We start from the raw sequence: 57671 nt of genomic DNA on the forward strand, positions 1-57671 counted from the left end.
ACCGACGGCTACGGTCGCTGGGACGGCGCCGCCGCGATGAACGCGCTGCTCGACCGGGGCGAGCGCCCCGACGCGGTCTTCGCGTACAACGACCTGATGGCGCTGGGCGCGATGCGCGCCCTGGTCGAGCGCGGGCTGCGGGTGCCGCAGGACATCTCCGTCGTCGGCTTCGACGACGTGGAGGAGGGCCGCTTCTCCACGATCGCGCTGACCACCGTCTCCCCGGACAAGCAGGCCATCGCCCGGCTCGCCGTCGAACGCGTGGTGGCCCGGCTGACCGGCGCCCCGGACATGCGCCCCGAGCGGATCCAGCCCGGCTACACGCTCATCGCCCGCGAGTCCAGCTCCCCGCCGGTCGCCTGACGCGGCGGCCGCGCGGCTGAAGCGGCGCCCGAAGCCGTCTCCGAGGCCGTCATCCGAGGCCGCCACCCGCAGGCCGGCCCAGCACGGGAGCACCCGTGCCGGGCCGGCCTGCGGCGTGCCCGTATGCCGCCTCCGCCCGCCCCGGTGTCCCGGACCCCAGTGCGCCCGCCCGCCTCCGGGGAGACGGGCGGGCGGCGTTCCGCGTGCCGGGGAGGCGACGCCATCACCGCCGTGACGCGGCTACTTGGTCAGGCTGAGCAGGGCGAAGATGCCGCCCACCACGGGACGCGCCTGGAAACCGCTCTGGACGCCCGACACCGTGTCGTACCAGTCGGTGAACGGCACCCGGGTCGGCGTGGCCGTCGCGAAGTCGTACAGGGTGTCGATCAGCACCCGGCTGACCGCGTGCCCGCGCAGCCACGCCGCGGTCCACATCTCCCAGTCGGCCTTGGTGTACGAGTGGCGCGGGTCGAGCGGCACGCCGTACTGGTTGACCTGCGTCAGGTACCAGTCGCCCTCCTCCTTGGCCACCGACGCCGGGACGAGATCGAGCCCGAGCAGCGCGTCGGGGTAGCCGTTGTACTTCAGGCTCCAGGTGCCCGGCTGGTCGTAGGCGAGCTTGAGGTGGTCAGGCGTGGTGTCCTGCGCCTTGGTCACCCACTGCCCGATGTAGTCCTTGGCGGTGGAGCGGTAGCGGGTGGCGTCGGTCGCGTTGCCCGCGGCCGTCGCGATCTGCGCCATCGCGCCGATCGCGAGGATGCCCTTGAGCGCCAGGTTGGCGCTGTGCGCGATGAACCCGGTGAAGTCGTCCGTCTGGTTCTGGTACCCCGGGTCGAGCGCGTTGGCCACCAGGTAGTCGGTCCACTGCCGCAGGATCGCGTAGTGGTCGGTGGCGAACGCCTTGGCCGTCGCCGCGTCGGCCCGCGCGAGGTAGGCCGCGGTCATCAGGAGCATGTTGGCCGACTCCTCGACCGGCATGTCCTCCTCGTTGCCGTCGTTGTGGCCGCTGGCGTTGGGGTAGCTGGAGCCCAGGTCGTGCTCGGCGAACTCCTTGGGCCAGCCGCCGTTCTCGGCGTAGTCCAGGATCGGTTCGAGCAGCAGGCGCAGATACCCGGGGTCGGTGTAGAGGAACACCGGGATCGTCGGGTAGGTGACGTCCACCGAGGAGACGTTGCCGTCGGAGGAGATCTCCTTCAGGAACGCCCACGGCTTGCCGTTGCGGCTGACGAGTTCGGTGGCGCCGTAGGCCTGGCGCAGCGACAGCGCGCACAGCGCCGCGTACTTGGCGCCGCCGGCCGCCGTGGCGTCGCGCTGGATGCGGCGGTCGAGGGAGTCCGTGCGGGACCGCGCGTCGTCCGCGTCGGCGTGGAAGTACCCCACCATGTCCTGCCAGGTGGACCAGTAGGACTTCCACAGCGGCGGGAGCTGGGTGCCCAGGTAGCTCACCGAGGGCTCACGGACGTGCCCGATCGACAGGGCCGCGGTGCGCGGCGCGTTGCGCACGCTGCCCAGGTCGAAGTGGAAGGCGAACACCGGCCAGCGGTCGTTGATCGCGCGCGGCTGCGCGGTGTCCGCGGTGTTGCCGAGCTTGCCGTTCGCCAGCGCCGCGGGACGCACGTCGGTGTCCGCGCCGATCTGCCAGGTCAGCCCGTCCTGGTTGGCGGCGCTCCACACCACCGTGCCCCAGGACGCGGTGTCGGCGGTCTCGCGGAGGACCTGCGGGCTGTCCGGAGCGAAGGACAACGATGTCAGGCTGGGGCCCGCGCCCGCGGCCGGCACCTGCTCCTGCGCCCAGTGGATCTTCGTGCCGGAGTTGCCGTGCGCCCACTCGCCCGAGATGTCGAAGTACAGGCCGACGTCGTGCGCCTTGCCGTCGAGCGAGCGCACCTCGGCGAAGATGTACGACAGCGGCATCGACTGGCGGCGCAGGTCGCCCGGTTCGACCGGGGACAGGAACGTCAGGGTCAGCCGCACCCCGCCGCCCTCGAGTTCGAACCGCGAACGCGTCGCGGTCAGCGTCAGCGACCGCTGCGCCAGCCCGCGCGGCAGGGGGTGGTCGGGCACGTTCGGGGCGCCGAGGAACAGGTAGTTCTGGCCGTCGATGACGGCGATGCCGGTCATGGCGGTGACACGGCCGGTCCAGAAGGTCGGCCAGTGGCCGGCCGGAACGTCGGCCGCCATCCAGGTGCTCAGGTACGGGGAGCGGACCGCGAGCGGCACGGCCGGGGGCCGCAGCGGGTCGAAGGCCGAGAGCGCGGGGCTGCCGGACGCGGACGTGGCGGGGGCGGACCCCGCCGTCGTCGACGGCTCGGCCTGCGCGGCGGTTACCACGCCGGGCAGCAGTGCCACCCCGGCCGCGCCCAGGCCCACCGCGCCGGACCGGGCCAGCAGCCCGCGGCGGCTCACGCCCCCGGCGTCGCTGCGGGATTCGCCGCCGGCACCCGGGGCGGCGGACGGGTTGATGCTTTCGGACATGCCAAGACCTCCTGGAGCGTCACACCGGCCTGCGGCAGGCGGGCCGGCGGACGGCGTCGTCGGGACGGCTCCGGTCGCTCCCGGGCGGGGGCGGTGAGGGTCCGCACGCGACGAGGCGGCGGCGCATGGCCCGGAGGTGAGCGGTCGGTGCCGGGAGGGCAGAGAGCGCGGATCCGGTGGACACCGCGGCGGCTCTCTCGGCCCCCTCAAGTAACAACGTTGGAAAGCACCGGAATGACAGCACGCTCCCGGCGGCGTTGTCCAGACCCAGGGCGGGTTCTTCCGCCCGGAATGTCGACTCCACGTCCTCCGCGCCCAGTTCAGGGCCGTGTGCAGCCCCACTCACCTGTGACTCTCGGGACCGCCGGGACGCCGGTGACCAACTGGCCCCGAGGCGGGTGTTTCTGACCGCCGAGCAGAAATCCTTGCACGGACGCTTGACAGTGTCCGGCGGTTGCCGCAGGGTCTCTACAACGTTGGAAACAGCGGCGGAGGACAGCGACTGCTCCCCGCACCCTCACCCGACCTTCACTGCCCCCGAGGATGTGATCGGCGCATGAAGACGCTTCCGCGCGCCAAGACCCTGGCAGCCGCGATGCTCACGGCCGGCCTGTGCCTTTCCGCCGCCGCGTGCACCAACTCCGGCAACGACTCGGCGAAATCGCCGTCGAGCAGCGCCTCGGACAACACCGCGGCCGCACAGCAGGTGGCGACGCCGACCGACAGTGCCTCCGGTCCGGCGTGCACCGCCGACAGATACGCCGGCGGCGTTGCCAAGCTGAACATCACCGACGGCAAGACCGTCGTCGGCTTCTCCCAGTCGGAGTCGACCAGCAACCCGTTCCGCGCCACCGAGACCAAGAGCATCGAGAACGAGGCGAAGCGGCTCGGCGTCAAGCTCATCGAGCGCAACGCCAACGCCGACGTCAACGCCCAGAACTCGCAGATCCAGGACATGATCGCGCAGGGCGCCAAGGTCCTGATCGTGGCCCCGGAGAACTCCGACGGCCTCGGTCCGGCCCTCGCCGAGGCCAAGTCCAAGAAGATCCCGGTGCTCACCATCGACCGCACGGTCACCGGCACCGCCTGCACCGACTTCATCGCCTTCATCGGCTCGAACTTCTACGGTCAGGCGCAGATCGCCGCCGACGACCTCAACACGGCGACGGGCGGCAACGCGCACGTGGCGATCCTGACCGGAACGCCCGGCAACAACGTCACCACCGACCGGACCAAGGGCTTCCAGGACCAGGTCAAGGCGAAGTACCCGAACATCAAGATCGTCGCCTCGCAGACCGGCAACTTCGCCCAGACCGACGGCCAGAAGGTGATGGAGCAGCTGCTCCAGGCGCACTCCGACATCAACGCCGTCTACGCCGAGAACGACGAGATGGCCCTGGGCGCGATCCAGGCGATCCGGTCGGCCGGGAAGACCCCCGGCAAGGACGTCAAGATCGTCACCATCGACGGCATCCAGCAGATGGTGCAGAACGTCGCCGACGGCCTGGCCGTCGCGGACATCGAGACCAACCCGCGGTTCGGCCCGCTGGCCTTCCAGTCGCTGCAGAACTTCTACGGCACGGCCGGTGTGCAGGACAAGGTGATCATCAAGGACGGCCACTTCACCACGGCCAACGCCAAGCAGGCCCTGGCGCAGGGGCTCGTGTACTGACCGTCGCGCCGGCTGACCACCCCGGGCCGGAGGAGAACCCGCACACGCGGCATCGCCCTCCGGCCCGGACCGGCGCCCCGGGCCGCCTGCCGGCAGCCCCGTACGAGGAGGCGGAGAACGACCATGGTCCAGCAGGACCTCGACCCCCGCGGTGACTCCGTTCTGGAGGTATCGGGGGTGCACAAGAGCTTCGCGGGCGTGCACGCGCTGCGCGATGTGGACTTCGCGCTGCGGCCCGCCGAGGTGCACGCGCTGATCGGCGAGAACGGCGCGGGCAAGTCCACCCTGATCAAGGTGATCACCGGCGTCTACCGGCCGGACAGCGGCACCGTCCGGCTGGACGGCCGCGAACGCGACTTCCGCAACCCGCTGGAGGCGCAGGCCGCCGGGATCTCCACGATCTACCAGGAAGTCAACCTGGTCCCGTTGATGTCGGTCGCCCGCAACCTGTTCCTGGGCCGCGAGCCGCGGCGTTTCGGCCTGGTGGACGTGGGCCGGATGAACCGCGAGGCCGCCGAGGTGCTCGGCCGCTACGGCGTCGACGTCGACGTCACCCGGCCGCTGCGCACCCTGGGCCTGGGCGCCCAGCAGATGGTCGCGCTGGCCCGCGCGGTGCAGATCGACGCCCGCGTCGTCATCATGGACGAGCCCACCTCGTCCCTGGAACCGCGCGAGGTCGAGACGCTGTTCTCGGTGATCCGCCGCCTCAAGGAGCAGGGCATCGCGGTCGTCTACGTCAGCCACCGGCTCGACGAGCTGTACGCGATCTGCGACCGGGTGACCGTGATGCGCGACGGCGAGGTCGTCCACACCGGCGAGATCGCCCAGCTGGAGCGGCTGCGGCTGATCTCCCTGATGCTGGGCCGCGAGATGGCCACCGTACGGGACAAGGGCACCACGGCCTTCGACACCGACCGGCACGAACGGCAGACCGGCCGGCCGGTTCTCTCCGCCGAGGGACTGACGGTCCGCCACCGCCTGCACGACGTCTCCCTGGACATCCACCCCGGCGAGGTCGTCGGCCTCGGCGGTCTGCTCGGCGCGGGCCGCAGCGAGACCGCCAAGGCGATCGTCGGCGCGCTCGGCACCGACGCCGGCTCCGTCGAGATCGAGGGCAAGCCGCTGCACCGGCGCAGCCCCGCCGCCGCGATCCGGGCCGGCGTCGTGATGCTCGCCGAGGACCGCAAGGCCGAGGGCATCATCCCGAACCTGTCGGTCCGCGAGAACATCTCGCTCGCCGCGCTGCCCCGGCTCTCCCGGGCCGGCGTGGTCTCCCAGGCCAAGCAGGACGAGGTCGTCCGCCTCTTCATGGAACGCCTGCGGATCAAGGCGTCCGGGCCGGACCAGAAGGTCAGCGACCTGTCCGGCGGCAACCAGCAGAAGGTGCTGCTGGCCCGCTGGCTGTGCCTCAACCCGAAGGTGCTGCTGCTGGACGAGCCCACCCGCGGCATCGACGTCGGCGCCAAGGCGGAGGTGCAGTCCATCATCGACGAACTCGCCGCCGACGGCCTCGGCGTGCTGCTCATCTCCTCCGACCTGGAGGAGCTGATCGAGGGCTCGGACCGCGTGGTCATCCTCAAGGACGGGCACGTGGTGGGGAACCTCGACGGCGAGGACGTCAGCGAGGACGGCCTGCTCGACGCGCTGGCCACCGCGCCGCCGCTGTCGCCCGACGACCCCGACCTTCCCGAACAACCCGGCCCGGCCACCGGGCCCGAGAACCCCGGCGGGACGCCGCGGGCCGGATCGGACCCGGCCGCCGCGCCCGTGAAGGAGAAGCAGCGATGACCTCCCTCACCTGGACCGGACCCGCGCTCGACCGCGCACGGGTCCGGCGCCTGCTCCAGGACTACGGCGTCTACGCCGCGCTGGCCGTGCTGTTCGTCGTCGCGGTCGGCCTGGACACCTCCTTCGTGCAGATGAGCAACATCCGCGTCCAGCTCTTCCAGGTCGCGCCCACCCTGCTGGTGGCCCTGGGCATGGCCCTGGTCATCGGCACCGAGGGCATCGACCTGTCGGTCGGCGCGGTGATCGCGCTCGCCGCATCGGTGGTGCCGCTCTACGTCGGCTACGGAATGCTTCCCGCGCTGGCCGTGTCCCTGCTGCTGGGCGCCGTGTCCGGCGCGGTCGGCGGCGCGATGGTGGCCCTGGCCCGTATCCAGCCGATCGTGGCCACCCTCTCGCTGATGATCGGCGTCCGCGGACTGGCCGAGATCGTCAACGGCAACTCCGCCAAGCCGGTCACCCAGTCCGGCCTGCTCGACCTCGGCTCGCAGAGCGTGGCCGGCATCCCCGAGATGGCCTGGATCGCCGGGATCTGCGCGCTGCTGACCGGGCTGCTGGTGCGGCGCACCACCTTCGGCCGGCAACTCGTCGCCATCGGCGACAACCGCCAGGCCAGCCGGCTGTCCGGACTCCCGGTGCGCCGGGTGCTGATCACCGTCTACGTGATCTCCGGCGTCCTCTCCGCGCTGGCGGGTGTGCTGATCGTCGGTCACGGCGCCGAGGCGGACCCGGCCAACCAGGGACTGAACATGGAGCTGAACGCGATCACCGCGGTGGTCGTCGGCGGCACGCCGCTCAGCGGCGGCCGGGTGCGCGTGCTCGGCACGGTTGCCGGCGCGCTGTTCATGCAGCTGATCACCGCCGTGCTCACCCAGCACAACGTGCACACCTCGTACACCCAGATCGTGGAGGCCGCGATCATCTGCTTCGCGGTCTACGCCTCCCAGGAGCGTGGTACCCGATGACCTCCGCCGTGCTGCCGCCGCCGGCCACCGCCAAGGCCCGCGCCCCGCGGGCCACGCTCGGCGAGCGGATCGCCTCCCAGGTGCAGCGCCGCGGTGCGCTCGCGGTCCTGGTGCTGGTGGTCGCCATCGCCTCGGCCACCTCCTCGACCTTCCCCACCTGGTCCAACATCAGCAGCATCCTGGGCAACAACGCCTTCGTCTGGCTGCTGGCCCTCGGCATGACCTTCGTCATCATGACCGGCGGCATCGACCTGTCGGTGGGCTCGATGTACGCGCTCGGGGGAGTGCTCGGGGCCTACGGGTCCACCCACGGCACCTGGCTCGCCGTCCTGCTGCCGCTCGCGGTGGGCGCGGCCTGGGGCACGGTGCAGGGACTGCTGGTCGCCAAGGCGGGCATGGCCCCGTTCATCGTCACCCTCGTCGGACTGCTCGGACTGCGCGGACTCCTCCAGGCGGTCACCGACGAGGGCGCCACCACCTACCTCGTGCCGCAGCACTCGGCGTTCCGCCACCTGGGCTCGGGCGTGTGGACCCCGGTGCTGATCACCGCGGCGTTCTTCGTGCTCGGCATCGTCCTGCTGACCCGCACCCGTTTCGGCCACACCCTCACCGCCATGGGCGGCAACGAGAACGCGGCCGTCCTGCTCGGCCTGCCCGTCGCCCGCACCAAGGTGACGGTCTACCTGCTGTCCGGCACCCTGGCCGCCGCGGCGGGGGCGCTCGGCGGCGCCCGGCTCGGCTCGGGTGTGACCACCATCGGCATCGGCTACGAACTCACCGCCATCGCCTCGGTGGTGATCGGCGGCACGCTGCTCACCGGCGGCAGCGGCTCGGTCGGGGGCACCGCGGCGGGCGTCCTGCTGCTCGCGGTGATCCACAACCTGATCGACCACTACTTCTCGCAGTACGGCTCCGCCTTCACCGACACCGTCAACGGCGGTTTCCTGGCGGCCGTGGTGCTGCTGCAGACCCTGCTCAGCCGCAAGCAGCAGCTCGAATGACCGCCGCACCGGCCGCGGCCGCGGCGCCGGCCGGACACGCCGGGCGGGCCGCGGCCGGCCCCGGCCGGTCACCGCGTGAGCCCGGGCGTCAGCCCCTGGCAGCCGAAGGAGAGGAGCCGCCGTGGGTGTCAGCCTCAAGGACGTGGCGTTGCGCGCCGGCGTCTCGCTCAGGACGGCGTCGAAGGTGGTCAACGGCAGTCCGCACCTGCGCCCGGCCACGCGTGAACGCGTCCTGCGGGCGGTCGACGAACTCGGCTACCGGCCCAACCTGACCGCGCGTCACCTGCGCAGCGGCCGTACCGGACTGATCACCATGGCGGTGCCGGACGTGGCACGCCCCTACTTCGCCGAACTGGCCGGCGCCGTCATCGAGACGGCCGCCCGCTACGGCCGCACCGTCCTGCTCGACCACACCGGCGGCTCGTACGAGCGCGAGCTCACCGTCTGCAACGGCGCCCGCTCGCACCTCGCCGACGGACTGATCCTCAGCCCCGTCCGCCTCGCCGAGGAGGACCTGCGGGCCCGCGCCGACCAGGCCCCGCTCGTCCTGCTGGGCGGCGGCGAGTACCGGGTGCCCTACGACCACATCGCCATCGACGACGTCGCCGCGGCCCGCACCGCGGTCCGGCACCTGGCGTCGCTCGGGCGCCGCCGCATCGCCTTCGTCGGCGCGAGCGACGACCGCGCCCGCCGCGAGGCCGACCTGCGGCTGCGCGGCTGGCGCGAGGAACTGGCCGCGGCCGGCACCGTCCCGTCCACCGCGCTCGTGGCGGCCACCGACGGCCGGGGCCGCCAGGACGGCCTGGCCGCCATGACCCGGCTGCTCGCCCGGCAGCGCAGCCGTGGACGCCCGGTGCCCGACGCGGTGTTCGCCTGCAACGACCAGCTGGCGCTGGGCGCGATGCGCGCCCTGGCCCAGCACGGGCTGCGCGTCCCCGAGGACGTCGCTGTGGTCGGCTTCGACGACACCGAGGAGGGACGGTACGCGGCGGTCTCGCTGACCACCATCGCACCCGACACCTCCGCGATCGCCCGGCTCGCCGTGACCCGCCTGGTGGAACGCATCAGCTGGGACGGCGCCTCGCCGCCGCCGGCGCCGGTACGGATCACCCCCGGCCACACCCTGGTCGTGCGGGAGTCGACGACCGGCAGGTCGGGGACAGGTCGGGCCCCTCCGCGACCCGCCGCACCGGCCTTCGAACCGGCCGCCCCCGCCCATGCCTTCGCCGGCTGCCAGTCCCGGCAGCCGCCCGTCGCCCGAGGAACCGTATGACTCGCCCCTCCCTGGTCCGCTCCGCCTTCGGCGTGACGTCCGGCGGCTCCGAGGTGGACCGCTGGACGCTCGACTCCGGCACCGGAGTGCGCGCCGACGTGCTCACCTACGGCGCGATCCTGCACAGCCTGACGGTGCCCGCCGTCTCGGGCGAGGACGCATGCGTCGTCCTCAACCTGCCGGCCGTCCGTGACTACGAGCAGCGCAGCCCCTTCTTCGGCGCCGTCATCGGCCGGTACGCCAACCGGATCGCCCATGGCGCCTTCACGCTCGACGGCCGGGAACACCGGATCCCGCTCAACGACCGCGGCCACGCGCTGCACGGCGGTCCCGAGGGCTTCGACCGCCGGCTGTGGCACGCCGAGCCGGGACCCACCGGCGACGACGCCGTGGCGCTGCGGCTGACGCTGCACAGCCCGGACGGCGACATGGGCTTCCCCGGCGCGCTCGACGTCACCGCCACCTACACCCTCCACCGCGACGGCACCCTGCGGCTGGACTACGGCGCCCGCACCGACCGGGCCACGGTGGTGAACCTGACGCACCACGCGTACCTCAACCTCGCCGGCGCCGGCGCCGGAGACGTCCTCCCGCACGTGCTCGCCCTCGACGCCGGGTCCTATCTGCCGGCCAGCGCAGACGGCATCCCGCTCGCGGACCCCGTGCCGACCGCGGGCACCGCCTTCGACTTCGCCGAACCGCACCCCATCGGGGAGCGGATCGCCGACGACGACCCGCAGGTCCGGGCGATGGGCGGCTACGACCACTGCTGGCTGCTCGGCCCCGGTCCGCGGGACGGCGCGCTGCGGCGGGCCGCCCGGCTGGCCGACCCCGTCAGCGGGCGCCGTCTGGAGGTCTGGACGACGGAACCGGGCGTGCAGGTGTACACCGGCAACAACCTCGACGGCAGCCTCGCGGGTGCCGACGGCAAGCCCTACGAGCGCCACGGCGCGGTGTGCCTGGAGACCCAGCACTTCCCGGACTCCCCGAACCGGCCGGACTTCCCCAGCACCGTCCTGCGGCCGGGGGAGGAGTTCCGCAGCGCCACCGAGTTCCGCTTCCCGCACCTGGCGGGACGCGGCTGAGCCGCTCGCACACAGCCCTGGGGGCGGGACCCGGACCGGGTCCCGCCCCCAGGGCTTTCCCGCGCTCTCAGGACGCCGGAGCGTCCAGCGCGCCGACGTCCGCAGCCGTCAGCGCGCGGTTCCAGGCCTGGACCTGGTCGATCGCGCCCGGCCAGAAGTCGGCGTCGTGCGACCCCGAGAAGCCGCGGCCGATGGCGAAGGGACCGGGCGCCGCGTCACCGGCCGGCTGGTGCCAGACGGTGGACTGCGCCGCGCCGTCGACGTACAGGGTGTACGTGCCGGCGTCCGCGTCGTGCACACCCACCAGGTGGTACCACCGGCCGGTCACCGGTGCCTGGTCGGACAGCGCCCGGCCCTCGCCGGTGGAGAACGCCAGGCGGTTGTCCGCGGCCGAGTACTGGAGGTAGAAGCCGCTGCTGACGGAGCCGTCCTGGCTGACGGCGGTGGCCCACGACCCGGTGCGGTCGAGCCGGACCCAGGCACTCACCGAGAAGTTGCCCGTGGTGTCCAGCACCGGAGTCTGGGTCTGACCGAACTGACCCCCGTTGCCGTCGAGTTGCAGCGCCGATCCGGAGACGCCCGGCACCCGGGCCGGCGCGCCGCTCAGCGTCGCGTCGTGGCCGCCCGCGCTGTCGTGGGCGACGGTCCCGGTCGTCTCGTCCAGGCTCCACACCCCCACCGGATCGTGCTGCCCCGCGGCGAACACGGTCCGCACGTTCTGCAGGTGGTGCGTCGACTCGGTGGCGCCGTGTCCCCGCCGGTAGTCGGCCGTGGCCATCAGCGCCCCCGCGGTGCCCGGCGCGATCCCGTCCGGGGCGCCGACGGTGAAGTGCCAGACGGCCGAGCCGTGCGGGGCGATCGACTCCGGCCGGTCGCCGGCCGGGGCCGCGGTCCACCCCGCCGGCGCCGCGAGGCGCACGGACGCGGCGTCCAGCCGGTCGGCGGTGGTGTTGCGCACGGTGACGTCCACCGATGTCGAACCGCCCACCGTGATCAGCCCGTCGGGGTTCGCCGGTCCGACGCCGACCGACGCGTCGCGGCTGGAGGCCCCCCAGGCCTGGAACTCCGTCACGCCGACAAAGGCCCCCGGCGGGTCGGTGAACAGCAGCCGCACCCGGCTGGTGGTCAGGGCCGGGAAGGTGATCCGGTTCAGGCCGTCGCCGACCGGCTGGGCGGAGTCGCGCACCTGCCCTGGGACGTCCTGCCAGGCCGCGCCGTCCCAGTACTGCACGCGGTACGCGGCGGCCGGCCGGACCCCGCCGCCGTCGTCGTACCCGTACCAGCGGATGTCGCTGACGCTCGTGGGAGCGCCGAAGTCGACGCCGTAGGAGTCCTGGGCGTTGGGCGAGGAGTAGTTCGTCCAGCGGGTGTTCTCCGGGACCTCGTCGAACCAGACCTTGCCGTCCAGCGCGTTCCACGCGTTGTCGTACGTCCAGGTGTACGAGGTCAGCGGCTTGGGGTAGCCCTGGCGCAGCGGGTTGGCGGCGTCGTTCACCAGGCCCGGGGGCGCGGCGGCCACGGTCGCGCCGACGCCCACCGTGGTGTCCTTGAGCGTGGCCGAGGAGCGCACCGGACGCCCGTCGAGGTAGATCCGCAGGCCGGCGCCCTGGTGGTAGTGGCTGCCGTCGCGGTCCCACAGCACCGTGACGTTGTGCCCGTGGTAGGGCACGTTCTCGGCGGCGAAGTGGTCCCAGGAGGACGGCACCAGGGGCTGCACGCGCAGGTTGCCGCCGGCTTGCGGACGCAGGCCGATCAGACCGGACAGCACCAGGTCGTCGTAGGTCGAGTGGTTGTAGTCCTCACTGTGGTCGTAACCGTCGTAGATCCAGCGGTCGTTGTCCGGGTCGTGCGCCTCGGCGACGTAGGGCTTGCCGTTGCGCGTCTGCGTTCTGGCGTACGTGGCCAGGGCGGCGGCGTAGTCGTCCTTGGTGACCGCGTTCTGCGCCGGGTAGTCGTCCAGCAGGTCGGCCATGCCGGTGAGCGTCTGCGAGGTCGCGAACGGCCAGCTCGGGCCGTCCCAGCGGCAGCAGTTGCCGGCCTCGTGCATGAAGTACGGGCTGCGGCGCTCGGCCGTCGTCGGGCCGTAGGCGCTCGCGAAGCCCTGCGGGTCCAGCAGCTGGGACCAGGCGGAGGCGTCGGAGGGCTCGGCGGCGCCGAACATCCACGGGATGTAGCCGATCTCCTCACGGGTGTCGGACAGCTTGTGGTCCGGGTTGCCGTCGCGCGCCATGGCGTAGTAGAAGCCGCGGCTCGGGTCCCACAGCCACTTCTGCAGGGCCGTCTTCAGCCCTGCGGCGCGTCCGGCGTACTCGGCGGCGAGCGCCGGGTCGCCGGCCGCGCGGGCGATCGCGCTGATCGCCATCGCGTCGCCGTACTGGTAGGAGTTCAGCGTCGGCCGGTACCCCGCGCCGCCGTGGTACGGGTCGCCCGACGCGTAGGAGGAGGCCGAGAACTCCATGGCGTCCCACACCGGGACCGACCAGTACAGGCCGAGCTTCGCGTCGAACTGCTTGTCCCAGCCGCGGTACTGGCGCACCAGCGCGGGCAGCAGGGCCTTCACCCGGCTGAAGTCGCCGGTCACCTCGGCCTGCTGGTACGCCGCGGTGGCCAGCCACACGCTGTACTCGTGCGCCCAGTCGGCGGTGTCGGCGTTGACGTCGTCGGTGGCGGGCTTGCTGCCGGCGCCCGGCCCGGTCAGCCAGAACCGGATGTAGTCGTCGTCGTAGGACTGGTCGCGCACCCAGCGGCCCTCGGTGATCTGGTGCCCGGCCGCGGCGTTGATGGCCTGGTAGGGCGCCGCGTAGCCGCAGCAGTCGAGGAACTCCGTGGAGATCCAGCCGTCGGCCGGGTCGGTGTAGCGCAGGTGCTCCTTGTAGTCCCGCCAGCGGTAGTAGTAGACGCTCTGCATCGTGGCGTCCGGCAGGTCGACGAACGGGATGTTGGCCTCGTACCAGGCGGGATCGGCCACCCCGGACAGGTAGGAGGCGTCGTCCAGGAAGTGGGTGCCCGCCCCCACCGCCGGGTACGGCTGGGGGGTGCCGGGCGCCGTGTCGCGGCCGGCTCCCGGGAGCCCCGAGGCCAGGGCCTGGCCCGAGGCGCCGGCGAGCGCGAGCAGCACCAGCGCCGCGAACGCGGCGACGCATGCCGTCGCGCGGGCGGCGTGGCGCTGGGCGGCGGAACCGGCCCCCGGGGGCCGTGCTCTGCCCGGGCCGTGGTGCACCTGCTGAGGCATCGGGGGACCTCCGTCGTAGCGGCTTCTATAACGATGGAAATGATGGCCATCGTTGACCCGTCAACGTCAACCCCGCTGCACTCACGGGTTTTTCCCCTCCCTGTGTGACAAGTGTCCTCAGCTGATGCATGGTTGGGCCGCCGGTGGGGCGGATGTTTCTATCGTTGTAAGAAGTCGGCTCACAGCCAGCCGCGTTGAGCCGCCAGGGCTGCCGCCTGGAACCGGGTGGACGCCCCGAGATCGGTCATCAGCCGGTGGATGCGGCGCTGCGTGGTGCGCTGGCTCCAGCCCCGGGCACGGGCTATCGCGGCGTCGGTGCTGCCCGAGGTGAGCAGGAGCAGCAGCGCGCGCGTCTCGGCGTCGGGACCGGAGGGGTCGGCGTGCCGCAGCGAGTCCTGCAGCGGGACCGCGCGCGCCCACTCCGCCTCGAACAGCGCCTCCAGCGCGCTCAGCATGGGGGAGCGGTGGATCAGATAGGCCGCCGAATGACCGCCGGGGGCGAGGCTGAAGGGAATGATGGCCGACCGGTCGTCGGAGACCACGAGCTTGAGCGGGAGGTCCGCCCGCACCCTGGCCTGCTCGCCGGTGCGGACGCTGGGCAGGATGTCGTGCTCCAGCCGGCCCGGCCAGGCGACGGCCGCCCGGTCGTAGATCACCCGGTGCACCACGCCGGTGCGCTGGCGCTCGACCTGCGTCTGCAGGTTGCTGCCCGGCCGGTCGACGTACGGCGGGCGGTCGAACGCCCGCACCTCGCGCCGGGCGCCCTCGGTCAGCCGGCGCACGGCGGCGCTGATGTCCTCGCGGTCGGTGAGGAGTTCCACCGCGATGTCCGGGTCGCTGATGCGCAGCGCCTCACGGTGGGTCTCGGTGAGCTTCTGCACCAGGGAGCGCGCGGCGTCCAGCCGGTGCTCCCGCTCCTGGATCAGCGCGGTGACGGCCACGTCCGGCGCCGTCGCGGTGAAGTGCGGCGGGCGGCCCGCCGCGCGGGCGGCCAGACCGTCCCTGACCAGGCCGGACAGCACCCGCCCGGCCGCGCTCGGGGAGAGCCCGCACGCCTCCGCGATCCGTCCGGCCGCGCTGCGCGGCAGCCCCACGAGCGCGGTGTACACCCGCTCTGTTTCCTCGTTGAGTCCGAGGACGTCAAGTTCCATTTCCGCTCCGGTCGTTCCTGGCCACCGGCCGCCACCTGGCGGAAGTCGGCCACCTGCGCATTCTTGCGCCTCTCAGCGGCCGATTGGGAGGGTCGCCTGGTCAAGGGACCACGGCCCGGGCCCGATCGGCCGGGTCCGGCCTCCCTTCGCGTGTGCGCAGCAGGTCTGCGCCACCGACCCCCTCCGGAACCGGAAGGCGCCCCATGCCCCGTGCTCATCCCCCGGGCGGCAGATTCGCCCGAGCCGCCGTCGTGCTCGCCGTCGCCGCCGCCTCCGCGACGGCCGTGGTCCCCGCGTCCGCGGCCCCGCCGTCGCCCCGTACGCCGCTCGACGCCTCCGCGCGGCAGTCACCGCCCCAGCCGGCCAGGCAGCGCGAGGGCGTGGTGCCCGGTCAGGTCCTGGTCGGCCTCGCGGCCGGCACCTCGGTGACCGGCGGCACGGTGCCCGGCACACGGCTCGCCGCTCGCACCCCGCACACCAGCAACGCCCGACTGGACGCGCGGCTCAAGGCCGTCGGGGCGACGTCGCTGCGCCCCGCGGTGCAGAACGGCGGGAGCGGCCTCGCGGGCACCTACGTCCTGCAGACCAGCGGGCACGACTCCGCCGCCGTGGCCCGCGCCCTGCAGGGCGCCCCCGGTGTCGCCTACGCCGAGCCCGACCGCTACGTCAACACCATGAACTCCGGCGCGGTGCCGCTGCCCGCGAACGTGCCGGCGATCGGCGGCAAGGCCGTCCGGCCGTCCGCCGCGGCCCACGGCGCGGCCACGCCGGCCACCGCAGCGGGGGTGCCGGCCAACGACGCCCTGACGTCGTCGGCCCAGGCCCTCCTCAACTCCGGTGGTGTGGACGCCGTCGGCGCCTTCTCCCTGCTGCAGGGCCACTACGGCCAGCAGCCCGGCGCGGGCGAGACCGTCACCAACGTCTCCATCGGCGACCTCACCGACCAGTCCATGGCGGACGCCGGGGACGACTACGTGCAGTCCAACGGGCCGACCACGGTGCTCAAGGACGGCCAGCGCTACCTCGACCTGCCGTCGATGCCGCTGATACCCGCCTACGTGGCCAAGGACGGCGGCGGTCTGGACGGCGCCGCGTCCACCGAGAACCAGGACCCCGGCCTCGGCGAGGTCATGCTCGACTTCTCGGTGATGTCGCCGCTGGCCCACGACCGGCAGCGCCCCGGCGCCACCGGCAGCGGCTACACCGACCTGCTGGGCATAGCGCCGGGCGCGGACTACCGCCTCGTGGTGCCCGAGCAGCCCACCACCGACCGGATCGCCGGCGCGCTGCTGGCCGCCGCCCACCAGTCGCCGCGCCCCGACGTCATCACCGCCAGCCTCGGCTTCGGCACCGACGCCCAGGGCTTCCCCGGCCGCTACCTGGAGGACGACCCGTTCATCCGCGCCACCGTCGCCGCCATCGTGCGCGACGGCATCGTGGTGTCCATCTCCTCCAACGACGGCACGCGGCTCTACACCCCCGCCGCGGTCGGCCCCGACGGCGGCAGCACGCCGACCGACCTGGCGCCCAACGCGGCCGCGGCCACGGTCATCGACGACGACGCCTTGTCCACCGCGCCCTCCCGGGTGCCCGACAGCGGCGCCATCGCCGCCGGCGGGACGACGCTGGACGACACGCTGTCCTCCGGCGCCGGCGGCCCGGCGACCACCGCGGAGACCCGGATCAGCGGCTTCGGCACGTTCTCCTCGGGCTTCGGCAGCCGGGTGGACCTGTCGGCACCCAGCGACAACATCCTCGCCTTCTCGCACAGCGCCCACGGCTCCCCTCAGGACGTCGACGTCTCCCTCAACGGCGGCACCTCCGCCTCGGCCCCGGAGATCGCCGCGGCCGCGGCGGTCGTCCTGCAGGCCGGCCGCCTGGCCGGACACCACCTGACGCCCGGTCAGGTGCGGCAGGTGCTCGCCCGGACCGGCCGCGCCGTGCCCACGCCGCCGCAGATCGACCGCAGCCTCCACGTCGGCCCGCAGGTCGACGTCACCGCAGCGGTGCAGCAGGCGCTCGGCGGCACCACCCACGGCACCGACCTGGTCCGACTGTCCGTCGCGCACCACGTGACCCTGGGCGACCTCGGCGGCGCGTTCCTGGAGGCCACCGACCAGAACCGCATCGACCTCGGCGACCACGCCTCCGGCGGCGACGGCGAGGGCCTGGTCGGCCCGGTCACCTTCGCCGGCGACGTCACCGGCGCACCCGCGAACGCGACGTACTCGCTCACCGTGGGCTCGACGGTGTTCCGCTCGGCCGGTCCCGCGATCCGCGTCACCCCGGAGCAGCTGCTGACCGCCGCCGGCCTGCCGGTGGTGGCGACCGCCGACCGGGATGTGACCGTCACCTACCGGGTGCTCGCCGGGGGCCGTACGGTGGCGTCCGCCACGCGCACCCTGGCGGTCGGCCCCAGCGACGGCCAGTACGCCGAGGCGTCCGCGCCCAAGGCGCCCGCCACGGTCGCCGCCGGTGCTCCGGTGACGGTGTCCTACGACCTGACGGGCGTCACGGGCACCTCCTCGCCGCAGCTCGTGCTGTCCACGGTCGGGCACTGGAACCCGGACCTGGCACCGCTGTTCACCGCCGCGTGGCACCAGCCGCTGACCGCGCCCAAGGGCACCGTGACCATCCCCGCCTCCGCCTTCCACGGCGGCGGCCTGTACGGCATCGGCATCGCCCAGTCCGGCTTCGGCGGCAACCCGCTGCGCGTCGCCTACGGCGAGTTCGCGCCGGTCCGGGTGGCCGGCGGCACGTCCGCCGACCGGCCCGTCGCGCCGCTGCTGACCGGGGCCGACGGCGTCGCCGGGCACACCGCGGAAGTCACCCGCGCCGCCTCGCAGTTCACCCTGGACTACGACGTGCGGGCCGTGCACGGCGCCCGCGGCGCCGAGGTGGAGTTCTCCTCGCCCGCCCCGACCCAGCACGGATCGCTCAACACCTTCACCAACGCCAACGGCACCGCCTTGGACGACAACGGCGTCGACAGCCCGTCGGTGCTCCACAAGGTGCTGCCCGCCACCGCCGGGCACGTCCGGCTCGACGCGGCCGCGCTCGGCCTGACCGGCTCCGACCTCTACGGCGTGCGGGTCCTCGCGCTCGACCGGGACGGCCATGTCGCCGGGCAGGCCTCCCCGCTGTCGTCCCTGGCCTTCGACGACGGGCTCGCGCCCGGCGGCGCGACGGTGCAGAGCTTCGCCGCCGCGGGCGACCACTCGGTGGCCGCTCTCGCCCGGCCGGACGGCGGCAGCGAGGTCCGGCACTACGCCACCGCCACCGGCCGCTACGGTGCCGTGATCACCTCGGACTCCGGTGACGGTTCGTCCTACCAGGTCATCGGCGCCACCGCGGACCGGGCGCTGCTCGCCCACCGCGCCGCCGACGGCGACCTGAGGATCGAGACGTGGAACACCGGCAGCGACACGCTGGTGGGCAGCACCACCCTCGCGGCCGGCGACGCCACGTATGTCACCGGCCGGGTCGACGGTGCCCACGCACGCGGCGCGGTCCTGCTGCACGGCACCGGGAACGCCGACGAGGTGCTGCCCGTCGACCTCGCCTCCGGCGCCGCCGGCGCGCCGATACCGGCCGACCCCAGTGGCGTCGGCACGGGGACGTACGGCCTGATGACCGTCGACCCGTCCTCGGGTGACGTCTTCCTGGCCAAGACCGCCGGGGCGTTCAACTGCCTGGGCGGGGTCACCGTCGCCCGGGTCGACCTGACCGCGCGGACGGTGACGGCCGACGGCAGTGCCTCCGGGTGCGGTCACGGCCTCGCCACCGACGGCGCCGGCACCCTGTACGACCTGTCGGCGACGGTGATCAGCGTGAACATCATCCCGACCGGGGTGATCAGCCCGATCGACGAGGCGGCGGGCAAGGCCGCGGGCGACGCGACGACCCTGCGGGTCGGCAAGCCCTCGGCCCTGGCCGTGGACGGCACGCACAAGATCGCCGTGGTGTCCTACCCCACCCCGGCCGGTACTCCGTACTTCGGTGCGGGGTTGTGGGTCCCGGACAACAACGCGACCGGTCAGCTCTCGGTCGTTGACCTCACCACCGGACAGGTGCTCAGGACGCTGCCCGGCTTCGTGATCGGCGGCCACGGTGGCGCCGAGGACGCGGTCCAGCTCGACCCGGCCACCAGGACCGGCTGGACGTTCGGCCCGGACGACGCCCAGATCCAGCAGTTCTCGTACTGACCGGACACACCGTCAGGCCGCCGTCACCACACCCGGCGAGGGATGGTGACGGCGGCCTGCCGTCGCCTCGGCCCGCCCCGGGTACGGTGCGGCGACGGTCGCGTGGCCGTCGGTCAGCCGCGCAGGGCGGCGGCGACGGCGTCCGCCAGCGGGGTGGTCGGGCGGCCGATGAGCCGGCTCAGGTCGTCGGTCGCACCCTCCAGCAGGCCGCGGCGGATACCGGAGACGTCGACGTCGACGAGGATCGCGGCGATCGGCGCGGGAACCCCGGCGCCGGTGAGGATGCCCTCCAGGACCTCGGCGGGCACGTCCTGGTGGGCGACCTCGCGGCCGCTCTGCCGGGACAGCTCCGCCGCGTACTCGGCCAGGGTCCACGCCCGGTCGCCGCTCAGCTCGTACGCCCGGTTCTCGTGACCCTCGCCGGTGAGGACCGCCGCCGCGGCGGCCGCGTAGTCGTCACGGGACGCGGCGCCGATGCGGCCGTCGCCCGCGCTGCCGACGACGCCGTGCTCGAGCTGCACCGGGATCTGCGCGGTGTAGTTCTCGTGGTACCAGCCGTTGCGCAGGAAGGTCCAGGTCAGACCGGAGTCGAGGATCGCCTGCTCGGTGGCCTTGTGCTCGTCGGCCAGCCGGAAGTCGGCGTCCGGGCCGCCCAGCACCCCGGTGTAGACCAGGCGTGCCACGCCCGCGGCCCTGGCCGCCTCGACGACGGCGGTGTGCTGCGGCACGCGGCGGCCGACCTCGCTGCCGGAGATCAGCAGCACGACGTCGCCCGGGCGGAAGACGTCCGTCAGCGTCTCGGGCCGGTCGTAGTCGGCCTCGCGCAGTTCGACGCCGCGCTCGGCGAGACCGGCCCCCTTGGCCTTGTCGCGGACGGCGGCCACGACCTGGTCCGCGGGCGCGGAGGCCAGCAGGTGGTCGACGACCAGCCGGCCGAGGTGACCGGTGGCTCCGGTGACGACGATGCTCATGAGGCGATTGCTCCCGTTTTCTCTGGCTTGGTGCGTGATGTGACACCAACCCTAAGGGGGGTACTAACCAGAGGGAAGTACCCACCTTGAAGTAAGGTACTGACATGAGCGTGAGTGAAGACGCCGGCGGCCGGCCCCGCCCGCCGGACGTGTACGCGGCGGACTGCCCGTCGCGGCTGGTCCTGGAGCACGTCACCAGCCGCTGGGGCGTCCTGGTCCTGGCCGAGCTGCTCGACGGCACGCACCGGTTCAGCGAGCTGCGCCGCGCCGTCGGCGGCGTCAGCGAGAAGATGCTCGCGCAGACCCTGCAGACCCTGGAGCGCGACGGATTCGTGCACCGCGAGGCGCATCCGGTGATCCCGCCGCGCGTCGACTACTCGCTGACCCCGGTCGGTGAGGAAGCGGCCCGGCAGGTCTGGGCGCTCGCCCGCTGGGCCGAGGACCGGGTGCCCACGGTGTTCGCCGCCCGGGAGGCCTACGACCGGGAGAAGGCCGCGCGGCCCCGCGTCTGACCGGCCGAACCGTTCGGCGGCCGGCCGGGACCGTGGCTCTCAGCCCTCAGCCCTCAGCCCTCAGCCCTGCTTGCGCGGCGCGGGCTGGCCGCCAGGCCCGCGGGCCAGGTGGCGTCCTTGCGCAGTCGCGCCGCCGTGCGGCGTATCCAGGGCAGTGCCGCGTAGAGGGCGTCGCCGGGGCAGTCCGTCTCGTAGACGTCCCGGTGACCGGAGATCGCGTTGAGCCGCACGGCGGTACCGCGCCGGTAGCGGCTGCGGTCGTTGCTGGACACCAGGCGGACCTTGCCCAGGGGGTCGATCCCCGGCGCCAGCTTCCAGGCGGCTATGCGGGCGATCGCCCGCAGCATGGGCTGCGGAACCGGTTGGCCCGCGCCGAAGTGGCCGAGCGCCGCTATCCCGACGGTGCCGATGTTGAACCCCTCGGTGTGCGCCCCCTGCACCGCCCGGTCGATGCCGCCCGCCCGGCCCTCGTAGACGTCGCCGCACTTGTCGACCACGAAGTTGTAGCCGATGTCGTCCCAGCCCTGGGCGATGTGCGTCTGCTCCATCGCCCGCAGCATGACGGGCACGTCCTTCGTGCAGTCGTAGTCGTTGGGGTTGTCCGTGTGGTGGATGAAGACCGCGCGCACCCCGGTGTCGTAGACCGGCTTGTCGCGCACCGCGCCCTCGTCGGCGTGCCAGGCCGAGCGCAGGACGACGACCGGCCGCAGCGCCGCCGTGTGGAGCACCGGGCGGGCCTGCCGGGCCACCCGCGGATGGCGCTCCGGCGCCGAGCAGGTCACGAGGAAGGCCAGCGACAGCGCCCCCGCCGCCAGCCTGACCCGGTGCGGCCACATGCCGAAAAGGCTGCTCCCCGGATGGCCGCCGCACACCCGTACGGCGGCCGTCCGGGTGAATGCGCGGACCGGTCCGGGTGGGTGGCGCCGGGGCGGGGCCGGCGCGGGGGTACGGCTGAGGCGCGCCGGACGAGACGCAGGTCACACCCGGTCCTGTCACGTCGCGCCGATCCGGTCCGTCAAGGCAGTGCACACACCGAGAGCGGCAAGGGAGAGCACCATGGACGCCCGTTTCGACTACTACGGCAACCCCGGCGGAGCGAAGTTCGCGAAGTACGTCAACTCGGCGGCGAAGGCCGTCTCCGACTCGACGCTGCCGGCCGCGACGCAGGAACTGGTGAAGATCCGCGCCAGCCAGATCAACGGCTGCGGCTTCTGTCTCGACATGCACACCAAGGACGCGGCGGCCGCGGGGGAGACCGTGCAGCGCCTCACCATGGTGGCGGCCTGGCGCGAGGCCACGCTGTTCACCGAGGCCGAGCGGGCCGCCCTGGAGCTGGCCGAGGAGGGCACCCGGCTCGCTGACGCCTCCGGCGGCGTCAGCGACGAGGTGTGGGCGAACGCCGCCAAGCACTACGACGAGGAGCAGCTCACCGCCCTGGTGTCGCTGATCGCCCTGATCAACACCTACAACCGGATGAACGTGATCACCCGGCAGCCGGCCGGCGGCTACCAGCCCGGCCAGTTCGCCTGACCGCTCACGGGAGCTCCAGCTCCTCCCGGGCCTCGGCCGCCCAGAGCAGCACGCCGTGGGACGCGGTCCGCGCACTCAGCTCCTCGGCCTCCTTGAGGAACCGGGCCGCCTCGTCCCGCCGCTGCTGCTGGGCGGCCACGTAGGCCAGGCCGATGAGGTTCGCCGCCACTCCGGGAAGGAAGTCCACCTCGCGGCGCAGCCGGGTGGACTCCTCGAAGAGCCGGCGTGCCTCGTCCAGGTCGCCGGCCATGTGCTCGGCGAAGCCGAGGTGGCGCAGGGCGTAGGACATCGTCAGCCGGTCGCCGCTGCGGGTGGCCAGGTCCAGGGCCAGCCGGAAGGACGGCAGTGCCGTCTCCGTGTCGTCCCGCACCACCTGGTGGAACGTGCCCACCCAGAACGCGGCCTCGCCCTCGCCCCGGGTGTCCCCGGAGCGGCGGTACAGCCGCGCCGCGCGTTCGAAGAGCTCCAGCTCCCGCGGATCCGCCGCCGGCCGTCCCCGGCGGCGGCTGTCCAGGAAGCGGGCGTGGACCACGCGTCCCCGGGTCATGCACAGATCCGCCTCGACCGCGTCGAGGGCGGCGTCCGCACCCTCCAGCGCGTTGTCGTCCCCGCCGAACACGGCCCGCTCGTACAGGAGTTCCGCCGTGCCGATGCGCTCGTCCCTCGTCATGGGCCGAGCGTAGCCCGGCCGATCCCGTGGCTTCAGCGGGTCCTGGTGACCGGGTGGACGTAGTCCCCGACGAGCGTGCGGTGCCACCAGGCGCCGGTGGCCCGCAGCTCCCGCCAGTCGGTGAAGCGGTAGCGGTAGAGCCGGGCGCGCACGGCGGTGGGCGGCGCGTCCGGGAACGGGTTGGCCCGCAGCAGGCGCAGCACGGCCGGGTCGTTGTCGAGAAGGCGGTCGAGCAGCCCCGGCAGCCACGCCCCGGCGTACGAGGGGGAGAGGGCCGCGAACCACATGAGCCAGTCCAGCCGCAGGTGGTAGGGCGCGAACTGCCGCGGCATCCGCCGGACGTCGCCCGGCTTGCCCCTGAAGCCGTACTCCTCCCACCGCACGGCCCCGGTTCCGGTTCCGGTCCCGAGCGCGCCCGGCGTCCGCCCGGCCGCGGCGAACCCGGGATCCCGCGTCCCCTCGACGACCACCTCGTAGCGTGTGCGGCCGACGCTGCCGAAGGCCCCGTAGGTGTTCACCAGGTGCAGCGGCTCGAAGGAGGCGTTCATGAGCTGGCGCCGGGAGAGCATGTTGCGGGCCGGCCGGTAACTGAGCACCGCCACCAGCACGGTGAGGGCCAGCACCAGCGCCTCGAACCACCCCGGCGTCGCCGCGTAGTGCGGCGTGCCGGCGTCCACGAGCCGGGCGGCCGGCGGACCCGCCATCACGGACAGCGCCAGGACGATCGTCAGCCAGTTGAGCCAGGCGAAGTTGCCGGAGACGACGAGCCAGAGCTGGGTGACGACCATGAAGGCCGCGGCGATGCCGGACGCCGGCTGCGGGGCGAACAGCACGACGGGCGCGGCGAGCTGGGCGACGTGGTTGGCGGCGGTCTCCGCCCGGTGCACCGGCCGCGGCAGATGGTGGAAGAACCAGCTCAGTGGGCCCGGCATCGGCTGTGTCTCGTGGTGGTAGTAGAGGCAGGTCAGATCCCGCCAGCAGCGGTCGCCGCGCATCTTGATCAGGCCCGCGCCGAACTCCAGCCGGAACAGCAGCCAGCGCAGCAACCACAGCACCAGGACCGGCGGCGCCGTGTCGTCGTTGCCGAGGAAGACGGCGAGGAAACCCGCCTCGAGCAGCAGCGTCTCCCACCCGAAGGCGTACCAGGTCTGACCGACGTTGACGATCGACAGGTAGAGCGCCCACACCAGCGCCCACAGCGCCATGGCCGCACTCAGCGGCATCCGGTCGCCCGCGCCGGCCAGCAGGGCGGCCGAGGCCACCGCGCCGGTCCACGCGACGGCCGCGAAGGCCCGGTCGGAGTAGTGGGCGTGGAACAGGCTGGGCAGGTCGCGGAAGCGGGTGCGGGCCAGCAGCCGCGGAACGGGGAGCAGGCCGTGCTCGCCGAGCAGCGGCCGGAACTGCGCCGCCGCGGTCAGGAAGGCGATCAGGTAGAGCGCGGCCAGACCGCGCTGGAACAGCAGCCGCCCCAGCCAGTAGCCGGAGTCCGCGAACCAGCCCACGAGGCGCTCCTCCCGGTGCACGGCACGCCGCCGGGGCGGACCTCCGGTCGCGGGCGCCCGCGCCGGGCCACGGCCCCGAGTGCTTCCGACGCCTGCCCGTTCGCGGCCTCCGGCAAACGCCCGCCGCGCCCGGCGCGAAGGCCGCTGCGCCCCGCCCGAAGGCCGCCGCGGCCGGGATCGACACCACCCGCTCACGGCCTCGTGTGACCGCGGCCGCCCGCGACGCGGGGCACGCCGGGCCGTGCCGAAGACACGTCCGCCGCCACCCGCAGGGCACCCTGATCACGAGCAGCGAGCCGTTCCGCGCCCCAGTACGGGAAGAAACGGGCCGGCCGCGGCCTCCCGGGTCCGCGCAGAGAAGAAAGCAGGCGCCACGTGCCGGACAGCCACCTCGAAGAGCCGTCACCCGTCGTCTCCACCGGCCGCGTGCGCCTGCAGCGCCTGCTGTTCGGCGGCGTGTACGGGACCGTGCTGGCCAGTTCGCTGGCCTCGGCCCTCGACGACGAGAGCGGGCGGCCGGATCCCGGGTACGACGCGCTGTGGATCCTGGTGGCCTGTGTGACCGCGGCCGCCGCGCACGGCTACGCCCATGCGATCGCCCACTGGTCGCCGGGCGGCCGGGGCGTGACCACGATGACGGTGCGCTCGGTGGGGACCGAGTGGCCGCTGGTCGCCGCGGCGGTCCCGACGCTGTTCGTGCTGCTGGGCGCGTACGCCCACTGGTGGGGGGAGTCCGGCGGCATCGAGGTGGTGCTGCTCGTCAACACCGCGGCGCTGTTCTGCTGGGGGCTCTGGGCGGCCCGGCTGGCGGGGCAGGGCTGGGGGGCCGCCTGCCGGGTGGGCGGGGTGGACCTGCTGATCGGTCTGGTCATCATCACCGTGAACTCCGCCAGCCACTGATCCGCCGCCCGCCCGGCCGGCCGGGCGGGCCGGATGGACGGACGGGTCGGACGGACGGACGGCGGGCGGTTGATCAGAAGGGCGGTCGATGAGAAGGGCGGCTGATCAGAAGGGCGGCTTCCAGACCTGGTTGGCGCCGCCGGTGCAGTCCCAGATCTGCACCTGCGTGCCGGGCGTGGTGGACAGGCCCGTGTCGTCCAGGCAGCGGCCGGAGTTGGGGTTGCGCAGCGAGCCGTCGGACTGGCGCTGCCAGACCTGGGCGCCGGTGCCGTTGCAGGCGTAGAGCTGGACCAGGGTGCCGTTGGCCGTCCCGGCGCTCTTCACGTCGAGGCACTTGCCCGCGGCCCGCACGGTGCCGTCCGGCACCTCGGCCCACTGCTGGCCGTTGGTGCCGTTGCAGGTGTACACCTCCGCCTTGGTGCCGTCGGTGTTGTTGTCCCCGGCCACGTCCAGGCACAGGCCCTGGTAGCCCACCAGCGGATACGCCGGGGTGGCGTCGGACGGAACCACCGTCCACAGGAACGTGGCGGTGTCCTGCGCCCCGGCCGCGTCCCGCGCGGTCACGTCGACGGTGTAGGTGCCGGCCTGCGTGGGCGTCCCGGTGATCTGGCCGCCGGCGGAGACCGACGTCCCGGGCGGCAGCCCCGTCGCGCTGAACGCCGGCGTCTGGCCCGCGCTCGTGTCGTGTGCCGCGACCTGGAGGGAGACCGCGGTGCCCGCGAGACCCTCCTGCGCGCCCGGGTCGGTCACGGTCACCGGCCGGCCGAGCTGCGCCGCGGTGACGTTCAGCGTGCCGGTCAGCGGCAGGTTGCCGTCGGAGTCACCGACCGCCACGGTGTAGGTCCCGGTGCTCGTCGCCCAGGCGCCGGAGGTGGCGTCGTAGTACGACAGGGACCGCTGGGTGAGCGGGAAGGTCACCGTCGTGCTGGCGCCGGGCTGCAGGTCGACCCGCGAGAAGCCCTGGAGCTGGCGCGGCGGCTCGCCGGAGGCGGCGGGCTGTGTGACGTAGAGCTGGGCGATGTCGGCGCCGGCCCGGGAGCCGGTGTTGGTGACGGTGGCCGTCACGGTCGCCGTGCCGCCCGCCGGCAGCGCCGAGACGTGCAGGCCGCTGAAGGAGAACGTCGTGTACGACAGGCCGTGGCCGAACGGGAAGAGCGGTGTGAGGTGGTTGGCGTCGTAGTAGCGGTAGCCGACGTCCACGCCCTCGCTGTACTGGACGGTGCCGCCGCTGCCGGGCCACTGCGCCGTGGTGTGCGCGGGCACCTGCGACAGCAACGTCGGGAACGTGACGGGCAGGTGCCCGGAGGGGTCGGTGTCGCCGAAGAGCAGCGAGGCGATGGCCGTGCCGTCGCCCTGCCCGGGGTACCAGGCCTCCAGCACACCCTTGACCGAGTTCACCCACGGCATGGTGACCGCCGAGCCGGTGTTGAGGACGACCACCGTGTTCGGGTTGGCCGCGGCGACCGCCGAGATCAGGTTGTTCTGCGCGCTCGACAGGTCGATGCCGCCCAGGTCGCCGCCCTCGGACTCGAAGTCGCTGACGAACACCACGGCCACCTTCGCGGCGGCCGCCGCGCTCGCCGCGGAACTCGTGCTGGAACCGTTGTCGTAGGTGACGGAGACACCGCTGCCCGCGCGGGCCTGGATGCCCTGCAGGGGCGTCACCGTTCCGCTGGAGTTCACCGCCGCGCTGCCGCCGCCCGCGCTCTGCACGCCGGTGGAGGCGTCAGCCCCGATCACCGCGATCGACGAGGCGGCCGGGGTGAAGGGCAGGAGACCGCCGCTGTTCTTCAGCAGGACCGTGCCCTCGGCCGCGAGCTTGGTGGCGGCCGTCTGGTTCGCCGCGGAGGTCGCGGTCTGCGCGGGAGATCCCGTCGGCGCCTTGTCGAACTGGCCGAACGCGAACATCTCGGTGAGGATCCTGGTGGCCATGGCGTTCAGCGTCGCCTGGCTGACCTGCCCGGAGTTCACGGCGTTCGTCAGCGAGCCGCCGTAGAACCCGTCGTTGCCCGGCATGTCCTGGTCCAGGCCCGCGTTGGCGGACGCGGCCGTGGAGTGGGTGGCGCCCCAGTCGGAGGTGACGAAGCCCTGGAACCCGAACTGCTGGCGCAGCGCGCCGTTCATCAGCGCCGGGTTCTGGCACGCGTAGGTGCCGTTGACCGTGCTGTACGAGCACATCACCGAGGACGCGGCGCCCTGCTGCACGGAGTCCTGGAAGGCGGGCAGGTAGATCTCCTGCAGTGCCTTGCCGCTGATCACCGCGTTGTCGGAGGGGGTGTTGCGGTTGGTCTCCTGGTTGTACACCGCCAGGTGCTTGACCTGCGCCATCACCCCCGTCGACTGGACACCGCGGATGTTCGCCGCGCCCATCCGGCCGTTCAGGTACGGGTCCTCGCCCACGGACTCGAAGGCGCGTCCCCAGCGGGGGTCGCGGTCGATGTTGATGGTCGGGCCGAGGTCGACGGTCGTGCCCTTGGCGGCCTCCTCGGAACCGATCAGCCCGCCGTACTGCTGCTCGGCGGCGGTGTCCCAGGTGGCGGCGAGCGCCACCGGCGCCGGGAGCTGGGTGACGCCGCCCATGCCGTCGGCGACACCGGCCGGCCCGTCCTCCAGGTTCATCGCCGGGATGCACAGCGAGCCGATCGCCGGGGTGAAGCCGACGTAGCTGGAGCCGCCGCTGCCGGTCGCGAGCTGGACCTTCTGTGCGGTGGTCATCCTGGCCAGCACCTGGCCGACCCGCTGGGGGATCGGTGCGGTGGAGTGCACCCAGGGACAGGCCGCGGGGGTGGCGGCCGCCGCGGGGGAGGCCCCGGCGGCGAACAGCCCGGAGCCGCCGGCGATCAGGGCCAGGGCGGCCAGTGCCGCGGTGCGTCGTCGTAAGGGCACGCGAGTCGGGAGCACGATGCCTCCAAGCATCTGCCGGGGTGGGGGGTTTCCGGCTCGCGGTCGCGCATGCGGAGCCGGACGCGCGGTGGAGACTGGGCTCGGCCCAGGTGGATTCAAGACCTGACGCCGGAGCCGCGTCAAGACAGCGGTCGCCACCGGCCGGTCAGCCCGCTGAACTCCCAGATCAGGCAGGGGAGTTCGTGAGAATCCGAGCCTGCTGAGGCCGTCCGCGCCGCCCTGGGCCGTGACAACTTCTGACGGCAGCCGGCTTGCGCGGCGCCCGGACACGTCAGTAAAGCCCGCTCACGCGGTAAGGCTCTGGAAACGGAGTCGGTGTGCGGTACGGCGGGCCGGGCACCCGGTGAGGCGGAGGCGGTCATGGACGGCGGTACGGCGGACGGCGACAGGGCGGACACCCCTACGGCGGACAGCGGCGCGACGGACGGCCGTGCGGCTGAGGGCGGTGCGGCGCGTGAGGTGTGCCTGGTCACCGGTGCGAGCGGTTACATCGGCGGCCGGCTGGTGCCGGCCCTGCTCGCGGCGGGATACCACGTGCGCTGTCTGGTGCGTTCCCCGGAGAAACTCCGCGACCAGCCGTGGGCCTTGGCGGTGGAGGTGGTGCGCGGCGACGTCACCGACGCCGAGTCCGTCGGGCGGGCGATGGAGAACGCCCGTGTCGCCTACTACCTCGTGCACGCGCTCGGCACCGGGCGGTCGTTCGAGGACACCGACCGGCGGGCCGCGCGGACCTTCGGCGACCAGGCACGGCGGCAGGGGGTGGGGCGGATCGTCTACCTCGGCGGGCTGACCCCCCGGGACGTGCCGGAACACGAGCTCTCGCCGCATCTGCGGTCCCGAGCGGAGGTGGGCCGGATCCTGCTGGACAGCGGCGTGCCGACCACGGTGCTGCGGGCAGCCGTGATCATCGGCTCCGGCTCGGCGTCCTTCGAGATGCTGCGCTACCTCACCGAACGCCTCCCGGTGATGGTCACCCCGAGCTGGGTGCGCACCCGCATCCAGCCGATCGCCGTCCGGGACGTGCTGCGGCTGCTGGTGGGCAGCGCCCGGATGCCCGCCGAGGTCAGCCGTGCCTTCGACATCGGCGGCCCCGACGTGCTGACCTACGTCGACATGATGCGGCGCTACGCCGCCGTCGCCGGGCTGCCGCGCCGCCTGATCCTGCCGGTGCCGGTGCTCACACCGGGCCTGTCCAGCCACTGGGTGGGGCTGGTGACCCCGGTCCCGGCCTCGATCGCGCGGCCGCTGACGGAGTCGCTGCGGCACGAGGTCGTGTGCGACGAGAACGACATCGCCGCCTATGTGCCCGATCCGCCCGCCGGGCGCCTCGGCGTGGACGCGGCGCTCTCCCTCGCGCTGCAGCGGGTGCGCGAGGCGAAGGTGGCCACCCGCTGGTCGTCGGCGGGCGTCCCCGGCGCGCCGAGCGACCCGCTGCCGACCGACCCCGACTGGGCCGGCGGCAGCCTCTACACCGACGTGCGGGAACGGTCGGTGGACGTGACACCGGACCGGCTGTGGCGAGTCGTGGAGGGCATCGGCGGCGACAACGGGTGGTACTCCCTCCCTCTGGCCTGGGCGGTGCGCGGCGGCCTCGACCGGCTCGTCGGCGGGGTCGGGCTGCGCCGCGGCCGGCGGGACGCCGCCCACCTGCGGGTCGGCGACTCCGTCGACTTCTGGCGGGTCGAGGAGATCGAGCCCGGGCGCCTGCTGCGGCTGCGCGCCGAGATGCGGCTACCCGGCCTGGCCTGGCTGGAGCTGTGCGTGGACACCGACGGCGACGGGCGCGCCCGGTACCGGCAGCGGGCCCTGTTCCACCCGCACGGGCTGCTCGGTCACGCCTACTGGTGGAGCGTCTCGCCGTTCCACGCCCTGGTGTTCGGCGGCATGGCCCGCAACATCACCCGGACGGCGGCGGCACAGCGGCGCACGGCTGTGCCGTAGGCCCGCGACGCCGGTGACCGGCAGACCGGCGGCCACCGACCGGCCGTGCCGGACCCGCGGGCGGCGCCGGGGTGTGCGACGGTGGCGGTCACACACGGAACACGATCACCATCAGTGTCAGCCGCCACCGATCCCCAGGAGCCGCCGCCCGTGAGTGTCCACGTCGTCCTCTTCACCTGCGACCTGCGCCTCCACGACCATCCGCCGCTGGCCGCGGCGCGGGCCGGAGCGGACGAGGTGGTGCCGCTCTTCGTCCGGGACCAGCGGATCGGGCGCAGCGGCTTCGCGGTGCCCAACCGGTCGGCCTTCCTCGCCGACTGCCTGGCCGGGCTGGACGCGGGGCTGCGGGACCGAGGCGGACGCCTGGTGGTCCGCAGCGGTGACGTCGTCGCCGAGGTGTGCCGCGTGGTCACCGAGACCGGCGCGGACGAGGTGCACCTGGCGGGGTCCCCGAGCGCCTACGCGCAGTCCCGCGAGCGGCGGCTGCGCGAGGAACTGACGGCTCAGGGCTGCCGGCTGACCGTCCACCAGGAGGTCGTGCACGCCGTCGCGCCCGGCGCGGTCACGCCCGCCTCGTCCGACCACTTCGCGGTCTTCACGCCGTACTTCCGCCGCTGGTCCGGGCACCCGCTGCGCGGTGTGCTCCGCGCTCCCCGGCAGGTCGCCGTGCCGGACGGCATCGGCTCCGAGTCGGTGCCACGCCGGTCCGCGGTGAAGGGGACGTCGCCCGAGCTGGCCCGCGGCGGCGAGAAGGAGGCCCGCGCCCGGCTCGCGGACTGGCTGCGCGGCGGCCTCGACGCGTACGCCGACCGGCACGACGACCTCGCGGGCGACGCCACCTCGCGGCTCTCCCCGCACCTGCACTTCGGCACGCTGTCACCGGTGGAGTGCGTGCAGCGCGCCCGCGGGCACGGCGGCGAGGGCGCCGACGCCTTCGTCCGGCAGGTGGCGTGGCGCGACTTCCACCACCAGGTCCTGGCCGCCCGGCCGAAGGCCTCCTTCTACGACTACCGCACCCGCCACGACCACTGGCGGCAGGACGCGGCCGCCGAGGACGTCGCCGCCTGGAAGGAAGGGCGGACCGGCTACCCGATCGTGGACGCGGCCATGCGCCAACTCACCCAGCAGGGCTGGATGCACAACCGCGGCCGCCTCCTCGCCGCCTCCTTCCTGGCCAAGACCCTCTACACCGACTGGCGCGTGGGGGCGCGGCACTTCCTGGACCTGCTGGTCGACGGGGACGTGGCCAACAACCAGCTCAACTGGCAGTGGGTGGCCGGCACCGGCACCGACACCCGCCCCAACCGGGTCCTCAACCCGGTCGCCCAGGCCCGCCGTTACGACCCGGACGGCGCGTACGTGCGCCGCTGGGTGCCCGAACTGGCCGACGTCGAGGGCCCGGCGGTCCACCGGCCGTGGACGCTGCCGGACAAGCGGCGTTCCGGACTGGACTACCCGGAGCCGATCGTCGACCTCTCGGACGCCCTCGACCACTTCCGCCAGGCCCGCGGCCTGAACTGAGGCGCACCCTCGCTGCCGCTCCGTCACAGCCTTGCGGAAGGGCCACCGGTGACGGTTCCGGGCGGCCGACCGCGCCCGGTGGCTCAAGCGGCAGAGCACCTACCGCAGCTCGTGCGCCGGCTACTCGTCCGCCGCGTGTCCGGCCCCCGCGCCCGCCTCGGCCGGACGGCCGTTTGTCCGGGCCATTGACGTGCTCATGATGACGGGCTTACGTTCACTGGGCGCTCTCCAGAGGCTTCACCCCACCTGCAAGCCGGTCCGGGAGCTCTTCCGGGACACCGTGTCCTCGGTGTCCCGCGGGGCTGTCTGGCAACGTTGTCAACGGTCGGTCCGCCCACGCCGTCCTCCGGGGAAGCGCACCCCTCGCGCCGGCGGACGGTGACCCACCGCCGTATCACCGGCGCTCACCACCCCCACACGAACAGGTGACATGGTGAAACGAATCCTCCAAGGGACCCTGGCGTTAGCGGCCGCGGCGGCCCTGGCCGCCGTGTCCCCGGTCGCCGCGCAGGCCTCCTCCCTGGCGCCGGGTGGCTCGTCCGCCCGCGCCACGACCGCACACGCCTGCGCCGAGCCCCTGCACCCCGGCGCGCCCGTCTGCTACGCCCTGGTGCGTACCGACGTCAGCGCCGTGCGTGCCAACGCGCTCAGCCCCGACGCGACACCCTCCGGCTACGGGCCCTCGGACCTGCAGCGCGCCTACAACCTCGCCGCGGCGGCCGCCTCCAACGGCGGCGGAGCCACGGTGGCGGTCGCGGAGCTGGCGGACGACCCGAACCTCGAGTCGGACCTGGGCACGTACCGCGCCCAGTACGGCCTGCCCGCCTGCACCACGGCCAACGGCTGCTTCCGCAAGGTCAACCAGAGCGGACAGCAGGGCAACTACCCTCCCGGCGACACCGGGTGGGGCACCGAGGCGTCGCTGGACGTCGACATGGTCTCGGCGATCTGTCCCAACTGCCACATCCTGGTGGTCGAGGCCGGTGACCTGAACGCGGCCCAGAACACCGCCGTCTCGCTCGGCGCCCACTTCATCTCCAACAGCTGGGGCACCGGCGACGGTTCCTTCGACTCCGGCGCCGACGCCGACTACAACCACGCCGGCGTCGTGGACGTCGCCAGTTCCGGAGACAGCGGCTACGGCGTGAGCTTCCCCGCCACCTCGCAGTACGTCGTGGCCGCGGGCGGCACCTCGCTGCGGCAGGCTTCGGGCACCGCGCGCGGCTGGTCGGAGACGGTGTGGTCGGGCGCGGGCGCCGGCTGCTCGTCGTGGGAGGCCAAACCCTCCTGGCAGCACGACAGCGGCTGCGGCCACCGGACCGTCGCCGACGTCTCCGCGGTCGCCGACCCCGGCACCGGCGTCGCGGTCTACGACACGTACGGGCAGGGCGGCTGGTTCGTCGTCGGCGGCACCAGCGTGTCGTCCCCGATCATCGCCTCGGTGTACGCACTGGCCGGCGCGCCGGCCTCGGCGGCGGCCTCGCTGCTGTACTCCCACGCGTCCTCGCTCAACGACGTGACTTCCGGATCCGACGGCTCCTGCAGCCCGGCGTACCTGTGCACCGGGACGGCCGGCTACGACGGGCCGACCGGTCTCGGCACGCCCAACGGGCTGGGCGCCTTCAACGGCTCCGGCGGCGGCACCCAGCACACCGGCCCGATCACGTCCGGCGTGTCCTCCTCGCTGTGCCTGGACGACCGCTCGTCCAGCACGACCAACTTCAACCCCGTCCAGATCTGGGGCTGCAACGGAACCGGCGCCCAGCAGTGGACCGTCTCCGGCAGCACCCTCCAGGTCCTGGGCAAGTGCCTCGACGTCAACTCCGCCGGCACCGCCGACGGCACGACCGTCGACCTGTACGACTGCAACGGCACCGGCGCCCAGGTCTGGCAGCCCCAGTCCAACGGCTCGCTGCTCAACCCCAACTCTGGCAAGTGCCTGGACGATCCCAACAGTTCGACCACGGCGGGCACGCAGCTCCAGATCTGGGACTGCAACGGCACGGGGGCGCAGCACTGGACGCTGCCGTGACGCCCGGGTGCGCCCTCACGTGAGGGCGGGTTCCGCCCGGACTTGAGGAGCGGGTTCCGCCCGCACGCGAGGCGGCACGAGCCCGCCGCACCCGGGCAACCGGCTCGCGGGCCCCGGCAGTCGCCAGGGTCCGCGAGCCGGCACGCGGTCTTCCGGCGTCTCTGACGAAGCGTCAGAATCAGGCGGACTGGCAGCCGTTGTCAGGGAAGCGAGGACGATCGTGACCAGCACACCGCCGCCGCCCGACATCCTCTCGCCCGAGTTCGCCGCCGACCCCTACGCCGGATACGCCGTCCTGCGCGAGCACTACCCGGTCCACTACAACGAGCCCACCAAGAGCTGGCTGCTCTCCCGGTACGACGACGTGGCCCGCGCCTTCCGCGACCCGGTCTTCACCACCGACAACTACGACTGGCAGCTCGAACCGGTGCACGGCGGGCGGACCATCGTGCAGATGAGCGGCCACGAGCACGCGGTCCGCAGGGCCCTGGTCGCCCCCGCCTTCCGCGGCCGCGAGTTGCGGGACCGCTTCATGCCGGTGATCGAACGCAACGCCGCCGAACTCATCGACGGCTTCCGCGAAGCCGACGAGGCCGACCTGGCAGGCCAGTTCGCCACCCACTTCCCGGTCAACGTCATCGTCGACATGCTCGGCCTCGACCGGTCGGACCACGACCGCTTCCACGCCTGGTACAGCGCGGTCGTCGAGTACTTCGCCAACCTGGGACAGGATCCCGCCGTCGCCGGAGCGGGGCTGCGGGCGGGCCGCGAACTGCGGGAGTACCTGCTGCCCGTGATCGACGAGCGCCGTGCGGCGCCCGGTGACGACCTGCTGTCCTCCCTGTGCACGGCCGAGGTCGACGGCACCCGGATGACCGACCAGGACATCACGTCGTTCGTCAGCCTGCTGCTCTCCGCGGGCGGTGAGACCACCGACAAGGCGCTCACCGGCATGTTCCGCAACCTGATCGGCCACCCCGAGCAACTGGCCGCCGTGCGTGCGGACCGCGAGCTCGTCCCCGCGGCCTTCGCCGAGTCGCTGCGCTTCACCCCGCCGCTGCAGATGATCATGCGGCAGCCGGCCGAGGACGTCTCCCTGAACGGCACGACGATCCCGGCCGGGTCCACGGTGACGTGCCTGATCGGTTCCGCGCACCGCGATCCCGCGCGGTACGACCACCCCGACCGCTTCGACATCCTCCGGCACGATCTGACCCCCACCACGGCCTTCACCGCGGCGGCCGACCACCTGGCGTTCGCCCTCGGGCGGCACTTCTGCGTGGGGGCACTGCTCGCCCGCGCCGAGGTCGTCGTGGCGACCGGCCAACTCCTGGACGCCTTCCCGCACATGGCGTTCGCCGATGGCGCCGCACCCCCGGAGACCGGCGTGTTCGTCCGCGGCCTGCGCCGTCTCCGGCTCCGCCTCACCGCGCACTGAGGTCCGGTGGCAGAGGGCCGGCCCGGCCCGCGACCGGGCGCGCCACCGAGCGCTCGAAGAAGGGAGGGAAGCGTGCATCTTCCGGAGAGGGGCGCCGAGGTGCTGGTGGTCGGCGGGCGCGCCGGTGCCGGGAAGACGACGGTCGGCTGGGAGGTCGCGGCGCTGCTACGGAGGGCCGACGTGTCCCACGTCGTCGTCGAGGGTGACTTCCTCGACCACGTGTACCCGGCACCTCCCGCCGCGGACGGTCCGGCGCTGGCCGAACGCAACCTCGGCGCCCTCTGGGTGAACTTCGCCCGGCTCGGGCACCACAGGCTGATCTCCACCAACACGGCCGCCGTGCTGCCCGAGGCGACGCCTATGTTCCCCCGGGCCATGGGCGCGGGGACCCGGATCATCCGCGTCCTGCTCACCGCGTCCGACGCCACCGCCGCCGAGCGCCTGACCCGCCGAGAGCTCGGCTCGGAACGCGACCGGGAACTGCGGAACAGCGCGCCGAAGGCCCGCCTGCTGGAGGACCGCGCGCCCGCGGACACCGTGCGGGTGGCCACGGACGGACGGCGGGTGGGGGAGATCGCGCGGGACGTCCTGGCCGCCACGGGCTGGGCCTGACGGGCGGTGTCCCGGCGCCCGCAGCCCGGCCGCGCCCGCGAGGGCGCCCCGGAAGCTCGGGTCACGCGGTCCGGTCGCAGGGTCCGGTCACGCGGTCCGGTCACACGGTCGGTTCGGCGGGTGGGTTCGGCGGGTCCTCGCCGGTGAGGCCGTCGACGGACTCGCGGATCAGGTCGGCGTGGCCGACGTGCCGCGCGTACTCCTCGATCATGTCCACCAGCAGGCGGCGCAGGCTCGGCGACTGGCCCCTGGCGTTGGTGTAGTGCGCGATCTGCTCGGGCCCGGCGGCCGCCAGGGCCTCGCGGACCGCGGCCCGGGAGCGGGCGACCGCGTCCTTCCAGAGAGCGAGCAACTCCTCCGGTGAGTCCTCGGCGGCCGTGCGCCAGTCCCATTCCGGGTCGGCGTCCCAGTCGACCGAGGACCACGGTCCGCCCGCCGGACGGCCGAGCAGCTTCTCCGAGAACATGTCGTCCTCGACCACGGCCAGGTGCTTGAGCAGGCCGCCGAGTGTGACCGCCGAGCGGCCGACGGTCGCCCGCATCCCGTCCCCGTCCAGTCCCGAGCACTTCCACAGCAGTGTCCTGCGCTGGCGTTCCAGCGAGCCGATGAGGGTGTCGATCTCGCTGCCCGCGACGGGCGGTTCGCACGGGACGGTCTCGTCAGTCGTCGTCATGACCGCCATCCTGGACCGGCTTGCGGACGTTTCCCTTCCGGAATACCGGCGGATGACCGAGGATGCGGGATGACACACGACGAGAGCCCTGCTGCGCGGGCGCTGCTGCTCCTCGAACTGGTCCAGGCGAGCCCCGGGACCACCGCGCAGCGGCTCGCCGCCCGGCTCGGCGTCACCGAACGCGCCGTCCGCCGCTACGTCGGCACGCTGCGGCAGGCGGGCGTGCCGATCGCCTCGGCCCGCGGCCCGTACGGCGGTTACCGCATCGGGCGCGGCTACCGGATCCCGCCGCTGATGTTCACCACCGCCGAGGCGCTGGGCCTGGTCATGGCCGTGCTGGAGGGCCGGCACGAGGCCGCCGACCCCGACGATCCGGTGGGCCGGGCGCTCGGGAAGATCCTGCGGGTGCTGCCCGAGCCGGTGGCCGCGCCCGCGGAGGCGTTCCGTGAGGCGGGCGCGGGCGCCGGCGCGTCTGTGGAGGCCGTGCCGCGCCCGGACCCGGAGACGGCGGCGGTCCTCGTCCAGGCCTGCGCGCTGCGGCAGCGGGTGCGGGTGCGGTACCGGCGCGGCGAGGAGACGCCGTGGGACATGGAGGCCGACCCGTGGGCGGTCGTCGTCCGCGACGGCCGCTGGTACCTGCTGTGCTGGTCCCACGCCAGGAACGCCCGGCGCCTGCTGAGACTGGACCGCGTCGTCCGCGCGGAGACCCTGCCGGTCGGCTTCACCCCGCCCGACGGCCTCGACCCGGTCGCCGCCGTGGACGAGCACCTGGTGCACGGCTGGCGTCACGAGGTGGAGGTGGTGATCGACGCGCCCGTCGAGGAGGTGGCGTCCTGGATCCCGCACGGTCTGGGCCGGCTGGAGGCGTTCGGCGCCGGCCGCACCCGCCTGCGCGCGAGCACCGACACGCCGGGCTGGTACGCCCACCGGCTCACGGCGCTCCGCGCGCCGTTCCACATCGTCGGCCCGCCCGAACTGAGGGACGCGGCCGAGGAGCTCGGACGCCGGCTGCTGCACTCGGCGGCGGGCGACGGCGCCGGGCCGGGCTGTAGCGGCGGCGGGGAGGCGCGCCCAGGAACCGTCGCGCACGGTGATCCGGGGATCGACACGAACGCCGCCCCGACTGCGACCGACCCGCGTGTCCCCGCCGGGTGACGGGCCGTCAGCGCGGTCCGCACCAGGCCGGACTGTCGGTGCCCGGTGCCACAATCGGGCGGCATGACACTGTGCGACTACTTCTCCGCTCCCGATGACGCGGCAGCCGTCGCCGTCATCGGCACGCCCGGCGGCCCGATACCCGCGGGGTTCGACGCGATATCGCTCAAGGACATCGACCCCGTGGTGGTGCTGGGCCGGCTGGAGGCGCTCATCGCCGAGCGTGGCCACGCGGCGGCCGGCACCGCGGAATCCGCCGCGGGGGCGGCGCAGTTGGTCTCGTCGCCGGACTCCGAGGGCCCCTTCGTCTTCCGCGTCCCGGACACCCTGACCGCGGCGCTGGCCGCGGCCGGGCCCGCCGAGCTGGTGCGCGCGGCCGAGCCGTGGTCCCGGACCGACGAGCTGCGGCAGTTCGGGATCGACGCGCCCACTGCCGCCGGGATGCTGGAGGTGCTGGCCGCCCTCGCCCGGCGGGCGCGGGAAGGGAAGGCGCGCGTCTACTGCTGGTGGGCGCTCTGACGGGCGGCCGCCCGGTACCACGGGGTTGCCCCCGGGCAGCGGCCCCGAAGCACATCGCGTCCGGACGCGTGTGCGAGGATCCCCACGTGAACGATCTACGTGTCCGCCCGGCCGGCGAGGCCGATGTGGCGTCCCTGGTCCGGCTTCGCGACGAGGCCGCGCGCTGGCTGCTCGCCCACGGTGTCACGGGGCAGTGGCGGCCGGGCGAGCTGGACGACAGCCACTTCCGCGCGGTCATGGCGGACGGCGAGATCTGGCTGGCGGAGGCCGGGGGGCGACTGGTCGGCGCCTGGGAGCTGTGGTGGGACGACGAGGCCGCCTGGGGCCCGCAGCCGCCCGTGGCCGGCTATGTGCACCGGCTCATGGTGGACCGCGGGGCCGCCGCTCCCGGGACGGGACGGCTCCTGCTGACCGCGGCCGAGCGCCGGGTCGCCGAGGCGGGCAGGACCCGGGTGCGACTGGACTGCCTGGCCGGCAACGAGCGGCTCAACGCCTATTACCGGCACGCCGGTTACCGTCCCGTGGGCCGGATGGACGGAAAGCCGCAGCCGGGCGGCGCGGCCCGGTCCTACACGCTCATGGAGAAGGACCTCGGGGTCGCCCCCGGACGCCTCTGACGCATGGGCACGCCCCGGCCCGGGCACTTGCGGGCCGGGATGCGCCCGGCCGCCCCGGTGGCTGCGTTGACAGCGGGGGACATCTGACCGTGTTGCATTCCGGCAGGGTGCGGGGATCCGCAGCGGGACCGGCGGGCCGCTTCATCCGGCCTTGTCAACCCTTGTCAACCCTCGTCAGCCCTCGTCGCCCCTCTGCGGCCCTCATCGGTGCGGCCAGCGCAGCCGGTGCGGATGCCAGGGGGCGTGGCGGGGGCCCGTGTCCGCCGGGAGGGGCTCCTCGGGCGGCTGGCCCGGACCGGCCTCGGGGACGGACCGCGGGACGGTGCGGCTGGCCGGGTGCAGTCCCTCCTCGGAGTACCGGGCCGCGGCGATGGCGTCAATGGTCTGCTCGTCGCTGAAGGTCTCGGAGCCGGGGACGTGCGGGACGAACCCGACGAGCGTGCCGTCGTGCAGCACCTCGGCGTCCAGCCCCGCGTCGAGGGTCCACAGGGCCTCGCTGCCGTCGGGGATGACCACGCGGATGCCGAACTCGTAGACGCCCTCGTCGACGCGATGGGCCATGATGCCCCGCGCGCGGAGCGTGGACACGATGTGGTCGATGTGGTCGATGCGGTCGGATTCCATGGGCGGGGGTCCTCCTTCGCGGCTCTACGCCGGACCCGCCCCCGGAGAGGCTCCCGAGGCGGGTTCGTCCGCCACCGTCGTTCTCACGGTACCGCCGGGGCCGGCGGCCCGGGTTCCTCCGGGGCGCGGCAGACGGCCAGCAGGGCCGCGTCGTCGGTCAGCCGTCCGCCGGTGTGGGCGAGCAGGTCCTGGCGCAGGTGCCGCAGCAGGGCGTCCGGGGTCAGGGCGGGCGGGAACGCCGCCACACGCTCGGCCAGCGGGTAGAACACCCCCTGCGGCGAGCGGGCCTCGATCACCCCGTCGGTGTGCAGCAGGAGCGTGTCGCCCGCGGCACAGGCGATCATCTGGACGTGCACCGCGGTCACGGAGAGCATGCCCATGCCCAAGGGGGGCGACGGCTCCTCCGAGCGCGTGGCGACGACCCGGCCGTCGGCATGGATCAGCAGCGGCGGCGGATGACCGCAGCACGTCATGAGGACCTGGTCGCCGTGGTCGGGCAGCTCCAGCAGCAGCGCGGTGGCGAAGTGCTCGTCCCCGTCTCCGCCACCGTCCGTGCCCTGCCTGCCTTCGGCGGACTCCTCGCGGTCCCAGCCGAGACTCTCCTCCAGGACCCGGGCGAGCTCGTCCAGCGTCGCGCAGCGCCGGGCGGCCTCCCGGAAGGCGCCGAGCACCGCGGATGCCTCCGAGATCGCGGCCAGGCCGTGGCCGCGGACGTCGCCCACGATGACGCGGCTGGCGGCCGGCCGCCGCCGGGTGACCGCGAAGAAGTCGCCGCCGAACTGGGTGTCGTCGTCGGCCGTGAGATAGAGCCAGGCGATCAGCAGGGGACCGACCCGGTCCGGCGGCGGCCGCAGCAGCACGCGCTGGGCCGTCTCCGCCACGAGTCTGGCGCGGTTGAGCTGCTGGCTGCGCCGCCCGCGGACATAGCTGAAGAAGACGAGCAGCACCGAGACCACGATCAGCGCGACGAGCTGCCACACCCGGGCGTACGAGGCCACGCCGCCGTTCAGGGACGAGGCGAAGATCTGGGCCCCTACGGCGACCAGGGCGATGGCCGACGTGCGCCAGGGCCCGGTGAACGAGGCCGCCAGGGCCGGCGCGACGACCAGCATGGGGCTGAGGAAGACCTCTCTGGGCGAGATCACGTCGGCGACGGCGATGACGACCACCAACGCGAGAGCGGTCGCCATGGCCAGGCGGGCCGTCCGCTCCGGCACGTCACTGAGCCGACTGAGGTCCACACTGCGAATTTAACGCAGTTCGTCCCCTTGTACGGCTTGTGCCGGGCCGTTGTCGGGACGGCTTCGGCGACCGCGGTTCCGGGCGCGTTCCGACACCGTCACGCGACCCGCGGTCTGCCGCGACGGGGCCGGGCGAACAGCAGGTACAGCGAGCCGAGTGCCGCGACCGCCTGGGCGACCACGGCCAGCACCTTCTCGCCGTACCAGACGGGCTCGTACATGTCGGGGAAGGGGCCGAACGCGCCGATGTCGTTGTAGCGGTAGATCAGCAGCAGGGCCAGACCGCCCGCGGCCACCAGGAACGCGAACGCCGCGCTGACCCTGCTCCACCACACGACGAGCAGCAGGGCGGCCAGAGCGGCGAGGGCGGCCTCCACGCGGAACAGGGTCCCCTGGCTGATGTCCGCGCTGATCGGGTCGTAGCGGGCGGCCAGGTCCGCGTGCACGTACGCGTCCACGGCGAGCCCTGCCGCGGCCAGTGCGCGAACGGCCAGGTCGACGGCGCGGGTGCGGGTCGGCGCAGGGTCGGTCCCGGTCATCGGCTGCCTCCCATCGCGGCGGGGAACGTCCGCTCGGCGGCGCACGCCGGTACTTCCAGTGTTCGTCCCCGGACCGATCCGCGCAGCACGCCGGGCGCGTTAGGGTGGCGCGCCATGATGCACGACGACGAGGTCCCGACCGACGCCGGCCTGGTGCGGCGGCTGCTCGCCGGCCAGTTCCCCCGGTGGGCCGCGCTGGACATCCGGCCGGTGCGTTCCGCGGGCACGGACAACGCGATCTACCGCGTCGGGGACGAGCTGGCCGTACGGCTGCCGCGGATCACGAGCGCCGTGGAGCAGGTCGGGTTCGAGCACGCCTGGCTGCCCCGGCTGGCGCCGCTGCTCCCCGCCGCCGTGTCCGTCCCGGTCGCCGTCGGGCGGCCGGGGGAGGGGTACCCGTACCCGTGGGCGGTCGTCCGCTGGATCGAGGGCGGCCATCTGACCGAGGAGATGCGCGACGACCACGCGTTCGCCCACGACCTGGGCGTGTTCGTCGCCGCCCTGCGCACGGCGGACACCACGGGCGCGCGCGTGGGCTACCGCACCGTCCCGTTGCGCACGCGTGACGGCGAGGTCCGTGAGTGGGCCGCCAGAGCCGCCGACCTGATCGACGCGCCCGCCGCGGTCCGGGCCTGGGAGCGCGCCCTCGCCCAGCCCGAGTGGGACGGACCGCCCGCGTGGGCGCACGGCGACCTCATCCCGGGCAACATCCTGGTCGCCGACGGGCGCCTGCGGGCCGTCATCGACTTCGGCACGTCCGGGGTGGGCGACCCGGCCTGCGACGCCATCCCGGCCTGGGCCCTGCTCACCGCCCGCACCCGCCCGACGTTCCGTGCCGCGGCCGGCTTTGACGACGCCTCCTGGGCCCGCGGCCGCGGCTGGGCGCTCACCTTCGTCAGCGGCATCGACTACTACCGCCGCACCAACCCGCCGATGTCCGAGCTGGGCCGCCGCGCCGTGGCCGAGGTGCTCGCCGATCCGGCGCCCTAGACCGGGCCCTTCCAGGGCCTGTTCAAGCCCGGATGTGCCGGCGGGCGCTCAGTCCGCGGGGGCGTCGCCGACGGACTCGACGGTCGCGGTCCGGGGCCCGGTGGGCGTGTCGTAGAACACCGCGTCGCCGCCGCGCCGGCCGAGTAGCGCCCGGCCCAGCGGGCTGCGCGCGGTGACCAGCGCCGAGTCGTCCTCGTCGGCGATCTCCCCGATGTGGAGCTCCTGGGTGGTGCCGTCGTCGAACCGCACGGTGACGGTGCTGCCCACGCCCGCCACGCCCGCCGCGGGCGGTCCCGCTGTCGCAGCCTGCCGCAGCCGGACCGTCAGGTCGTCGATGCGGTCGTCCAGCCGGGTGAGGTCGTCGGCGCGCTGCAGTTCGTCGGCCTGGTCCGCGCGGTCGCCCTCGGAGTCGGTGCGTCCCAGCGTCGCGGCGACCGCCGCGCGTTCGGCCCGCAGGTCCGCGAGGTCCTGCTCCAGCGCCCGGCGCGCGGCGGGGCTGATCGGTTCGGGTTCACCGGCCATGCCTGCTCCCCATCGTCACCCCATCGTCAACTTCAGGATGTTCCGGAGCATATCGGGCATACCGTCATGCCGCCCGACGCCGCCCTGAGTGGCCCAGCCCGAGGGGCGGGCGCCGGTCCCCTGCCCAAGACTGGGAACGCCGGGGCCGGGACCGCACCCCGCCCGGCGCCACCGCACCGACCGGTCACGGAAGGAACCCCCACGGACATGTGCCTCGACCGCAAGGACCTCGGGCTGCTGGCCCTGCGCCTGGGAACCGGCGGCGTGCTCTTCGCGCACGGCGCGCAGAAACTGCTGGGCTGGTTCGGCGGCGGGGGGATCACGGGCACCGGCCAGGCGATGGAGGCCATGGGCTTCCACCCCGGCAGGGAGAGCGCCGTCGCCGCGGGCCTGGGCGAGGCCGGCGGCGGGCTGCTGCTGGCCCTGGGAGTGGCCACACCCGCGGCGGGGGCGGCGGCGGCCGGCGCGATGGCCGGAGCCACCGCCGTGCACCGCCCGGGCGGCTTCTTCGCCACCTCCGGCGGTTTCGAGTATCCGGCCTTCCTCGGCTTCGTCGCGGCCGGCCTGGGCCTGGCGGGACCCGGACGCTACTCGCTGGACCACCTGACGGGGCACCGGCTCAACAGCGCCACGATGGTCACGGCCGCCTTCGCCGCGAGCACCCTGGCCGCGGCGGTGGTGGTGGGCCGCCGTGAGGCGGCGGTCGCCGCGGCCCGGGCGGCCGAGGCGGCCGCCGAGGAGGACGCGACCTGACGCTCGCGGTCACTCGCTCTCCGACGTGCGTCCGGCCGACCCTGGTTCCGGGTCCAGGCCCACCTCCTCGCGCTCCTCCATGGTGCGCTCCTGGAGCTTGTCGTCGTCGGGCCGCCGCGGCATCCCGCCCCGGTGTCCGGTGTCCGGATCACCTTCGACGGCCTTGTTGGACTTGTGGTGGTGCGCCATCGGTCAACCTCCTTGCCCTGGCGGGCGGTGCGCGCGCTAGCTGCTCGCCGCCGCGGCCGCCCCTTCGTGCCGGACCACGCACTCCAGCGCGCCGTCACTCGCCTCCGCGATGATCGTGTCACCGGGCTCGGCGGTGCCGCCGAGGAGCAGGGACGCGATCTCGTTGTCGAGTTCGCTCTGGATGGTGCGGCGCAGCGGGCGTGCGCCGAACTCCGGCTGGTAGCCGTGGCCGAGCAGCAGCTCCTTCGCGTCCTCCGTGACCTCCAGACTCAGCCCCTGGGCCCGCACCCGGCGCCGGCTCTCGTCCAGCAGGTGGTCCACGATCAGCCCCAGGTCCTGGTGCGTGAGGCTGTGGAAGATGATGATGTCGTCGATCCGGTTGAGGAACTCCGGCAGGAACCGCCCCCGCAGGTCCTCCATCAGCTCGCCCTTGATCTCGGACACGTCGCCCTGGTGCGCGATGATGCGCTGCGCCCCGATGTTGGACGTCATGATGATCACGCAGTGCCGGAAGTCGACGGTACGGCCCTGCCCGTCCGTGAGACGCCCGTCGTCCAGGATCTGCAACAGCGTGTTGAAGACGTCCGGGTGGGCCTTCTCCACCTCGTCGAACAGCACCACGCTGTAGGGCTGGCGCCGCACCTTCTCGGTGAGCTGGCCGGCCTCCTCGTAACCCACGTATCCCGGAGGAGCACCGACCAGCCGGGCCACGGTGTGCTTCTCCTGGAACTCGCTCATGTCGAAGCGGATCAACCGGTCCTCCTCGCCGAACAGCAACTCGGCGAGGGTCTTGGCCAGTTCGGTCTTCCCCACCCCGGTCGGGCCGAGGAAGAGGAACGAACCCACCGGACGGCCGGGGTCGCCCATACCGGAGCGGTTGCGCCGGACGGCCTGGGACACCGCGGTCACCGCCTCGTCCTGGCCGACGACGCGATCGTGCATCGCGTCCTCCAGCGCGAGGAGCTTCTCCTTCTCGCTGGCCGTGAGCTGGGAGACCGGGATGCCGGTGCGGCGCGACACCACGTCGGCGACGTCGTCCGCGGTGACCTCGACGACGCCCGCGCGCCCCTCCTCGGAGGTGGCGCGCGCGTCCTCCTCCTCGGCGATCCGCCCCTTCAGCTCGGCGGCGCGCTCGAAGTCCTCCGACGCCACGGCCTGGTCCTTCTCCCGCCGGAGTTGGGCGATGCGGTCCTCCCGGCCGGTCGACTCGCTCGACGGCGAGGCCGCGCGCAGCCGCACCCGTGCCCCGGCCTGGTCCATCACGTCGATGGCCTTGTCCGGCAGGAAGCGGTCGCCGATGTACCGGTCGGACAGCTCGGCCGCCGCGGCCAGCGCGCCGTCGGAGAAGCGCACCCCGTGGTGGGCCTCGTAGGCGTCCCGCAGCCCCTCCAGGATCTGCACCGTCTCGTCGACGCTGGGTTCCGGGATCATCACCGGCTGGAAGCGGCGCTCCAACGCGGCGTCCTTCTCGACGTACTTGCGGTACTCGTCGATGGTGGTCGCGCCCACGACGTGGAGTTCGCCGCGCGCGAGCGCGGGCTTGAGCATGTTGCCGGCATCCATCGCGCCCTCGCCCGCGGCGCCCGCGCCGACGACCGTGTGCAGTTCGTCGATGAACAGGACGATGTCGCCGCCGGACTGCTGGACCTCCTCGATGACCTTCTTCAGCCGCTCCTCGAACTGCCCGCGGTACTGCGCGCCGGCCACCATGCCGGACAGGTCCAGCGCCATCACGCGCTTGTCCTTGAGCGTCTTGGGGACGTCACCGGCGACGATGCGCTGCGCGAGCCCCTCGACGATGGCGGTCTTGCCGACACCGGGCTCGCCGATGAGCACCGGGTTGTTCTTCGACCGGCGGGACAGGATCTCCACGGTCTGCTCGATCTCGTCGGCCCGGCCCACGACCGGGTCGAGCTTGCCGGCCCTGGCCTCCTCGGTCAGATCGCGGCCGAACTCGTCCAGCGTCGGGGAGGCCGAAGCGGCGCCGCCCTCCGGTGCCGGCGCCTCCGAGCGGGCCGTGCGCTCCGTGAGCCCGCGCAGCCCCTCGACGTCCATGCCCGAGGAGCGCAGCAGCCGCAGGGCGTCGGAGTCCCCGTCGGCGAGCAGGGCGCCGAGGATGTGCTCGGGGCCGATGTAGGAGGCGCCGCCGGCCTGCGCGTGCTCGTACGCGGTGGCCAGGGTGCGCTTGGCGGCAGGGGTGAGTCCGGGCTTGCCCAGCACGTCGCCCGGCCCCTGCGGGGGCTCGGCCTGCAGCTTCGCCGCCAGCGCGTCGGGATCCAGCCCGCTGCGGGCGATCAGCGTCCGCGCCGGCTCGACCTGCGTGGTCGCCCACAGAAGGTGCTCGGTGTCGAGGTCGTCGGCCCCGTCCTCCGCGGCCCGGCGCGCCGCGCGCTGGATCAGGTCCTGCGCCGGCTCGGTCAGCAGCCGCCCGATCGGCACGCGCTGCACCTGCGGGGGCGACGATCCGGGCGACATCCCGAAGAAGCGGTTCAGGAGGTCACTGAAGGGGTCGGCCGGACCGAATGCCGAACCGAACGAGGACGTCATGACAGCTCCAGGGTGGGTGAGACCCCCTTCCACTCAAACGCCATACCGATGGGCCCGCAAGCGGGGGCAGCGCCGCCGCCGTGCCCGTGATCACCGCGTCTGAACTGGCCTTTTCCCTACGGCCCGACCAACGTCCCACTCCCCGCCCGCATGCGCGGCGCCGTGCGCCGTGGAACGGTTGACTGACGGGGGAGCAAGGCATGCCGGATCCGCGGTGAGAGCGGTGAGAGGAGAGGCCATGTCGTCGAAGCGACGCCGGAAGAAGAGGGCCAACCGCAAGGGCGCCAACCACGGCAAGCGCCCTGCCAGCTGAAGCCGGGCAGCGGACGGCGGCGCGCATGGCGCGCGTACGCCGTCCGCTCCTGTCCGTGCCGGCCACCCGCGCCACGCGACCGCGGGCTCATGACCGCGGGCTGACGACTGCGGGCTCACGACTGCGGCAGTCGGGACCTCACCTCGTCGTAGCCGACGTCGCCGGACGGCTCGGCCGGGCCGTACACCAGGTTGAGCACGCCCGTGGTGAACGCCTCCGACGACAGCAGCCTCAGCGGGATCGGCGCGGTCCCCTCGTCGAACAGCTTCATGCCCCTGCGCACCGCGATCGGGTGTACGAGCAGCCGGAGTTCGTCGAGCAGTCCGGCGGCCAGCAGTTGGCGCACCAGCGAGACCGAGCCGCTGAGGGCGATGTCCCCGCCCGGGTCCTTCTTGAGCGCGGTCACCGTCTCCACGAAGTCGCCCTCCAGTTGCTCGGAGTTGCGCCACGAGAACTCCAGCGGACGGCGTGACACCACGATCTTGCGGACGTCGCCGAGGGACTTGGCGAAGCCGGCGTCGTCGCCCCCGGCGGCCTCCCGCTCCGGCCAGGCCCCGGCGAAGCTGTCGTAGGTGACACGGCCGAAGAGCATGGTGTCGGCCGAGCCGAGGCTCGCCGAGACCGCCGCGCCCATCTGCTCGTCGAAGTAGGGGAAGTGCCACTGGTCCGGCGCCTCGACCACGCCGTCGAGTGCGATGAACAGGCCCGCGGTGATCTTGCGCATGATCGTTCTCCAGGTATCGGGTGCGGTGAACTCTCTCGCCTGACAGACCGCCGCCGCTCGGCGAACTCATCGGTGCCGTGCCGGGTACCTGGTACGGGCACCGCGGTACGGCCCGCAGCGCGGTCCGCGGCAGGGCCACCAGTACGGCCGCAGCGCGGTCCGCAGCACGGCCCGGTCCTCGTCCGATCCGGCGACAGCCGGCCGGGCCCCGACTCCTTGACTGACCGCTCTGTGAACGCTAACAATGATGCATCACGGATCGGAGAACCATGTCCCAGACCGCGGAGAGCACCGGCCCTCGCCGGGCCCCCACCATGGCGGACGTCGCCAAGCTCGCCGGGGTGTCGCACCAGACCGTCTCCCGCGTGCTGAGCGACCACCCCAATGTACGCGACACCACCCGTGCCGAGGTGCAGCGGGCGATCGAGCAGCTCGGGTACCGCCGGAACTCCTCGGCCCGCGCGCTGGTCACCCGCCGCACGCTCACGCTCGGCGTGGTCGCCTGCAACCCCACGCTGTTCGGCCCGGCGAGCACCCTGTTCGGCCTGGAGGAGGCGGCCCGCAGCGAGGGCTACATGGTCTCCGCGGTGACCCTCCGCCAGTACACCGCGAAGGCGCTGGAGGAGGCGATCGACCATCTCAGCGACTGGGGGGTGGAGGGCATCGTGGTGATCGTCCCGCATCGCGCCGCCGTCGAGGCGCTCGCCGAACTCCGCCTGCCCTTCCCGGTGGTGACCGTCGAGGGCGGTCACTCCCTGCCGATAGCGGGTGTCTCGGTCGACCAGGACCTCGGCGCCCGGCTGGCCACCGGCCACCTGCTGGCCGCCGGGCACCGCACGGTCTGGCACGTCGCCGGACCCTCGGACTGGCTGGAGGCCGAGGCGCGCGTGCGCGGCTGGCGCGCCACGCTCGAGGAGGCCGGCGTCGAGGTGCCGCCGCCGCTGGTGGGGGACTGGACGCCGCTGTCCGGCTACCGGGCCGGTCAGGAACTCGCCGGGCGGGTCGCCGCCGGCCAGGCCCGGCGCTCCTCGCCCGACGTCACCGCGGTGTTCGTGGCCAACGACCAGATGGCGCTCGGTGTCATGCGCGCCTTCCGCGAGGCGGGCCTCTCGGTTCCGGGCCAGGTGGCCATCGCCGGGTTCGACGACATCCCCGAGGCCGAGTTCTTCGCACCCCCGCTGACCACCGTCCGCCAGGACTTCGCCGCGGTCGGCAAGGCCAGCATCAGCCTGCTGACCCGGCGACTGGACTCCCCGGGCCGGTCCGAGGCCGAGCGCGTCGTGATCGAGCCCCGGCTCATCGTCCGCAGCAGCACCGTGTCCTGACGTCCCGACACCCGGTCACGGATCCCGGCCGCGGTGGGCCGGACCTGACCCCTGCTCTCACTGGAGACAGCCATGACGACCGATCCACCGTCCGTCACCGTCGGCGTCGACTTCGGGACGCTGTCCGGCCGCGCCCTCGTCGTCGACACCGCGGACGGCCGTGAACTGGGCAGCGCGGTCCACGAGTACACGCACGGCGTGGTGGACGAGGCGCTCCCCGGCGGCGCCGCGCTGCCGCCCGACTGGGCCCTGCAGATACCCCAGGACTGGCGGGACGTCCTGCGGTTCGCGGTGCCCCGCGCGCTGGAGGCGGCCGGCGTGCGCCCGCGCCAAGTGGTGGGCATTGCCACGGACTTCACGGCCTGCACCGTGCTGCCCGCCACCTGGGACGGCACACCGCTGTGCGAACTCCCCGGGTACCGGGACCGGCCGCACGCCTATCCCAAGCTGTGGCGGCACCACGCGGCCCAGCCGGAGGCCGACCTCATCGTGCGCCGGGCCGAGGAGTCGGGACAGGCGTGGCTGGCCCGCTACGGCGGTCGGATCTCCAGCGAGTGGCAGTACGCCAAGGCCCTCCAGGTGCTCCGCGAGGACCGGGCGGTGTACGACGCCGCCGACCGCTGGATCGAGGCGGCGGACTGGATCGTGTGGCAGCTCACGGGCGAGGAGAACCGCAACCCGTGCACCGCCGGATACAAGGGCGTCCACCAGGACGGCCGTTACCCCGACGCCGCGTTCCTGGCCTCGCTGGACCCGGACTTCGCCGGATTCACCGCCAAGCTCGACCACCCGCTCTCCGCGCTCGGCGCCCCCGCGGGCAAGCTGAGCGCGGCCGCCGCGGCGCTGACCGGCCTGCGCGAGGGGACAGTGGTGGCCGTCGGCAACGTCGACGCCCATGTCACCAGCGCCGCCGCCCAAGCCCTCGACCCCGGCCACATGCTGGCGATCATGGGCACGTCCACCTGCCACATCATGAACTCGGACGTGCTGGCCGAAGTGCCGGGCATGTGCGGTGTGGTCCGCGACGGCGTCGTACCGGGCCTGTGGGGCTACGAGGCCGGCCAGAGCGGCGTGGGCGACATCTTCGCGTGGGCGGTGCGCACCGCCGCCCCGCACGCCTACGCGGCCGAGGCCCGAGGGCGCGGCATCTCCGTGCACGAACTGCTCACCGAGAAGGCGGCCGCCCAGCCGGTCGGCGGCCACGGCCTGCTCGCCCTGGACTGGCACAGCGGCAACCGGTCGGTCCTGGTGGACCACCACCTGTCGGGACTGATCGTGGGGCTGACCCTGGACACCCGCCCCGAGGACGTCTATCGCGCACTGGTCGAGGCCACGGCCTTCGGCACCCGCACCATCGTGGAGGCGTTCGAGCAGGCCGGCGTGCCGGTCACCGACTTCACGGCGGCGGGCGGGCTGCTGAGGAACCGCTTCCTCATGCAGACCTACAGCGACGTGCTCAACCGTCCCGTCAACGTCCTCGCCTCCGAGCAGGGGCCCGCACTGGGCGCCGCCATCCACGCCGCGGTCGCCGCCGGAGTCCACCCCGACATCCGTGCCGCCTCGGCCGCCATGGGCCGCCTGCAACGGCACGCCTTCACGCCCGACCCGGCGCGGGCCGCCGCCTACGAGCCCCTGTTCGCCGAATACCGCGCCCTGCACGACCACTTCGGCCGGGGCGGCAGCGACGTCATGCACCGCCTGCGCGCCCTGCGGGCCGCGACCTGAGCCCACCGCTTCAACGGGCCCGGATTGTGAGCGCTCACCTTGTGAGCGCTCACCCTCAACGGCCCTCTTGCTTCGTCGTTCTCCTGTTTCCGAATTCCAATCAGTTCCCGCCGAGTTCCCCCGAGTCCCGCCGAGTTCCCCCCGAGGTCGCCGATGCCCGAACATTCCCTTCCGCCTCCCGTCGCGGACAGCGTGGCCCGGTTGCGGCGCGAGGTCTGCGAGCTGCACCAGGATCTGGTCAGGTACCAGCTGGTGGTGTGGACGGCAGGCAACGTCTCGGCGCGCGTGCCGGACGCCGGCCTGTTCGTCATCAAACCCAGCGGCGTCGACTACGACCGGCTGACCCCCGAGGCGATGATCGTCTGCGACCTGGACGGCGAGGTCGTCGACGGGGAACTGTCCCCGTCGTCCGACACCGCCGCGCACGCCTACGTCTACCGCCACCTCCCTGACGTCGGCGGCGTGGTGCACACCCACTCCACGTACGCCAGCGCCTGGGCCGCCCGGGGCGAGCCGGTGCCGTGCGTGCTGACCGCCATGGCCGACGAGTTCGGCGCGGAGATCCCGGTCGGACCGTTCGCGCTGATCGGGGACGACTCGATCGGCCGCGGCATCGTCGACACGCTCAAGGGCCACCGCTCACCCGCGGTGCTGATGAAGAGCCACGGTGTCTTCACCATCGGCCGCGACGCGCGCGCCGCCGTGAAGGCGGCCGTGATGTGCGAGGACGTCGCCCGCACCGTGCACATATCCCGCCAGCTCGGTGAGCCGCAGCCCATCGACCGGTCCGCCGTCGACCGGCTCTACGACCGCTACCAGAACGTCTACGGCCAGCCCGGCCCGTCCACCCCGCGAGGAGTCTGACGTATGACAACGCCGCCGATCGAGCGCGAGGTGTGGTTCCTCACCGGCAGCCAGGGCCTGTACGGCGAGGAGACCCTGGCCCAGGTCGCCGCGCAGTCCCGGGCGATCGCCGGGCAGCTCGCCGAGGTGCCCGGAACCCCGGTGCGGATCGTGTGGAAGCCGGTCCTGACCGACGCGGCCGCCATCACCGCCACCGTCCTGGCCGCCAACGCCGATGCGTCCTGTGTCGGCCTCATCGCCTGGATGCACACCTTCTCCCCGGCGAAGATGTGGATCGCCGGACTGGATCTCCTCCGCAAGCCGCTGCTGCACCTGCACACCCAGGCCAACGCCGAACTGCCCTGGGCCACGCTCGACATGGACTTCATGAACCTCAACCAGGCCGCCCACGGCGACCGCGAGTTCGGCTACGTCCAGACACGGCTGCGCGTGGCCCGCAAGACCGTCGCGGGGCACGTGTCCGACCCCGTTGTGTCGAGGCGGATCCACGCCTGGATGAGGGCGGCACTCGGCTTCGAGGCGCTGCACAGCCTGCGGCTGGCCCGGTTCGGCGACAACATGCGGGACGTCGCCGTCACCGAGGGCGACAAGGTCGAGGCCCAGTTGCGGTTCGGCGTGTCCGTCAACACCTACGGCGTCAACGACCTGGTGGCGGCGGTCGACGCGGCCGACGACGCGACGGTCACCGCGCTGGTGAAGGAGTACGCGAGCGCCTACCGGCTCGCGCCCGGACTCAGCCACGGCGGGGACCGGCACGACTCCCTGCGCTACGCCGCCCGCATCGAGGCGGGCCTGCGCGCCTTCCTCGGCGACGGCGGCTTCGGCGCCTTCACGACCAACTTCGAGGATCTCGGCGGGCTGCGCCAGTTGCCGGGCCTGGCCGTGCAGCGGCTGATGGCCGACGGCTACGGCTTCGGCGGCGAGGGCGACTGGAAGACCTCGGCCCTGCTGCGCACCCTGAAGGTCATGGGAGCCGGACTGCCCGGCGGCAGCTCCTTCATGGAGGACTACACCTACCACCTGGTCCCGGGCAGCGAGGTGATCCTGGGCGCGCACATGCTGGAGGTGTGCCCGAGCATCGCCGACGGCCGGCCGTCCTGCGAGATCCACCCGCTGGGCATCGGCGGCCGGGAGGACCCGGTCCGGCTGGTCTTCGACGCGGCGCCCGGACCGGCCGTGGTGGTGGGTCTGGCGGACATGGGGGACCGGTTCCGGCTGGTCGCCAACCAGATCGAGGTGGTCCCGCCGGGCGAACCGCTGCCCCGCCTGCCCGTGGCGCGCGCCGTCTGGAAGCCCGCACCCGACCTGCGCACCTCCACCGAGGCCTGGCTGACGGCCGGCGGCCCGCACCACACCGTCCTGTCCAGCGCCGTGGGCGTCGAGGAACTCGGCGACCTCGCGGACATGCTCGGCACCGAACTGCTGCTGATCGACGCCGGCACCACCATCCGGCAGTTCACCAAGGAGATCCGCTGGAACCAGGCGTACTACCGCCTGGCCGGCGGGCTGTGAGCACACGGATCAGCCGGGCGCGCGGTGCCGGCTCCGCGGGCGGCCGGCACCGCGCCGGTCCGTCCGTGAGCGTGAACACCCGGTCGTGCGCCCGCCGTCGCCATCTCCGCGCGCGGGCGGGCGGTTGCCGCCGTCGCCGTCCGGGACGCGCCCGGGCCGGGCCGCGCAGGTGGCGGGCACGCCTTGTCCGCCCGCCGCTCCGGCCTGCCCTGACGCGGCCACAGAACGTGCACGATCCCACGGTTTTTTCTTCCGCGCGACACCTTGACGCGACTCCGGTGAACGCTAACAATCTCTGCCTAGCGATGGAGCGCAAGGAGGAAGCGGTGTCACGGCTGCCCCTCCTCTCGGTCAGGCCCTGACCGACCCGATACCTGGCTGTCCCACCTGCACGACGCCGAGTTCGGGGCATGTGCGGTTCCAGGGCGTCAGATGTCGGCGGCACAACAACCCTGCTCCCACAGTGTGTGAGCGCTAACAGGCCGAGAGGCCGTTCCTGAACAGGATGTTGATCATGCGAGATGTGCGGTCGGGTGGTCGGAGAGTCGGGCGCTGGGGCGCCGCCGCGATGGTGGTCGCCGTGGTCGCCACCGCGGGCGCCTGCAGCAAGACCGGAGCGGGCGGCTCGACGTCCGACGCGGGGAAGGGGACGAGCAGCAGCTCCGCCGCCGTCTCGATCAAGGGCGACATCACCTTCAACGACACCAACCTGGCGAAGCTGGACGCGGCACTGAAGTCCGCGCTGGCCGGCAAGGACCTGTCGAAGCTGCGCGAGGCGATGGTCGTCAACGTCGCCGTCGACTACTGGAACGCCGGCAAGATCGGCTTCAACAAGGGTCTGGCGGACCTCGGGGTCAAGGGCACCTACCAGGCGCCGGCGAACGGACGGCTGGACCAGCAGCTGTCGATCATCCAGACGCTCCGCGGCCAGGGCATCACCGGTCTGAGCGTGTCCGCGATCGACCCGACCGCGATCAAGGCGCCGATCGCCTCCGCGAACAGCGCGGGGATCCCGGTGCTGGCGATCGACTCGCCGCTGCCGAAGGAGGACGGCGCCGCCCTCTACCTCGGCACGCCCAACTACCAGGCCGGGCAGAAGGCCGGCGAGGCCATGAAGCAGGCACTCGGCGGCAAGGGCCAGGTGGTCGTGCTGGTCGGCTCGCTGACGACGTCCAACGCCGTGGAGCGGATCCAGGGATTCGAGGACGCCCTCAAGGGAACCGACATCAAGGTCGTCCAGAAGCTGTCCGACGGCATGGACGCCTCCAAGGCCCTGACCAACGCCCAGACGGCGATCCAGACCAACCCGAACATCAACGGGCTGTACGGGGTGTACTCCTACGACGGCCCCTCGGCCGGCCAGGCCGTCCAGGCGGCGGGCAAGTCCGGCCGGGTGAAGGTCGTCTCCGACGACAGCGACCCGCAGACGCTGAAGTTCATCAAGTCCGGCGTCATCCAGGCGACCGTGGTGCAGGAGCCCTACCAGCAGGGCTACACCGGGGCGTATCTGCTGGCCGCGCTGAAGGTGCTCGGCAAGGACGCCACCCTCAAGCTGGTGCAGCCGTACCTGGAGTCCGACGGCAGCACGCTCTCCTCGGGCGTCGGCCTGGTCACCGGTGGCAACCTGACGGACTACCAGGCCAAGCTGACGTCCCTGGGCATCGGATGACGGACACGCCCGCGCCCGCGCCCGGTCCCGGCTCCGGCCCCGGGACCGCGGCGGGCCCCGGACCGGCGGTGAGCGCCGCGTCCGGGGCGGCGCAGCCCGCACCGGCCGGCGACACCGCCGTCTCGCTCCGGGACGTCAGCAAGTCCTACGGCCCGGTGAAGGTCCTGGACATCCCGAGCCTCGACCTGGTCCGCGGCCAGATCGTGGCCGTGGTGGGGGAGAACGGCGCCGGCAAGTCCACGCTGATGGGCGTGCTCTCCGGCACCGTCACCCCGACCACCGGGACCATCGACATCACCGGGCAGCGGCTTCATCCCGGCCGGCCCGACCAGTCCCAGGCGCTCGGCGTCGCCCTGGTGGCCCAGGAGTTCCCGCTCGTCGGCCAGTTGAGCGTGGCGGAGAACCTGCTGCTCGGCCGGCGCCCGGCACGTGCGGCGTCCCAGCGGCTCGGCCGGGTGATCGTGGACCGGTCCGGCACCCGGGCCGAGGCGCGCGCCCTGCTCGCCGAGGTCGGCGTCAAGGGCGTCGACGTCGACCGTCCCGTCGAACGCTTCCCCGTGCCGGTCCGGCAGATGATCGAGATCGCCAAGGCCTGGGGCCACCGCCCGGTGGTGCTGATCCTCGACGAGCCGACGTCGTCGCTCGGGCCCGTCGAGGCGGAACGGGTCCTGGACCTGGCCCGGGCGCACGCGCGGGCCGGCGGCTGCGTGCTCTTCATCGGCCACCGGCTCGACGAGGTCCAGGCCGTCGCCGACCGGGTGCTGGTGCTGCGCACCGGACGGCTGGTGGCGGACCTGACGCCGGCCGAGGCCACCGAGGAGCGGATGATCCGCGAGATGGTGGGGGCCGAACTGGCCCGCGCCGACCTCACCCCGCCCCCGTCGGTGGAGCGCACGACGACCCTGTCGGTACGGGAGCTGACCGCCGACGGCCTGGGACCGGTCGACCTCGACGTGAAGGCCGGCGAGATCGTCGGCGTGGCCGGGCTGATGGGGTCCGGCCGCAGCCGGTTGCTGCACACCGTGATGGGCGCCCAGCCCCGCACCGGCGGCACGGTCACCTTCGACGGCGCGGACTTCCGTCCCCGCCACCCGGCCGACGCCGTCGGGGCCGGGATGGGCCTGGTCCCCGAGGACCGGAAGGAGCAGTCGCTGCTGCCGTCCCACTCGGTGCGCTGGAACGTCACCCTGGCGACGCTGCGGCGCATCAGCACCCGCGGCGTTCTGCGGCCGCGCAGCGACAAGGCGCACGCCGCCCGGATCGTCAAGGACCTCGGGGTGCGGCTGCACAGCCAGGAACAGCCGATCAGCGACCTGTCGGGCGGCAACCAGCAGAAGGCGGTCTTCGGCCGCTGGCTGGCCGCCCAGCCGAAACTGCTGCTGCTCGACGAGCCCACCCGCGGAGTGGACGTCGGGGCCAAGGCCGAGATCTACAGCCTGATCGACGCGGCCGCCCAGGACGGGCTGGCGGTCCTGGTGGCCTCCTCCGAACTGGAGGAACTGCTGTGGATCTGCCACCGGATCGTGGTGATGGCCCACGGCCGGGTCGTCGCGGACATCCCGCGCGAGCGGTTCGGCAAGGAAGTGATCATGACCGCGGCCGCCGGTTCGACCACCGGTGCGTTGACGCAAGGGAAGGCAAGCGCATGAACACCAGCACCGCACCGGCGCCGAGCGGCACGGTCGCCGGAGACGAGCCGCGCAGACCGCTGCTGCGCCGGCTCGCCGAGACCCCCGAGGTCGGCGTGGTCGCCGCCTGCGTGGTGGTCTTCGTCTCCCTCGCCCTGGACAAGTCGACGTTCGCCAGCGCCGTCAACCTCCAGGGCATGGGCTTCGACCTCGCGCAGTACGGGCTGATCGCCATCGGCGAGTCCCTGGTCATCCTCACCGGCGGCATCGACCTGTCGGTCGGCGCGCTGCTGGGCACCAGCGTCATCCTGATGTCCTGGTTCAACGTCAGGGCGGGGCTGCCGCCGGTCCTGGCGATCCTGGTCACCCTGGCGATCGCCGGCACCGTCGGACTGGTCCACGGACTCGCCGTGACGCGGCTGAAGATGCCGCCGTTCGTCGTCACGCTGGTGACGTACACCGTGGCGCAGGGCGTCACGCTCGCCATCACCTCCGGCACCTCCATCACCGGCATCGGCGGGACGTTCAGCGACCTCGGGCAGACCTACGTCGCGCAGGTGCCGCTGCCGCTCATCATCTTCGCGGTGGTCGCGGTCGCCGCCTGGTTCTTCCTGGAACGCACCTACGCCGGGCGGCAGGTGTACGCGGTCGGCGGCAACCCCGAGGCCGCCCGGCTGGCCGGCATCCGCGGCGACCGGCGCGTGGTGTCGATGTACGTCACCAGTTCGCTGCTGTCCGCCTTCGCCGGAATCCTGGTGCTCGGCCGGATGGGTGTGGGCTCGGCCAGCGGCGTCGGCGTCGGCTGGGAGCTGTCGGCCATCGCGGCCGCGGTCATCGGCGGCGTGAGCCTGACCGGCGGCCAGGGCCGGATCCTCGGCATCGTGGCCGGCACCGTGCTGCTCGAACTGATCAACAACGGCCTGACCACCCTGCAGATCAACTCCAACTACACCAACATCGTGCTGGGTTGTGTCCTGGGCCTGGCCATCACCGCCGACCGGCTGCGCGCCAGAAGCGTGGCCCGACGCGGTTGACTCCCGCGCGTGGCCGGGGATTCCCGTCGGCACCGCCTCCGGTCATGCCTCCCCGGGCGCCGCAACGGGCGGCGTCCCCCCACTCCCGAGGAGGAAGCTTATGCTGCCATCGGCACCCGTCCCACTGGTGCGCCGTCTGAGGACCTGGGCGCTGAGCGCGGCCGCGGCCGTCGCGCTGGTCGCCGGCGTCCTGGTGGGCGGCACCACGCCGTCACCGGCGGCCGGTTCGCTGCCCTGCGACATCTACGCGTCGGGCGGTACGCCGTGCGTCGCCGCGCACAGCACCACACGGGCGCTGTACGCGTCGTACAACGGCCCGCTGTACCAGGTCAGGCGCTCGTCCGACAACAGCACCCGGGACATCGGGCTGCTGAGCGCCGGCGGATACGCCAACGCCGCGGCGCAGGACTCGTTCTGCGCCGGCACCACCTGTGTCATCACCGTCCTCTACGACCAGTCGGGCCGGGGCAACAACCTCACCCAGGCGCCCGGCGGCGGCGCGGCCGGCGGCCCCGACAACCTCGCCAACGCCACGTCCGCGCCGACCACGGTCGCCGGCCACAAGGCGTACGGCGTGTTCGTCGCACCGGGCACCGGCTACCGCGACGACCACACGTCGGGCATCGCGACCGGCGACCAGCCGGAGGGCATGTACGCGGTCCTGGACGGAACGCACTACAACGGCGGCTGCTGCTTCGACTACGGCAACGCCGAGACGAGCAACAACGACACCGGCAACGGCCACATGGAGGCCATCTACTTCGGCAA

Annotated in this window: 45 protein-coding genes (1 of these 45 running past the window's edge); 29 read left to right on the forward strand and 16 right to left on the reverse strand. The window is 73.3% G+C overall.

Translation table 11 applies throughout. The features are described 5' to 3' along the window. Positions 1-363: LacI family DNA-binding transcriptional regulator (locus tag K7862_RS27055; protein ID WP_222967119.1), on the forward strand; the 363-nt coding region annotated here is incomplete at its 5' end. Between the two features lie 240 nt (positions 364-603). Here the strand turns inward: K7862_RS27055 and K7862_RS27060 are convergent. After that, entirely contained in the window at positions 604-2838 is a 2235-nt protein-coding gene (locus K7862_RS27060) for a glutaminase family protein (RefSeq protein ID WP_222967120.1), read from the reverse strand. 556 nt (positions 2839-3394) lie between these two features. Between K7862_RS27060 and K7862_RS27065 the strand changes: the two genes are divergently transcribed. From K7862_RS27065 to K7862_RS27090, 6 genes are all read left to right on the forward strand, one after another. After that, positions 3395-4510 carry an ABC transporter substrate-binding protein gene (locus K7862_RS27065; protein WP_262413882.1) on the forward strand — a complete coding sequence of 372 codons (1116 nt, stop codon included), beginning with the start codon at positions 3395-3397 and terminating at the stop codon, positions 4508-4510. Between the two features lie 123 nt (positions 4511-4633). Then, on the forward strand, positions 4634-6298 hold the full coding sequence (locus K7862_RS27070; RefSeq protein ID WP_222967121.1) for a sugar ABC transporter ATP-binding protein: 1665 nt from the start codon (positions 4634-4636) through the stop codon (positions 6296-6298). Further along, positions 6295-7260, forward strand: coding sequence for an ABC transporter permease (locus K7862_RS27075; RefSeq protein WP_222967123.1), 966 nt, complete (start codon positions 6295-6297; stop codon positions 7258-7260). Before K7862_RS27070 ends, K7862_RS27075 begins: the two co-directional genes overlap by 4 nt. Continuing rightward, positions 7257-8261: an ABC transporter permease gene (locus tag K7862_RS27080; protein ID WP_222967125.1), complete on the forward strand. Its 1005-nt coding sequence runs from the start codon at positions 7257-7259 to the stop codon at positions 8259-8261. The genes K7862_RS27075 and K7862_RS27080 overlap by 4 nt, the downstream gene beginning before the upstream one ends. 121 nt (positions 8262-8382) lie before the next feature. Next, positions 8383-9534 carry a LacI family DNA-binding transcriptional regulator gene (locus K7862_RS27085; protein ID WP_222967127.1) on the forward strand — a complete coding sequence of 384 codons (1152 nt, stop codon included), beginning with the start codon at positions 8383-8385 and terminating at the stop codon, positions 9532-9534. Then, positions 9531-10619 (forward strand): aldose epimerase family protein, encoded by a 1089-nt coding sequence (locus tag K7862_RS27090; protein WP_222967129.1) that lies wholly within the window; start codon positions 9531-9533, stop codon positions 10617-10619. The genes K7862_RS27085 and K7862_RS27090 overlap by 4 nt, the downstream gene beginning before the upstream one ends. A gap of 67 nt (positions 10620-10686) precedes the next feature. On the opposite strand, the gene K7862_RS27095 is transcribed toward K7862_RS27090, so the two are convergent. After that, positions 10687-13851 (reverse strand): MGH1-like glycoside hydrolase domain-containing protein, encoded by a 3165-nt coding sequence (locus K7862_RS27095; protein ID WP_222967131.1) that lies wholly within the window; start codon positions 13849-13851, stop codon positions 10687-10689. A 179-nt stretch (positions 13852-14030) separates the two neighbouring features. Next, entirely contained in the window at positions 14031-15002 is a 972-nt protein-coding gene (locus K7862_RS27100) for a helix-turn-helix domain-containing protein (RefSeq protein WP_222967133.1), read from the reverse strand. Positions 15003-15205: 203 nt separating this feature from the next. On the opposite strand from K7862_RS27100, the gene K7862_RS27105 reads away from it, so the two are divergent. Continuing rightward, the gene (locus K7862_RS27105; RefSeq protein WP_222967134.1) at positions 15206-19207 is read left to right on the forward strand and encodes a S8 family serine peptidase; all 4002 of its coding nucleotides are present in this window, start codon (positions 15206-15208) and stop codon (positions 19205-19207) included. Positions 19208-19320: 113 nt separating this feature from the next. Here the strand turns inward: K7862_RS27105 and K7862_RS27110 are convergent, their stop codons facing one another. Then, positions 19321-20178 (reverse strand): SDR family oxidoreductase, encoded by an 858-nt coding sequence (locus K7862_RS27110; RefSeq protein WP_222967135.1) that lies wholly within the window; start codon positions 20176-20178, stop codon positions 19321-19323. A 104-nt stretch (positions 20179-20282) separates the two neighbouring features. On the opposite strand from K7862_RS27110, the gene K7862_RS27115 reads away from it, so the two are divergent. Beyond that, positions 20283-20690 carry a winged helix-turn-helix transcriptional regulator gene (locus K7862_RS27115; protein WP_222967136.1) on the forward strand — a complete coding sequence of 136 codons (408 nt, stop codon included), beginning with the start codon at positions 20283-20285 and terminating at the stop codon, positions 20688-20690. A 53-nt stretch (positions 20691-20743) separates the two neighbouring features. Here K7862_RS27115 and K7862_RS27120 read toward each other — a convergent pair whose 3' ends face one another. Beyond that, positions 20744-21526, reverse strand: coding sequence for a peptidoglycan recognition protein family protein (locus K7862_RS27120; protein WP_222967137.1), 783 nt, complete (start codon positions 21524-21526; stop codon positions 20744-20746). A 220-nt stretch (positions 21527-21746) separates the two neighbouring features. Between K7862_RS27120 and K7862_RS27125 the strand changes: the two genes are divergently transcribed. Continuing rightward, positions 21747-22220 (forward strand): carboxymuconolactone decarboxylase family protein, encoded by a 474-nt coding sequence (locus tag K7862_RS27125; RefSeq protein WP_222967138.1) that lies wholly within the window; start codon positions 21747-21749, stop codon positions 22218-22220. A 4-nt stretch (positions 22221-22224) separates the two neighbouring features. Here the strand turns inward: K7862_RS27125 and K7862_RS27130 are convergent, their stop codons facing one another. Both K7862_RS27130 and K7862_RS27135 read right to left on the reverse strand, forming a co-directional pair. Further along, complete coding sequence (locus K7862_RS27130; protein WP_222967139.1) at positions 22225-22890, reverse strand: tetratricopeptide repeat protein; 666 nt, start codon at positions 22888-22890, stop codon at positions 22225-22227. A gap of 32 nt (positions 22891-22922) precedes the next feature. Beyond that, complete coding sequence (locus K7862_RS27135) at positions 22923-24392, reverse strand: lipase maturation factor family protein (RefSeq protein WP_222967141.1); 1470 nt, start codon at positions 24390-24392, stop codon at positions 22923-22925. Between the two features lie 375 nt (positions 24393-24767). Between K7862_RS27135 and K7862_RS27140 the strand changes: the two genes are divergently transcribed. Beyond that, positions 24768-25292 (forward strand): hypothetical protein, encoded by a 525-nt coding sequence (locus K7862_RS27140; protein ID WP_308012210.1) that lies wholly within the window; start codon positions 24768-24770, stop codon positions 25290-25292. A gap of 105 nt (positions 25293-25397) precedes the next feature. Here K7862_RS27140 and K7862_RS27145 read toward each other — a convergent pair whose 3' ends face one another. Continuing rightward, positions 25398-28178, reverse strand: coding sequence for a glycoside hydrolase family 3 C-terminal domain-containing protein (locus K7862_RS27145; protein ID WP_222967142.1), 2781 nt, complete (start codon positions 28176-28178; stop codon positions 25398-25400). 378 nt (positions 28179-28556) lie between these two features. On the opposite strand from K7862_RS27145, the gene K7862_RS27150 reads away from it, so the two are divergent. The 5 genes from K7862_RS27150 to K7862_RS27170 all read left to right on the forward strand — a co-directional run bounded on the left by K7862_RS27150 (position 28557) and on the right by K7862_RS27170 (position 35740). Next, positions 28557-30137, forward strand: a complete 1581-nt coding sequence (locus tag K7862_RS27150; protein WP_222967143.1) for an SDR family oxidoreductase — start codon at positions 28557-28559, stop codon at positions 30135-30137. A gap of 150 nt (positions 30138-30287) precedes the next feature. Further along, on the forward strand, positions 30288-31658 hold the full coding sequence (locus tag K7862_RS27155) for a cryptochrome/photolyase family protein (protein WP_222967144.1): 1371 nt from the start codon (positions 30288-30290) through the stop codon (positions 31656-31658). 430 nt (positions 31659-32088) lie between these two features. Continuing rightward, positions 32089-33690, forward strand: a complete 1602-nt coding sequence (locus K7862_RS27160) for a ricin-type beta-trefoil lectin domain protein (RefSeq protein ID WP_222967145.1) — start codon at positions 32089-32091, stop codon at positions 33688-33690. 220 nt (positions 33691-33910) lie between these two features. Further along, on the forward strand, positions 33911-35128 hold the full coding sequence (locus K7862_RS27165) for a cytochrome P450 (RefSeq protein ID WP_222967146.1): 1218 nt from the start codon (positions 33911-33913) through the stop codon (positions 35126-35128). A 72-nt stretch (positions 35129-35200) separates the two neighbouring features. Further along, on the forward strand, positions 35201-35740 hold the full coding sequence (locus K7862_RS27170; protein ID WP_308012211.1) for a hypothetical protein: 540 nt from the start codon (positions 35201-35203) through the stop codon (positions 35738-35740). Positions 35741-35840: 100 nt separating this feature from the next. Here the strand turns inward: K7862_RS27170 and K7862_RS27175 are convergent, their stop codons facing one another. After that, entirely contained in the window at positions 35841-36413 is a 573-nt protein-coding gene (locus tag K7862_RS27175; protein ID WP_222967147.1) for a DinB family protein, read from the reverse strand. A 69-nt stretch (positions 36414-36482) separates the two neighbouring features. On the opposite strand from K7862_RS27175, the gene K7862_RS27180 reads away from it, so the two are divergent. From K7862_RS27180 to K7862_RS27190, 3 genes are all read left to right on the forward strand, one after another. After that, positions 36483-37568, forward strand: a complete 1086-nt coding sequence (locus K7862_RS27180) for a helix-turn-helix transcriptional regulator (RefSeq protein ID WP_222967148.1) — start codon at positions 36483-36485, stop codon at positions 37566-37568. Positions 37569-37631: 63 nt separating this feature from the next. After that, positions 37632-38087 carry a hypothetical protein gene (locus tag K7862_RS27185; RefSeq protein WP_222967150.1) on the forward strand — a complete coding sequence of 152 codons (456 nt, stop codon included), beginning with the start codon at positions 37632-37634 and terminating at the stop codon, positions 38085-38087. An 86-nt stretch (positions 38088-38173) separates the two neighbouring features. Next, positions 38174-38704 carry a GNAT family N-acetyltransferase gene (locus K7862_RS27190; protein ID WP_222967152.1) on the forward strand — a complete coding sequence of 177 codons (531 nt, stop codon included), beginning with the start codon at positions 38174-38176 and terminating at the stop codon, positions 38702-38704. A 201-nt stretch (positions 38705-38905) separates the two neighbouring features. On the opposite strand, the gene K7862_RS27195 is transcribed toward K7862_RS27190, so the two are convergent. From K7862_RS27195 to K7862_RS27205, 3 genes are all read right to left on the reverse strand, one after another. Beyond that, positions 38906-39328 carry a hypothetical protein gene (locus K7862_RS27195; protein WP_222967154.1) on the reverse strand — a complete coding sequence of 141 codons (423 nt, stop codon included), beginning with the start codon at positions 39326-39328 and terminating at the stop codon, positions 38906-38908. A gap of 83 nt (positions 39329-39411) precedes the next feature. Next, positions 39412-40569 (reverse strand): PP2C family protein-serine/threonine phosphatase, encoded by a 1158-nt coding sequence (locus K7862_RS27200; RefSeq protein WP_308012212.1) that lies wholly within the window; start codon positions 40567-40569, stop codon positions 39412-39414. A 98-nt stretch (positions 40570-40667) separates the two neighbouring features. Next, entirely contained in the window at positions 40668-41108 is a 441-nt protein-coding gene (locus K7862_RS27205; protein ID WP_222967156.1) for a hypothetical protein, read from the reverse strand. A gap of 114 nt (positions 41109-41222) precedes the next feature. On the opposite strand from K7862_RS27205, the gene K7862_RS27210 reads away from it, so the two are divergent. Next, on the forward strand, positions 41223-42098 hold the full coding sequence (locus K7862_RS27210) for an aminoglycoside phosphotransferase family protein (protein ID WP_222967157.1): 876 nt from the start codon (positions 41223-41225) through the stop codon (positions 42096-42098). A 48-nt stretch (positions 42099-42146) separates the two neighbouring features. Here the strand turns inward: K7862_RS27210 and K7862_RS27215 are convergent, their stop codons facing one another. Continuing rightward, positions 42147-42620, reverse strand: a complete 474-nt coding sequence (locus tag K7862_RS27215) for a GreA/GreB family elongation factor (RefSeq protein WP_222967158.1) — start codon at positions 42618-42620, stop codon at positions 42147-42149. 207 nt (positions 42621-42827) lie between these two features. Here K7862_RS27215 and K7862_RS27220 point away from each other — a divergent pair, with 207 nt between their 5' ends. After that, a complete protein-coding gene (locus K7862_RS27220) occupies positions 42828-43373 on the forward strand; it encodes a DoxX family protein (protein WP_222967159.1) in 546 nt (181 codons plus the stop codon). Positions 43374-43382: 9 nt separating this feature from the next. On the opposite strand, the gene K7862_RS27225 is transcribed toward K7862_RS27220, so the two are convergent. The 3 genes from K7862_RS27225 to K7862_RS27235 all read right to left on the reverse strand — a co-directional run bounded on the left by K7862_RS27225 (position 43383) and on the right by K7862_RS27235 (position 47146). Beyond that, positions 43383-43562 carry a hypothetical protein gene (locus K7862_RS27225; protein ID WP_222967160.1) on the reverse strand — a complete coding sequence of 60 codons (180 nt, stop codon included), beginning with the start codon at positions 43560-43562 and terminating at the stop codon, positions 43383-43385. Between the two features lie 36 nt (positions 43563-43598). After that, the gene (locus K7862_RS27230; protein ID WP_222967161.1) at positions 43599-46109 is read right to left on the reverse strand and encodes an ATP-dependent Clp protease ATP-binding subunit; all 2511 of its coding nucleotides are present in this window, start codon (positions 46107-46109) and stop codon (positions 43599-43601) included. A 428-nt stretch (positions 46110-46537) separates the two neighbouring features. Continuing rightward, complete coding sequence (locus K7862_RS27235; RefSeq protein ID WP_222967162.1) at positions 46538-47146, reverse strand: dihydrofolate reductase family protein; 609 nt, start codon at positions 47144-47146, stop codon at positions 46538-46540. Positions 47147-47415: 269 nt separating this feature from the next. Between K7862_RS27235 and K7862_RS27240 the strand changes: the two genes are divergently transcribed. The 8 genes from K7862_RS27240 to K7862_RS27275 form a co-directional block, all read left to right on the forward strand. Further along, positions 47416-48471, forward strand: coding sequence for a LacI family DNA-binding transcriptional regulator (locus K7862_RS27240; RefSeq protein ID WP_222967163.1), 1056 nt, complete (start codon positions 47416-47418; stop codon positions 48469-48471). A 72-nt stretch (positions 48472-48543) separates the two neighbouring features. After that, positions 48544-50196, forward strand: a complete 1653-nt coding sequence (araB, locus tag K7862_RS27245) for a ribulokinase (RefSeq protein ID WP_222967164.1) — start codon at positions 48544-48546, stop codon at positions 50194-50196. Between the two features lie 153 nt (positions 50197-50349). Beyond that, the gene (locus tag K7862_RS27250) at positions 50350-51060 is read left to right on the forward strand and encodes an L-ribulose-5-phosphate 4-epimerase (RefSeq protein WP_222967166.1); all 711 of its coding nucleotides are present in this window, start codon (positions 50350-50352) and stop codon (positions 51058-51060) included. A 3-nt stretch (positions 51061-51063) separates the two neighbouring features. Then, positions 51064-52572 (forward strand): L-arabinose isomerase, encoded by a 1509-nt coding sequence (gene araA / locus K7862_RS27255; RefSeq protein ID WP_222967168.1) that lies wholly within the window; start codon positions 51064-51066, stop codon positions 52570-52572. A gap of 514 nt (positions 52573-53086) precedes the next feature. Beyond that, a complete protein-coding gene (locus K7862_RS27260; protein WP_222967170.1) occupies positions 53087-54241 on the forward strand; it encodes a substrate-binding domain-containing protein in 1155 nt (384 codons plus the stop codon). Between the two features lie 68 nt (positions 54242-54309). Further along, the gene (locus tag K7862_RS27265) at positions 54310-55890 is read left to right on the forward strand and encodes a sugar ABC transporter ATP-binding protein (protein ID WP_308012214.1); all 1581 of its coding nucleotides are present in this window, start codon (positions 54310-54312) and stop codon (positions 55888-55890) included. Next, positions 55887-56903 (forward strand): ABC transporter permease, encoded by a 1017-nt coding sequence (locus K7862_RS27270; protein ID WP_222967173.1) that lies wholly within the window; start codon positions 55887-55889, stop codon positions 56901-56903. Before K7862_RS27265 ends, K7862_RS27270 begins: the two co-directional genes overlap by 4 nt. Positions 56904-57003: 100 nt before the next feature. Next, positions 57004-57671: the start of an alpha-L-arabinofuranosidase B gene (locus K7862_RS27275; RefSeq protein WP_222967174.1), read on the forward strand. Its footprint extends 895 nt past the window's final position; the window shows 668 of its 1563 coding nt (coding positions 1-668); its start codon is at positions 57004-57006; its stop codon lies off the right edge, out of view.

The organism is Actinacidiphila acidipaludis (assembly GCF_019890725.1).
Lineage (GTDB): Bacteria > Actinomycetota > Actinomycetes > Streptomycetales > Streptomycetaceae > Actinacidiphila > Actinacidiphila acidipaludis.

What these genes read in the sequence shown, in the direction of transcription:
- K7862_RS27060 (WP_222967120.1), bottom strand. Translation starts at nt 2,838, where the DNA reads ATGTCCGAAAGCATCAACCCGTCCGCCGCCCCGGGTGCCGGCGGCGAA.
- K7862_RS27065 (WP_262413882.1), top strand. Translation starts at nt 3,395, where the DNA reads ATGAAGACGCTTCCGCGCGCCAAGACCCTGGCAGCCGCGATGCTCACG.
- K7862_RS27070 (WP_222967121.1), top strand. Translation starts at nt 4,634, where the DNA reads ATGGTCCAGCAGGACCTCGACCCCCGCGGTGACTCCGTTCTGGAGGTA.
- K7862_RS27075 (WP_222967123.1), top strand. Translation starts at nt 6,295, where the DNA reads ATGACCTCCCTCACCTGGACCGGACCCGCGCTCGACCGCGCACGGGTC.
- K7862_RS27080 (WP_222967125.1), top strand. Translation starts at nt 7,257, where the DNA reads ATGACCTCCGCCGTGCTGCCGCCGCCGGCCACCGCCAAGGCCCGCGCC.
- K7862_RS27090 (WP_222967129.1), top strand. Translation starts at nt 9,531, where the DNA reads ATGACTCGCCCCTCCCTGGTCCGCTCCGCCTTCGGCGTGACGTCCGGC.
- K7862_RS27095 (WP_222967131.1), bottom strand. Translation starts at nt 13,851, where the DNA reads ATGCCTCAGCAGGTGCACCACGGCCCGGGCAGAGCACGGCCCCCGGGG.
- K7862_RS27100 (WP_222967133.1), bottom strand. Translation starts at nt 15,002, where the DNA reads ATGGAACTTGACGTCCTCGGACTCAACGAGGAAACAGAGCGGGTGTAC.
- K7862_RS27105 (WP_222967134.1), top strand. Translation starts at nt 15,206, where the DNA reads ATGCCCCGTGCTCATCCCCCGGGCGGCAGATTCGCCCGAGCCGCCGTC.
- K7862_RS27110 (WP_222967135.1), bottom strand. Translation starts at nt 20,178, where the DNA reads ATGAGCATCGTCGTCACCGGAGCCACCGGTCACCTCGGCCGGCTGGTC.
- K7862_RS27115 (WP_222967136.1), top strand. Translation starts at nt 20,283, where the DNA reads ATGAGCGTGAGTGAAGACGCCGGCGGCCGGCCCCGCCCGCCGGACGTG.
- K7862_RS27120 (WP_222967137.1), bottom strand. Translation starts at nt 21,526, where the DNA reads ATGTGGCCGCACCGGGTCAGGCTGGCGGCGGGGGCGCTGTCGCTGGCC.
- K7862_RS27125 (WP_222967138.1), top strand. Translation starts at nt 21,747, where the DNA reads ATGGACGCCCGTTTCGACTACTACGGCAACCCCGGCGGAGCGAAGTTC.
- K7862_RS27130 (WP_222967139.1), bottom strand. Translation starts at nt 22,890, where the DNA reads ATGACGAGGGACGAGCGCATCGGCACGGCGGAACTCCTGTACGAGCGG.
- K7862_RS27150 (WP_222967143.1), top strand. Translation starts at nt 28,557, where the DNA reads ATGGACGGCGGTACGGCGGACGGCGACAGGGCGGACACCCCTACGGCG.
- K7862_RS27160 (WP_222967145.1), top strand. Translation starts at nt 32,089, where the DNA reads ATGGTGAAACGAATCCTCCAAGGGACCCTGGCGTTAGCGGCCGCGGCG.
- K7862_RS27175 (WP_222967147.1), bottom strand. Translation starts at nt 36,413, where the DNA reads ATGACGACGACTGACGAGACCGTCCCGTGCGAACCGCCCGTCGCGGGC.
- K7862_RS27180 (WP_222967148.1), top strand. Translation starts at nt 36,483, where the DNA reads ATGACACACGACGAGAGCCCTGCTGCGCGGGCGCTGCTGCTCCTCGAA.
- K7862_RS27185 (WP_222967150.1), top strand. Translation starts at nt 37,632, where the DNA reads ATGACACTGTGCGACTACTTCTCCGCTCCCGATGACGCGGCAGCCGTC.
- K7862_RS27195 (WP_222967154.1), bottom strand. Translation starts at nt 39,328, where the DNA reads ATGGAATCCGACCGCATCGACCACATCGACCACATCGTGTCCACGCTC.
- K7862_RS27205 (WP_222967156.1), bottom strand. Translation starts at nt 41,108, where the DNA reads ATGACCGGGACCGACCCTGCGCCGACCCGCACCCGCGCCGTCGACCTG.
- K7862_RS27210 (WP_222967157.1), top strand. Translation starts at nt 41,223, where the DNA reads ATGATGCACGACGACGAGGTCCCGACCGACGCCGGCCTGGTGCGGCGG.
- K7862_RS27215 (WP_222967158.1), bottom strand. Translation starts at nt 42,620, where the DNA reads ATGGCCGGTGAACCCGAACCGATCAGCCCCGCCGCGCGCCGGGCGCTG.
- K7862_RS27220 (WP_222967159.1), top strand. Translation starts at nt 42,828, where the DNA reads ATGTGCCTCGACCGCAAGGACCTCGGGCTGCTGGCCCTGCGCCTGGGA.
- K7862_RS27225 (WP_222967160.1), bottom strand. Translation starts at nt 43,562, where the DNA reads ATGGCGCACCACCACAAGTCCAACAAGGCCGTCGAAGGTGATCCGGAC.
- K7862_RS27230 (WP_222967161.1), bottom strand. Translation starts at nt 46,109, where the DNA reads ATGACGTCCTCGTTCGGTTCGGCATTCGGTCCGGCCGACCCCTTCAGT.
- K7862_RS27235 (WP_222967162.1), bottom strand. Translation starts at nt 47,146, where the DNA reads ATGCGCAAGATCACCGCGGGCCTGTTCATCGCACTCGACGGCGTGGTC.
- K7862_RS27240 (WP_222967163.1), top strand. Translation starts at nt 47,416, where the DNA reads ATGTCCCAGACCGCGGAGAGCACCGGCCCTCGCCGGGCCCCCACCATG.
- araB (WP_222967164.1), top strand. Translation starts at nt 48,544, where the DNA reads ATGACGACCGATCCACCGTCCGTCACCGTCGGCGTCGACTTCGGGACG.
- K7862_RS27250 (WP_222967166.1), top strand. Translation starts at nt 50,350, where the DNA reads ATGCCCGAACATTCCCTTCCGCCTCCCGTCGCGGACAGCGTGGCCCGG.
- araA (WP_222967168.1), top strand. Translation starts at nt 51,064, where the DNA reads ATGACAACGCCGCCGATCGAGCGCGAGGTGTGGTTCCTCACCGGCAGC.
- K7862_RS27260 (WP_222967170.1), top strand. Translation starts at nt 53,087, where the DNA reads ATGCGAGATGTGCGGTCGGGTGGTCGGAGAGTCGGGCGCTGGGGCGCC.
- K7862_RS27270 (WP_222967173.1), top strand. Translation starts at nt 55,887, where the DNA reads ATGAACACCAGCACCGCACCGGCGCCGAGCGGCACGGTCGCCGGAGAC.